Source organism: Streptomyces sp. ISL-96 (assembly GCF_018614035.1).
Taxonomy (GTDB): domain Bacteria; phylum Actinomycetota; class Actinomycetes; order Streptomycetales; family Streptomycetaceae; genus Streptomyces.
This window is the reverse complement of sequence record NZ_JAGGPA010000086.1, coordinates 1-57671: the sequence shown is the minus strand read 5'-3', so window position 1 is coordinate 57671 and position 57671 is coordinate 1. Positions and strand designations below refer to the sequence as shown.

Below are 57671 nucleotides of genomic sequence, written 5' to 3'. Positions count from 1 at the left end.
CGGCCGGGAGCAACGGATTTCACGGCGGTGCCGGTGGGGACCGGGAAGTCGACGCCGGTGTGGTAGCCCTTGGCCCAGGAGGAACCGGCGGCGCGGTAGGGCGTACTGGGGCCGGTCTCGACAGGGGCGGAGAGCGCCGGGGCCCTGGTCTCCTTCTTGGCAGGCTTGGTGACGGAGGCGCGGTCGGCTCCGGCCTTCTTGCCGGTTCCCGCTTTCGCCTTCTCCTTTTCCTTTGTCCCCGGCTCGGGTCTCTTCGCGTCGCCGTCCAGGGACAGCCGCTGCCCCGGAAGAATGATGTCGGGGTCGCTGCCGACGACATCGCGGTTCGCGGTGTACAGGCTCCGCCAACCGCCTCTCACGTCCTCGGCGTCCGCGATGGCGGAGAGGGTGTCACCACTGGCCACGGTGTATGTCTCCGGGCCGGGGTCCTTGGTGCCGGGCCGGGCGGTGCCGGCCGAGGCCTTCTTGGACTGCGTCGCCGTCTTGGGGGCGGCCTTGGCCTCGGTGCTCGCGCCCGGCGCGTCGCCGCCGCGGGTCAGGCCGGCCCGTACGGAACACAGCGGCCAGGCAGTCGGTCCCTGTCCGTTGAGCACCTTCTCGGCCACGGCGATCTGCTGGTCCTTCGTGGCCAGGTCGGCGCGCCGGGCGTACGCCGTGCCGCCGTACGCCTGCCAGGTGGACTGCTTGAACTGCAGGCCGCCGTAATAGCCGTTGCCCGTATTGATCTTCCAGTCGTTGGTCGACTCGCAGGCCGCGACCTTCTCCCAGACATCCACCGACGCGGCGTCGGCCGATCCGGACGCGACCAGCGGCAGGGCTATCCCGGCTCCGCCGGCCGTGACGGTCAGCGATGCACGGTTGATACGGCTCGGCTGGTATCGGCGGTGTCGACCGGATGCGGCCATGGCTCGGTTCCCCCCACTAACGTGTCGGACACGTCGCAATCGGCAAAAATACGGCTCGCACCCGGCCATGACAAGGGCACAAACGGCTAACTCTCCACTGCCACCGGCATATTGACCTGCCTTCAATCGAATGTCGTCCGGCCGGGGCCCGGCCGGAATGCGGAGCGGGCCACGCGGCGTGAGGATCGATGAACAGCCGGGTCCGTTGGTACGTATCCCTACGGACGCGGACGCAGACACGGACACCCCCAGGAGCTCACGCATGAGTGGTAAGGCCCAGATCGGTGTAACGGGGCTCGCGGTAATGGGCAGCAACCTCGCCCGCAACTTCGCGCGCAATGGCTTCACCGTCGCGCTGCACAACCGCACGGCGGCCAAGACGCACGCCCTCGTCGAGGAATTCGGAGACGAGGGCACGTTTGTTCCTGCCGAAAAGGCCGAGGACTTCGTGGCCGCCCTCGAGCGACCGCGCCGCCTGGTCGTCATGGTGAAGGCGGGCGACCCGACGGACGCGGTGATCCAGGAATTCGCGCCGCTGCTGGAGCCGGGTGACGTGATCATCGACGGCGGCAACGCGCACTTCGAGGACACCAGGCGCCGGGAGAAGGAGATGCGGGAGTTCGGCATCCACTTCGTCGGTACGGGCATCTCGGGCGGCGAGGAGGGCGCGCTGCACGGCCCGAGCATCATGCCAGGCGGCTCGGCCGAGTCGTACCGATCACTCGCCCCACTGCTGGAGAAGATCGCCGCGAAGGCGAAGGACGGCACGCCGTGCGTCACCCACATCGGTCCTGACGGCGCGGGCCACTTCGTCAAGATGGTCCACAACGGCATCGAGTACGCCGACATGCAGCTGATCGCCGAGGCGTACCACCTGCTGCGGGCCGTCGCGGGATACAGCCCCGAGCAGATCTCCAGGACCTTCCGCTCGTGGAACACCGGCCGGCTCGACTCGTACCTGATCGAGATCACCGCCGAGGTGCTGGCCCACATCGACGACACCACCGACAAGCCCTTCGTCGACGTCGTCGCGGACGAGGCCGAGCAGAAGGGCACGGGACGGTGGACGGTTCAGATCGCGCTCGATCTGGGCGTGCCGGTTTCGGGCATCGCGGAGGCGGTCTTCGCCCGCTCCGTGTCCGGGCACACGGATCTGCGACGGGCCTCGCGCGGGCTGCCGGGGCCGACGGCGGCGCCGCTGGGCGAGGCCGAGGCGGCCGCCTTCGCCGACCAGGTCGAGCAGGCTCTCTACGCGTCCAAGATCGTGTCGTACACGCAGGGCTTCCACCAGATCCGGGCAGGCAGCGAGACGTACGACTGGGACATCGACCTCGGTGGCGTCGCCTCGATCTGGCGCTCGGGCTGCATCATCCGGGCGGCGTTCCTCGACCGGATCAGGGCCGCGTACGACGCCGAACCCGGGCTGGTGAGCCTGCTCTCCGACAAGGGGTTCGCCGAGGAGATCGGTGCGGCGCAGGACGACTGGCGCGCGGTGGTGGTGGCCGCCGCGTTGCGGGGTGTGCCGACGCCGGGCTTCTCGGCGGCGCTCGCGTACTACGACGCGCTGCGCGCGGAGCGGCTGCCCGCGGCCCTCACGCAGGGGCAGCGCGACTTCTTCGGCGCGCACACCTACCGGCGCACCGACCGCGAGGGTTCGTTCCACACCCTCTGGGGCGGTGACCGGTCGGAAGTGCGCACCGGCTGATCAGACCCCCCTCGGTCCGGGCTGCGGCTCCGGCTCGGGTACGGGATCGGGCCCCGGCGGCTTCGGGATGGGATCGGGCGCCGGACCGGGCGGAACCGGACCCGGACCGGGGGCCGGAGGCGGCGTCGGGGTCGGGGTCGGGGTCGGGCCGGGGGCGGGACCGGGCTCCGGACCGGGAGCGGGGCCGGGGCCGGGCAGGGGGCCCGGGTCGGGCAGTGGGCCGGGACCGGGACCCGGGGCGGGGGGCGGCGTAACGGGATCGGCGTAAGGCTGTGTCATCACTGGCCTCCTGCGAGAGTCACTGTGTGACGGGACTGTGTGACGGATTCAAGACCCACTTTCTCCCCGTGCGGCTGCCCGCGCCCGCCGGGAGCACACATCAGGAACCCGTACGGCCGCCTGCTGCCGCGCGCAGTCCGAGCTGCGCCGGCCCCGCCGGAGCTAAGCCGTGACCGAGGCCGCTTCTGAGCGCCGGCACGGGCGTGAGGGCTCCTGCGGGTGTCGCTGCCCGGCACGGGCTCGGAGGGGTCGGCGCCGAGCGCGACGATCCGGTTTCCGGCGTCGACATGCACGATCCGCGGCTCCAGGGCGCGCGCCTCGGCGTCGTCGACCTGGGCGTAACTGATGAGGATGACCAGGTCACCGGGGTGGACCAGGTGAGCGGCGGCCCCGTTGATGCCGATGACACCCGAGCCGCGCTCGCCTTCGATGACGTACGTCTCCAGGCGCGCGCCGTTGGTGATGTCGACGATGTGGACGAGCTCCCCGGGGAGCAGGTCGGCCGCCTCCATCAGCGCGGCGTCGACGGTGACGGAGCCGACGTAATGAAGGTCGGCCTCTGTCACGGTGGCACGGTGGATCTTGGACTTGAACATTGTGCGAAACATGAACAAACTCCCGAAATGTCTGCTCCCTGCCTGCTTACTGCCGGTCAAGGGCGTTCTTCACTGTACAACGGCACCCGTTGGACTCGTAGATCGTACGGAACATGGGTTCACGCTCGCGAGCAGGCTCCCTGCCTGCTACCAGGCTGCTGTAAGGCCGCCGACCAGGCACCTGTTTCGGAAGACCGCCTCGGGAGTTCGGGGGACTGATGCTGATCAGATGCTGACTTACCTGACGACACATCAGGTGCATTGGGGGCACGTGACGACTCGATGCCCGAGAGCACCTAATGCAGCACGGAGAGATTCCGCGACGAACTCACGCAGGCGGCGTGCTTCGCGTCGTCCCAGTAGATGTCCGGGATCTTCAGTTCTGCCACCGGGAAGCCCCCAACGCTCTCGTGACCAGTGATCTGTCTCGTGCCGTTGCCACGGCGGGGCGACCGAACGCTCAACTCTCTGCCCGGCCATCACGATCAGCGCCAAGAGTCTCCCATGGCATAGCAGGCTGGGCAGGGAGCCGGGAAAGGGTCAGCAGTAGATCGTCGCGTCGGTACTCGATTCCGGCTGCCAGCAGGACGCGGGTGTGCTGGTCGAGTGCTTCGATGAGACTGTCCGGCAGGCCGACGGCGCGGTGTGGTCACCGCCGCGGACGCGTGCTGTGCGTTCCTGCTCTTCGGTCTCGCGGAGCAGCTCCTGCTGCTGTGAGCGGCCCGCCGCCACCACCGCCTGCAGCGCTGGGACACGGTCGGCGAGGGCGGTGAAGTATTCAAGAAGCTCGGAGTGCATGCGTGAGCGGTCTCCCCACCAGGTGTCGTACCAGGCAGCGGCCGCAGCGATCTTCTCCGCGCGCACCTCACCATCATGAGGAAGAGGGGAGGCATACCAGCCCTGGGCGATCAAGTCCTGCAGCCGCTGGCAGAACCACCCTTCGAAGGTGTCGGCGTCATGCTCGGCGATGTAGGCAAGTACCTGGCCCGCTCTCCACTGGTTGTGCTGCGCCAAGTGATCGCCGCACCCTGTGAATGTCGCTGCGCCACGCAGCCTGCCAGTCAGGGGGCAGGGTGGGTCCGTGCCCGTGCGCCCATGTCGAAGCTGACCGCTGCGCTCGCGGCGATGGCAGGTTCGGCATGGACGAGCAGCCGATGCATGACGTCATCCGCCTCGCGGTGGAAAAGCATATCCAGACGGGCCGTGGCCTCCGCCCCCATCGAGTCGATCACCAGCTCCCCCGTCCGGTCCACCACGCCGCGCGCAAGGACCGCACTGATAGCAGCCGGCCGGGTGCGAGCGTCGTCCAGGGCTGCACACAGCACGGCCAGCGGCACTGCGTCGGGGTCTGTAGTGAGCCATTGCGTCAAGGCGATGCCCAGCAGCGTGCTGCATCCCGACGCGGCCGCCTCTCGGTACCAGGCAGCCGGGTCGGCCATCAGTTCGCCCATGCGGACGGCCGTCAGATGACCGGCGTAGTCGCCGACCAGGTGTGCCTGTTCAGCCAGTTCATCGAAGCGGACCACTCCTGCGGCAGGACCCAGGTCCGCCAGCTTTGTTCCAAGGCTGCGGCGTGGGAGGAAACCTGCTCAGCAGCGGTTTCGTAGCCGTCTGTGAAGTCGATGCCTCCCCACTCGCAGAAGGACTGCAGATCGGGCTCGATGTCGAAGACGGGCAGCTCATATCCGGCCGCGCGGGCGCGGCTGCGGATGTGGGCGAGTGCTCGGTGAGCACGCAGCGCTGTGCCTGCACTGCGCTGCAGGAGCGGGTGGAGGGTGTCCAGGATGCGGCGGCCTCCCTCGGCACCATACTGCGTCTGCTTGGTCGAGGGAGTCTGGCTGTTGAGGGCGACTGAGGCCGAGACGGACCCATCCCAGCGCCATGTCCAGTAGCACGATCAGCGCGCGGGGCAGGCAGGACACTTTGTCACCGCCGGACGCATCGCTGGTCAAGAGCAGTACTACTTGCTCCCACAAGCGGAGCAGGCCGGATAGATTGCCTGCGGCATCGATGCCGTGGGCGACGGTGACCGTGTTCAGCGCGCCGGGGTCCTGCCCGTTCCCTGACACCTCGACGCTGAAGATGCCGGCCACAGCTTCGGTGGCCACGCACCACTGTTCTTCGGCTCTGCAGTAGTTGCGGATCCAGTCGAGCACAGCACGCAGCAGACGCGTACGGATGTCGAGGGACGTGCCGAAGTCGGGATCGATGACACCGGCCAAGTCGCTGAGCACCCGCAGCGGATGATCCGGGGTGGAGCTGCGGCGTCGCCTGTCACTCACGGCCAAGGCCAGCAGGCCCGCGATCGCTTCAGGCAGCAGGAACTGACGTGCGCTCTGGATCAGTTGGCGGACCGCTGCGTCACCGATGCAGTCGACAGCTACCCGTATGCCTGGGCCGGTTCCCGGGGAGCCGCCAGGACGACCAAGGCCGCGTTGGTGGCGAACTCGGCTGCGGACGCGTCCAGACGTGCGTACCGCGCGGCCACGGCGAAAGTGTTGGTGTCCCAGGACGTGGCGGCTGGCAGCGATCGGACCCACGTCTTAGCCTGGTCCCGCGCCCGTTGGGAAGATGACACCTCGGCCGCGGACATCACCGCCAACGCCGGGCTCAGCGCATGGTCGGGGAAGGCTGCCGCCAGCGTGGCCCGCGGTCGTCGAACTGGTGTGGTGAAGAACCAGCGTGCCACCAGCGCCGCTCGCAGGGCTGGCTGCAAGTGCCAGATATCGTCGCGGCACTCCACCAGGCCGTTGTGCGCAAGACCCTCAACCATGCCCGACAGCTCAGCCGGAGCCACCCCAACCAAGGGTGCGAGTGCGTACAGCGTCTCTGGTGATGCGCCCCCCAGCGCGGCCACGCAGGCGAGCGCTTCCAGCATCCTGTGCGAGGAGGTCACCTCGCGAAGGTACCTCTCGACGTGCGCCACATGCGCCCTGCCATTGAAGACGTCCCGGCCTTGCCGCGGGCCAGCGACTCGCACCACACCAGCGCCCAACCCGGCCGGCCGTCCGCCTGATCGAGTACCGCGGCCCGGACACGGTGCCCGGTGACCCCTGCGGACGTCACCAGGACGTTCATCTCCGCCCGTTCAAGGAGGCCCACGTCGACGACTACCGCTTCGGGCAGCCATCCGCTTTCTCAAGCCGGTCCGGCCAGGTCGTCGTCACCACGGAGAACGCCGAACCCGTCTGCTGACGCGCATGCCTCAGGGCACGTACCGCATCAGGGTGAGCATGAGCATCGTCCACGACCCCTGCTCCCGGTGTCGTCAGCAGCAGGTCGTCATGCAGATGGTCCAGCGGCGGGTTCGAAGTACACCGCTCGATCACCCAACTGACCGGTCAGCCGTGTTTTCCCCACTCCCGGGACACCGACGACCACCACGTCACGGCCAGCACCGACCGCGGCATAGAGGGCATCGACCTCCTCCTGCCTGCCCACCAGCGGGGGCAGGCATAATCGCCATCGGCGTGTCCAAGGGTGCTTCGAGTAGGGCACCCAGACGGCCCTCGATACCCAGTAAACTCCCGCCCCGGGCCCCGGCACATGACGGCCTGTTCACGGTCGGTCAGTTCAGCCATGGCTGCGCCCGCCCACCGCCCCCGAAGTCAGACGGGGTGGGTGGGCGGGCGTGGAGAACCGGCGGACTGTCAGAGCGTGCCGGCGAGGGCGATGGAGCCGAGCGGGGTGGCGGCGATGCCCTGGATTGTGGGTACGCTCACCGGGTTCGTAAAGATGCGGGCGACGTTGTTGCGGGTGGTGTGCACCACCCGGTTGTCGCTGGTGGTGAAGGCGACCTCGACGTCGTGGTCGACGCCGCCCGCGCCCACCGACTTGACGGTGATGCCGCCGAGGTGGGCGGTCAGCTCCTTGAAGGTGCCCCAGACGCCGGTGCTCGCACGGAGGGTGTGGTACTGGCGGGTGCCGTTGTCGGTGGCGAGGACGATGTGAGCGGTGCTGCCGCTGCCCGCCATGGCCACGGAGCTGATCGGGCCGGTCGCGCCCGCGGCCTGGGCGACGTCGCCCCAGACGGTCCAGTGACCGGCGGTAGTGCGCAGGGTGTGGAAGGCCTTGCCGCCGGTGATGGCGATGACCTGGAGCTCGCCGCCGGTGTTGGCGGTGGCGATCGAGGTCACGCCGCTCATGGGGCTGCTCACCGAGGCGACGTCACCGAAGGGGGCCCAGGTGCCGTTCGCGCGGCGCACGGTGTGGAAGACCTTGCCGTTGGAGACCGCGACCAACTGCATCTCGGTGCCAGTGGAGACGGCGGACAGCTGGGTCACGTTGGAGAGAACGCCGGCCTCGCCACCGACGTCACCGAAGGTGCCCCACGTGCCGTCCGCCTTGCGGATGGTGTGGTAGACGCGGCCGTTGGTGCCGAGTGCCACCACATGGGTGTCGCCGTTGATCCCGGCGACGGTGGCCGTGCGGACGCCGCCGATGTTCCCGGCCTTGGACTGGACGTCGGTGAAGCCGGTCCAGGCGCCGTCTGCCAGGCGGATGCCCTGGTAGAGGGAGGTGCCGGCCTGGACGACGGCCTCGGTCTTCCAGCCGGCGGTCAGCGAGCGGACCTCCGCGGACCACGCGCTAAGGTTGTCGGCCCGTGCGGAGATCGCCCCGGTGCGGGTTTCGGCGGTGGCGGTGCCGAGGCAACCGCCCTGCCAGGAACGGCTGTTGACGCCGACGAGCTGGCCGGCCGCGTTGAGCAGCGGACCGCCGGTGTCGCCCTTGCAGAGGACGTCGGTGCCCTTGCCGGTGACGCTGACGGTGGCGGTGTCGGACGCATTGGTGGTGAAGGTGCCCGTGTGGAGCTTGTCGGGGACCCACTCGGTCTTCGTACGTCCGAACCCGACCGCGGTGAGGTCGGTGCCTGCCGCGGGAGCCGCGGGAGCGAACCTGGTCCACGGAAGGCCGGTGGCGGCGGTGGCCAGGCGGGCCAGGACCAGGTCGCGGTCGGTGCGGGGCACGAGGTCGACGACCTCGACGGCCTTGCCGTCGGCGAGGGTGGCGATGGACTTCAGGGCCGGCTTGCCCGCCGGGACCGCCGTACCGGGGGTGGCGGCGAAGCAGCTGGCGGCCGTGACGATCCAGTTCGCGTCGAGCAGGGTTGCCGTGCAGGCACGGGAGTTGGCCTCGTCGCCGACGTTCAGCTTTACGACGGACTTGTACTGATCGGCCGGAACCTCCGGACCGGCTACCGCAAGGGCGGGGGCGGCCGAGAACAGACCTGCGGCGACCGCAGTGGCGGAGAGCAGACCGGTGATCCGCGCCGGGCGCGGACGGGGTGCGAGCATGGTTCTTCCTTCGGTGAACAGGTGCGTGGGGAAGCAATCGAGTGCCGGCCGGACGCGCGTCCGAACGCCGTTCCTGTCGGCGGTCCTGGCTGACCTCTGCCAGTGCCGTACAGGCGTTACTTGGAGGTCCGGATCTCCATGAGCATGAACTCGCGACCCTGCTCGTCGGCGCTCTCGCCCACCGCGGTCCAGGAATTCTTGTTCACGTCCCACGTCTTCTCCTCCGCGCCGACCTTCATGTCGACCTGAGCGGAGTAGTCGTTGCCCTTGACGGCGAAGACCGAGGGGATCTCCAAGGTCAGGTAGCCGGTGGTCCCGGTGACCCGGAAGCAGATCTTCTCCTTCGCGCGGGACCAGACCTCCAGGAGGTCGGTCGCGCTCGCGCAGTCGGCGAGGAGGATGTGGCCGTCACCGCGCTTGAGGGTGATGTTCTGCTCGGCGAGGATCTTGTCGGCGTTCGGGTAGCCGAAGTCCTCGATGGCGTAGCCCGGGCCTTCCTCGGCGATGGACTTCATCGCGGCGGCGTCCGTGGCGGCCCCGCCTGCAGTGGCACCGTTGGCGCCTGTGATCGCCAGCCATGCCAGCGCGCCGGCGGCCGTGGCCGCGGCCACCGTGCGGACGAGATTCTTGCGTGCCTTCATCCCTACCCCAGTCTTCAGTTCCGGTCACTGCCCGGAAGTGTCATACGGATGCGAAGGCCCATGTCCAACCAACAAGAGATGCGTCAAAGACGGGTGATCTCTCCTTGGAAGCCCCCAACTTCCTCCGGGATCTTAACCGCACACCTGCAGCGGAAATCAAGTCCAGCAAAACGAACGTGACAGCCTGTCAATCAATTCCCCGCATTGACGGCGACGCGAGGACGTCCGTGCACCAGGCGCCGTACGGGTGCGCTCAAGCGCAGCGGAAGGGCGTCGGCGAGCCCCTGGGCAGGTGACGTGGCTCACATGGAGCGATAGACACTGACCAGGGAGTACGTGCCACTCGGGGCGGTTTGCGCCCGATTTGAGTGACCGGTCGGCAGCCGGTCGAGCCCTCTAGATGGGGTTGAATAAACGGTCGTTGATTGCTCATCAACTACCGTCTAGCCAAAGCCGCGTGTCCCGGGTAGGGTCATGCTGCGCGCCTCTCGGACCTCGCAATGCGTTCCAAGGTCCGACGATTGAAACGCGATTCACACCTTGCCGCCCTGGACCCGCCGCACTCTTTAGCAGCGTGCCATGCGCCGATAGCGAAGGACCGTTTTGGACACCATTTATTGGAGTAGGCGGCGCATTCTCGGCGCCATCGCGGCCACTGCTGCCGTCGTCACCACCTCCAGCCTCGTCCTCAATCCCACGGCAGCCTGGGCCGAGACAGCGCCTCCGCAGGACGACCCGTTCCTGCTGCCGGACACCGACCGCGCCAAGGTCGTCAAGGCATGGGTGCTGGGCGGAAAGGCAGTTCGTGCCGCCGCCGCTGCCGCCCTGACCGGGTCGGACGCCGACGTGCAGAACTTCCTGGCCGTCAAACTCGCGTCGGAGACCGCGGTGGACAACCGCGCCGCACTCCTGAGCAGCCTCGCGGTGGCCGGCAAGGGGACCCGTCGTGAGGCGACCGCCGCGCTCAACGGTGGGGACTCCGCCATCGCCGCGTTCCTCGCGGGCGGCTTCAAGACCGCCCACGTGGAGGACCTGCGAGTGGCCACCGTCACGGTGATGTCCACCAGTGGGAAGGCCGTGACCAAGGCGGGCAACGCCGCCCTCACCGACGGCTCCCCGGCCGCGCTGGAGAAGTTCCTCACCACGGACCAGTTCACGGCCAGGTTGGAGGACTCGCGCGTCGAGGCCTCCAAGCTCTTGATGCTGGCGGGCCCGGAGGTGCAGAAGTACGCCAACAGGGCGCTGTCGGGTACGGAAGCCGATGTCGAGTGGTTCCTCGACACCGGCCAGCACATCGCCCGCGCCCGCGACCAGGAGCGGTCCAAGATCGAGGAGCTCCTCGCCGTCGCCCAACGCGAGGGCAAGACAGCCGAATCCAAGACGAAGCAGGCCGAAGAGGCCTCCGCCCGGGCCGTGGAAGCCGCGGCCAAGGCCAAGCAAGCCGCGGAGACGGCGGAGGCCGAGGCCCGCCTGGCGGAGAACGACGTCGTGAAGGCCGCCCAGGCGGCCCGCAAGGCGGCCGAGGCCGCGAGGGGAGCGTCCGACGCGGCGCGGATGGCCACCAACGCCGCCCATGCCGCCATTCAGGCTTCCCGTCGCGCCGCGAACGCCGCTATGGCCGCGAGCCAGGCGGCAGCCGCCGCGGGCACCGCCGCGTCAACGGCGTACAGGGCGGCCATCGCCGCCTCCAAGGACGCCGCTCTGTCCGGCAAGGCCAAGGATGCCGCCGTCTTCGCCCGGAACGTCGCCGCCAAGGCCCGGGCCACAGCGGACCAGGCCGAGCAGGCCGCCAACGCCGCGCAGCAGTGCGCCGACATCGGTGCCAACGCCGCCGGCGCGGCACGCCAGGCCGCCGCCACGGCGGAGGCAGCCCAGAGGTCCGCGGAGCGCTCGGCCGGTGTGGCCCAGTCGGAGGCCGCGGAAGCCACGCGTCAGGCACAGATCGCCACCACAAACGCCCGGATCGCCACCAACGCCGCCGGGACGGCGCAGGCCCTCGCGAGCGCGGCCGCGACCGCCGCGCGTAACGCCCGGAACGCCGCCTACAGTGCGGCCGCCCATGCGATCAAGGCCGCGGAGGCCTGCGACTGGGCCGTCACGTACGCCGGTCAGGCGGTGGACTACGCGAACAAGTCCACCGAGTTCGCCAATGAGGCCACCTTGGCCGCCGACAAGGCCACGGCAGCGGTCGTCGAGGCGATCAAGGTGGAGAAGGACGCGCGCGAGGCCGAACAGCAGCGGCTGGACCACGAGGTACAGCGGGCCATCGAGGAAATGCGCCTCTTCGCCCAGGCCGAGGTCCGCTGGAAGGCGGAGACCGAGGCGAAGCGAGCCCAGGCCGAGCAGACTTCCCAGGCGACGAAGAACCTCGTAGCGCAGGCGGAATCGGCGCTGCGGGCCGGAAACCTGGCAGCGGCCGCCGACTTGGGCCGCAAGGCGGCCCTCGCCGTCATGGACTCCCACGGCGTCTGGTCCCGGGAGGCTGCCCAGTTCGCCCTGGCCGGTACGGACGCGGACGTCCACGCCTGGGTCGACAGCGACCGGCAGATCGCACAACGGCAGGACGACCGGGAGACCACCGTCCACCTCGCCCGGATCTCCCCCTCGAAGGTCGCCTTCGCCGCGACCGCGGCGCTGAACAGCAGCGATCCCGATGCTGCCGCGACGTTCCTGCGCACCGGTGCCATCCAGGCGGCGGGGGCGGACAACCGCGTCATCGTCGCGCGCCTGCTGGCCCAGCAGCCCGGCCGCGCGGTCACCGAGGCGGCCAACGCCGCGCTGGACGCGGGAACGCCCGAGGCGCTGCACCAGTTCCTCGCCGTCACGTTCGAGAAGGCGCAGCGGGAGGACGACGCGGTGGCCACCGCGGCCCTCCTCCAGACCGCGGGTCCGTACACCAAGGCCCATGCCCAAGCGGCTCTCGAGGGTCCCGCTTGGATGCGCCGGAAGTTCATCGCCTCCGCCCAGTACGAGACCGCGCAGCTGGACCACGACTTCGCCACCCACGTCGCGGCGATGCAGGGTGCCATCGCCGCCGCCGCGCGGATCGCCGACAAGGCGCAGGAGGATGCCGCCCGTGCCCAGGAGGCAGCGGCCACAGCTCGCAAGGCCGGCGAGGAAGCGGAGTTGTGGGCAGGGAAGGCGCAGCAGGCGGCCACTCGAGCCGCCACCTCCGCTGAGCGGGCGAACGCATACGCGGACCAGGCCGAAGCGTCCGCCCGCAAGGCGCAGGCCTCGGCCGACCAGGCGAAGCAGGCAGCGGTCGCCGCCCGCGTCGCCGCCCGCTCGGCGAACTTCTCCGCCAACCAGGCCATCAAGTCCGCTCGCACCGCGATCACCTCCGCGGCCAACGCGAAGGCGTGGGCGACTCAGGCCCGTGCCTCCGCGATCCTGGCGGGCAAGAACGCGGCAGAGGCGGCCGGCGCGGCCGGTGAGGCTCGCCTGGAGGCGGTGCACAAGCGGGAGGCGCAGGACAGGGCAGAGGCCCAGCTGGCCGCGGAAGTGATGGCGGCGGCCGAGGCCGCCAGGACGAACCTGGCCGACGCCTCCGAGCACGACGAGGTCAGGTGGGGTGTACCCGTGTCGGAGTGGAAGGCTGCTGCCCACCGCAGCCATGAAGTGGCCTTCTACGCCGGCGTGGGCAGCATCGTGGCCGGTCTCGGCGGTGTGGCCGTCGGCTTCACCGGAGTCGGTCTTCCCGTCACCATGGCTCTGGAGACGGTGGCACTCGTCCTGAGTGTGACCGCCGTCGTCTTCGACTTCGCGACCGCGTTCTACACCGGGATGGGCTACGGATTCGGCAGCGAGGAGTTCTACAGCTCCCTCGGCGTCGCAGGGCTCAGCCTCATCACCTTCGGGAAGGGGAGGGTGATCGCCACGCTGGCGAAGGACATCCCCCACGTCGCCAAGGAGCTCACGAGCGCCGCATATGACGGCTTCAGCGCGATCGTCAACCGGCTGACCGCGCACTGATCGGTGCCGAGTCGGAACACCCTGAGGTCCGGTGGCAGCGATGCCGCCGGACCTCGGGCGACTGCCCGGAGGGTTACCGGTCCCGACTCGGGGAAGCCGCCGCTCCGGCAGGAGCGCCGTGCGGCATGACGGCCAGGGCCGGAAGGGCTCGGGAGATGCCGACCAGAAGGTCGGGGTACTCGGCTTCGGCGGCCCGCAGCGCCCGAACCGCCGCCACGCCCTGTTCCTTGTCGGCGGGCATCGCGAGGGCGCGGGCGTCCGCCGCGGCCCTGAACATGGCGGCCAGGCCGAAGGCGACACTCTCGGCCTCCGTCCTGCCGCCCTCCAGGGCCCGGGCGTAGGCGGCCGCCCGTACGTCCTCCGAGTAATACGCCCCCAGCTCCAGCATCCGGTCGTGGATGTCGGTCATCCGGTCCGTGAGGCGCCGGCCGGGGCCGGCGTACCAGGGAGTGGAGAGCCGCATCCGGCCACGGGGACCGCCGACGCCGCCGATCGTTCGCCGCAGGGGACCCAGGGAGCGCAGAGTCCGCAGAGGTCCGAAGACCTGTGGGGTCATCCAGGGTCCGACGATGGGGATGAGGAAGCCGACGGCGACGAGGAGGGTGCCGAGGCAGGCGAAGGACATCGCCACCCGGTTGAGCGGTTCCCAGTCCCGGCCGCTCCAGGCGGCCACGACCGCGGCCAGCTTGGCCGTACCGTAGGTGACGTTGGTCAGGAAGCCGACGGCCAGGACGGTGAGCCCGATGCGCAGCAAGCCTCCAGCCGGTGTCCTCCGCTCGGGGAACTCCCTGCGGATGTCTCGCGCCCATTTCCAGCACGCGGCTGCCGCCGCGGCGGCAGCGGCGGTGACGGCGAACAGGCAGAGCAGCACCATCTCGCGCATGAAGGGTGTGTTGGCGTAGTACGTCTCGAAGTCACGCTGCCGTTCGACCGGCGCCTCGCCCCCTACGAAACAGCCGATGAGCAGCACGGTCACGACACCGTGGCCCCAGATCCAACGCCTGACCCGGCGGCGGGTGTGAGGGAGGGCCTCCACGTCCTCGCGCCAGTTCTCCATGAGGACCCGGGAGGCACACGCGTAGGCGGAGAGGATGCAGTAGACCAGTACCGCCGAGAAGTTGCTGACGCCGGTCGTCTTGTTGACGACTGTGATCGTCGGGGGCGCCGAGAAGAAGAACGCCGCGGCCTGCAGGAAGATCACGGCGTTGACGCTGCGGACCACGGGGCTGCGCCAGCGCCTCACCAACGAGGGGAGTTTGACAACCAGCACGATGCCGAGCGCGGCAGCCGGGATGTAGAGATTCACGCCTTCTCGCCCGTCATCCTCTGAGCGACGCCCAGATGCGGCCGGGCACTCCGCCCGAGGGTGTCGTGCCGCGCCTGCGCTCCAGGTAGGGCCTTACCCGGTCGGCCAGCATCCGGCCGAACTCTTCCGCCCGCCGCTCCTCTTCGAGGTCCGGCTCCGTACGGGCGGCGACGTGGGTGACTGCGTCGGAAAGGCTCCAGCGGTCCCCCAGCATGCGGGCCGCGGCCCTCGCACCGGCCGCGCTGCCATGACCGCAGTGCCCCTCCTTGAGGTGCCACAGCTCATGCCCCAGGATCACGACCTGGTGCAGGGGAGAGGTGTTCGCCTCGACGACGATCAGGTCGTGGTCGCCCATGTCCAGCCACAGGCCCGTCACCGTGTCCGGCGGGAACTCTTCGAGCATCAGGCGCACTTCGCGCCCGCTGCGCCGTGCCGCACACGCGCAGAACGCCTTCAGCAGCTCCACGGGTCGCTCAGGAACCGGCTGCGGCAGACCCATGAACAGCGCGTCGCGATACCGTCTCATCTCTCGCGAGACCCCCACCCCCGTGCCACCCGTCCCTCGTGCCGGATGCACAGCCCCCCATGCATCGTTCCTTGCGCGTCACCGCTGGTGAGACATGGTTTCCACGCCGCTGCGGTCAATCGACGTCATTGTGCACCACGCCGTTCTCGAGGGCCGCGCGGGCCTCGCGGGCGCGCTCCTCCCGGGAACGCCGCGCTACGGACTCGATCAGGGCGATCAGGGGCTGGGCGGTGTCGTCCGGTACGTCGGCCAGAGCCCGGGCAGCGTACGCGACAACGCCGAGGGAGGGATCCACCTCGCTCACGGGCCCCGCGGTTCGCAGGCGCCGCAGGTCCTGGTCCTGGCGCTCCACGGTCCGCTCCAGCAGGTCCTTGTGGATCTGCTGCAGGACCCGGTCCAGCGCCTCGGCCGGTTCGGCGACCAGGAACTCGATCTTCTCTCCGAAGAATGCCGCGATCCCGGCGGCGTGGTCGAGGTTGGGCGCCCTGCCTGTTTTGATCATCTTGTCGAGCCACTGCGCACTGGTTCCCGCGCCGACCGCGATCTCCGCTATGGAGTAAGCCCGTCTGCTGCCGTCCGCGGCCGCGCGCAGCCGCGTCGCGCGCAGGAACAGGATCCGCTCGACCACGCGCCGGTGGCGCGCCTCGACCACGTCCACATCCGGGCCGGGCTCAGCGGACCGCTTGCCACGCAGCAGCTCCCGTACCTCCTCCACGGCCACCCCGGAGGCATACGACAGCCCGCCCTCGCCCTCCACCCGGAGCACGTCCCCGCGGTTCAATCCCATGCGGTCCAACAGCGAGTCGATCCGACGCACCGTGCCCATCAGGTCCTGAGCAGGCCCATCACTCACAAGAACTCCCGCGGTCATCGGACGAGGCCCTGCAAGGCTAGCAACCACCGTTGAGCCGACATCACCGATCCCCCGATCACGCCGGCTCCGGGCTCGTCCCGGCCGGTGGGTGGCCGGGCACCCCTCCGGGCGTCCGGCTGCCGGGCCGGGTCAGGTGCGGCTCGCGGTGCAGTCCGCGGGTGTGGACGGCTGGTCGGCCAGGCGTGGCCGACGAAGGATGCGGCCGGGTACGTCGGGCCGCGAGTTCGACCACGGAGACGGCCAGGTTGGAAGGGTTGCCGTGGTTGTCCAGACAGATCCAGCCGCCGGCGCCGTCGACCTTGCCCATGCCGTGCAGCCGCAGCCACCAGTCGCCGACGCAGCTGGGGCGGGGACGACGGGGTCGCCGTCGTGGCGCATCCGGATGGCGTTGATCGCGGTGAGACCGGCGCCGTTGAACGTGGTGGTCCGCGAGTCGGTGAGTTCCACCGAGCCGATGCTTCGACCTCCCTGCTGGTCGCCGACCCGGGCAGGGTGCGGTAGGCGGCGGAGCTGCCGGTGGCGGGGGCCTTCGGGCCGGTCCAGGCATCGGCGTGGGCGACGGCGGCGCACTTGAGGGTCACGCCCTTGTGGAAGGCGTTCCAGTCGAAGAGCTTGTCCGAGCCCCGGGTGGTGCGGCCTCGTCGAGGAGTCCCCCGCTGCGGCGCTGCTCCTCGCCGGTGCGCCGGCGGTGTCGCACCGCTGGAAGAGCGCACGTGTGCTGTGCGCCCTCCAACTGGTGCTCGTGGTGACCATCTGGACCCCGCGCCAGGGCCCCGGGCTCACCCCCGCGGAAGGATCTGGTCGTGCGACGGATGTCCGGCGCACTCGCATCGCTTGGCGGCTGTCCTCAAACTCCGACCGGCTCCCGCCGGAGCCTTCACGACGCGCCGAATCCCGCAATGGGACCAGGATCCATCGCCACAACGGAAGGTCGACAGCGTCTGGACTCCATCGGGTCCGATGCTGACCATTTGCTGACTTCAACCCGATCGCCATGACCCTGACCTGCAAAGATAAGCAAATGCTAGATGTAGGACTTGAAGAGGGTACGCAGCATTGAGGCACTCCCGGGGTTCGGCTCCCTGCCTGTCTTCCAGGTCAAGGGCGGTTCCTTCACTCTACAACGGCTCGCTTTACGACTGCTTTCGGCAGGATTCCCAGCATTCGAGCTGACCAGTTGCCGAGTCTTCTGACGCCACGTCAGGCGAATGCCGCCCCCACGGCCGACAGGCGGGATCAGCCTGCGAAACGGCGCCCCGGACCGGCCGCTGCGGGCGGCCGGCTGCGAGCCACCCCGCCGAACCGGTACCCCCGGTCAGGCCAGGTCGGGGAGGGGGCGACGGGCGATGTCGCGGGCGTCGTCCGCAGGAACCCCCAGCATGCGCAGGACCATCTCGGCCAGGTTGGCGGCCGCCTCGTCGGCGTCGAGCTCGGGGCGGGCGAACCTCAGCTCCACCAGGGACAGCAGGGACCCGCCCAGCGCGGACAGGGCGACGGTCGGGTCGACAGCGACGAAGCGGCCCGCGGCGACGCCGCGTTCCAGGTCGCGCAGGGCTCGGGGCGCCAGCCCCCGGTCGGAGTGGACATGGCCGAGTCCGCGGTGACGCAGTACCTGCATGAGCTCCGGGTGGGAGTCGACCATCCGCAGGCTGAGCCTCAGGCTCGCCGCGACCAGCTCGGCCGGGTCGCCGGTCCCCCGCAGACGCTCGTCGATGGCCTGCCCGAACTCCTCCAGCGCGTCCACCACCGCCGTGTCGAACAGTTCCGCCTTCGACTCGAAGTGGTTGTAGAAGGAGCCGAAACCGACGTCCGCGCGCTCCGCGATCGCCTGGATGCTCGCACTGGTGTCCCCGGTCTCGGCGAGGATCTGCCGGGCCGCACGGACGAGGGCCTGACGGGTCTCGGCGCGGCGTCGTTCGAAACGGTTGTGGGGCGGGGCTGACGTCGGCATACGCGGGAGTCTAGCAATGAGACCCGCAGCGCCACAGTTCTGATGGATTCATCACCTTCCTTGGGTCCAGCTATTGACGATAGAGACATCAGAGTTGGTGATTTCCTCATTACGTCAATGTCGCTTGGAGGACACCATGTCCGAAACCCGCGTCAACGCAGTCGGCGTCACGGACGTCAGGACGGCCCACCAGGACCTCCACAGCGAGCAGGGCGCCGTACGGGGCGAGCATCCCGGGCGGTCCCGCAACCCGGTGATCAAGGTCGCTGACCTGGCCTGGCTGGAGTTCGAGAAGCCCGACCTGGACCGGGCGGAGGTCTTCGCCCGTGACTTCGGATTCGGGATCGCTGCCCGCACCGACCGGGAGCTGTGGCTGCGCGGTACCTTCGCGGGCTCGCTCTGCATGGTGATCCGTCGTGGAAGCACCTCCCGCTTCATCGGTCCGGCGTTCCGTGCCGCCGAGCGGACCGACCTGGACCGGCTCGCACGGGCGACGGGGACGGATGTACGGGACGCGGACGTCCCGGGCGGCGGCAAGGTCGTGAACCTGCTCGACCCGTCGGGCTTCCCCGTGCGTGTCGTGCACTGCGGCGAGGAACTGCCGACGCTGCCCGAGCAGCAGCCGCTGCTCCTCAACTTCGGCACCGATCACCGTCGTACCAATGTCACCCAGCGTCCGCCACGTGAACCGTCGCGGATCCAGCGCCTGGGTCATGTGGTGCTGGAGACGAGGGTGTTCGCCCGCGCTCTGGACTGGTACCTCGACACTCTCGGGATGATCGTGTCCGACTTCCTGTTCCTGGACGGGCAGCGCGACCGTGGTCCCACGATGGCGTTCATCCGCTGCGACCAGGGCAGTGTGGCGGTCGACCATCACACGCTGGCCATGCACCTTGGGCCGGGCAACGGCTACGTCCACTCCGCCTACCAGGTCACCGACCTGGACTCGATCGCCGCCGGCGGCGAGTACCTGGCCGAGCGTGGCTACAAGCGCAGCTGGGGTATCGGCCGGCACATCCAGGGCAGCCAGCTCTTCGACTACTGGCGCGACCCCGACCACCCAGGCCGGGACACGTACCCGTGGTGATCGTCGGAGCCGGGCCCGTGGGCGTGACCGCCGCCCTCCTGCTCGCCCGGCGTGGTGTGAGGACCGTCGTCCTCGAACGCCACCACGACCTCTACCCCCTGCCCCGCGCCGTGGCCACCGACGACGAGGTGCGCCGGATCTTCCAGGCCGCAGGGGTCCAGGAGGAGTTCGCCGCGATCGCCCGCCCCGCGCGGGGCCTGCGGCTGCTGGACGCCCGGCACCGGGTGATGGCCGAGTTCCCGCGCGCCGCGCAGGGACCGCACGGCTTCCCACAGACCAGCATGTTCGACCAGCCCGAGCTGGAACGACTGCTGCGGGACGCCCTGGCCCGGCGCCCGGAGTGCGAGCTGCGCGGCGGGGTGGAGGTCGTCGGCGTCGAGCAGGACGCCGACGGGCCGGTCAGTGTGACGTACCGGGACGACGAGGGCGAACACCTCCTGCGGGCGGACGCGGTCCTCGGCTGCGACGGCGCCAACAGCGTGACCCGCGACGCCATCGGCGCCGTATGGGAGGACCTGCGTTTCGAGGAACGCTGGACCGTCATCGACGTACGCACCAGCCTCCCGGTCCGCAGCTGGGAGGGCGTCGATCAGGTCTGCGACCCCAGCCGGCCGGCGACCTTCATGCGTATCGGCGAGGACCGCTACCGGTGGGAGTTCCGGCTGCGGGAGGCGTCGGAACTGGATCACGAGCGGCTGCGCGAGCTGATCGCCCCCTGGGTGGACCTCGCACACGGCGCCGACTTCGACGTGGTGCGACAGGCGCAGTACACCTTCCGAGCCCGCATCGCCGACCGGTGGCACCGCGGCCGGGTGTTCCTCCTCGGCGACGCCGCGCACCTCACCCCGCCGTTCGTCGGGCAGGGACTGTGCTCCGGCCTGCGCGACGCCTACAACGTCACATGGAAGCTGGCCCGTGTCCTGCGGCAGGGCGCGGACGAGCGGCTGTTGGAGACCTATGAGAGCGAACGCAAGCCGCATGCCCGGCATGTGATCCGCCTCGCGGTCGCGATGGGCTGGGCCATGACCGGCGGCCAGGACGGCGTCGCCGCCATCCGTCGCAGAGTCCTGGGCGCGGCCTGCCGCATCCCCGGCCTCACTACGGCGGCAGGGCGCGACCTCAGTCCGGCCCTGGCCGCGGGTCCGCTCGTACGCCGTCGGATCCGTGGGGGCGGCCGCGGTCTCGTGGGCCGCTTCTGCCCGCAGCCGTGGGTGACCGTCGATGGACGGCGGGCCCGCCTCGACGACGTGCTCGGCGACTCCTTCGCCGTCCTGACCGCCGCTCCCCTTTCGCCTTCGCTGAAGGCGGTCGCCCACGGGCTCGGCGCCCGTGTCATCCCGGTAACCGGCCTCGGCAACGACGGCCGACTCGCCGACTGGCTGCGCGAGGGACGGGCGGACGCGGTGCTGCTGCGCCCCGACCGTGTCGTCGCGGACGTCGTACCGGCCGGCAGCCGCGACTTCACGGACACCGCCGGCTGGGCATCCCTGCTGCACACCGCACGAAGCCCCTTTACTACCCAACGGACTGTTGAGAAGCCCCTGTTGAGGAGCACGACGCGATGAACACGCCGTACCCTGCCCCCTTCTTCACTCCCGGTCCAGAGGCCGCAGCCGCCAGTCGCATCGTCGACTTCGCCCGCTGGGCAGCCACGTATCGGGGCAGTGAGACGGGCGAGGACCTCACCGACTACACCGCCCTGCACCGCTGGTCCGTCACCGACCTCGAAGGGTTCTGGGGCGCGGTCTGGGCGTACTTCGACATCGAAGCGTCGACGCCGTACGAGCAGGTACTGGCCGAGGAGACCATGCCCGGCGCCCGCTGGTTCCCCGGCGCCGCGCTCAACTACGCCCACCACGCCCTGCGCAACCTCGCGGACGACGACGCGGCGATCGTCGCGCTCGACGAGACCGGGTCCGGGTACGAGGTGACCGGCGGACAGCTGCGTGCCCAGGTCGCCTCCGTCGCCGCCACCCTGCGCGACCTCGGCGTGGGCGTGGGCGACCGGGTCGCGGGCTACCTCCCCAACACCCCGCACGCCGTCGTCGCTTTTCTCGCCGCCGCCAGCCTGGGCGCCGTGTGGTCGGTGTGCGGGCAGGACTACGCCCCCAAGGCCGCCGCCGACCGCTTCGCCCAGCTCGAACCCACGGTCCTGATCACCGCCGACGGCTACCTCTTCAACGGCACCACGCACGACCGCCGCGACGCCGCCCTCGAACTGGCCACCGCACTGCCGACGCTGAAGGCCACCCTGCTGGTCGACCACGTGAACCTGCCCTGGCCGCTCTGGTACACCACCACCCACTGGATGATGTGGAACTTGGTCGTCTCCACGTTGCTGACCGGCGCGACCACGTGCACGTACGACGGCAGCCCGGCCCCCCTCGCCCGCCCGGACGTCCTGTGGGAGCTGGCGGCCCGCCACCGCGTCACGGTCTTCGGCACCAGCCCCCAGTACCTGCTGGGCATGGCCAAGTTCGGCATCGACCCCTCCGTGCACGACCTGTCGTCCGTCCGCGTGGTCGCCTGCACCGGCTCCACCCTGCCGGCCTCCGCCTACCCCTGGGTCCGCGACCACGTCGGCGACCACATCCTGCTCGCATCCATCAGCGGCGGCACCGACATCGTCTCCGGCTTCGCCGGCAGCGCGCCCACGACCCCCGTCTGGGCCGGCGAGCTGTCGGCTCCCCACCTCGGCGTGGCGCTGGCGGCGTACGATGCCGAGGGCCACCCGGTCGTCGACCAGGTCGGTGAGCTGGTCGTCACCCGTCCCATGCCGTCCATGCCGCTGTACTTCTGGAACGACCCGGACGGCACCCGATACCACGACGCCTACTTCGCGGCCTACCCCGGCATCTGGCGCCACGGCGACTGGATCACACTCACCTCCCACGGCTCGGTGATCGTGCACGGCCGCTCCGACTCCACGCTCAACCGCAACGGCGTACGGCTCGGCAGCGCCGACATCCATGACGTCGTCGAACGCCTCCCGGAGATCGCCGAAGCCCTGGTCATCGGCGCGGAGGAATCCGACGGCGGTTACTGGATGCCGCTGTTCGTGGTCCTCGCCGCCGGGGTCACCCTGGACCAGGCCCTCCGCGACCGGATCCGCGAGGCGATCCGCACCGGCGCCTCACCCCGTCACGTCCCCGACGAGATCCTCGAAGTCCCCGCGATCCCGCACACCCGTACTGGCAAGAAGCTCGAAGTCCCCGTCAAACGCCTTCTCCAGGGCTCCCTGGCCGAGCAGGTCGTCAACCCTGCCTCGGTGGACGCCCCCGAACTCATCGACTACTACGCCGGGATGGGCGCCGAACGCCGCAACCGAAGGGCCTCGGCATGAGAACGGCACAGATCACCACCGCCGTCGTACTCGCTCTGATCTTCCTTCCGCTGGGAGTGGCGAAGATCGCCGCCGTACCGGTCATGTGCCAGGCGGCGGCCCACCTCGGCATGTCGCCGGGTCTCTACCGCGTCGTCGGCGCCCTGGAGGTGGCTGGAGTCGCCGGTCTGGTGGCGGGCCTGGCCGCCGCACCCGCCCTCGGTGTGGCCGCCGCGATCGGGCTGGCGCTGCTGATGGCCGGGGCCGCTGTGGTGCACCTGCGCCACAGCGATCCGCCGGTACGGGCCCTGCCTGCCGCCGTACTGGCCCTGGTGGCGTCGGCGTACGCCGCTGTGTCGGCGGCCACTTGATCCTGGGGCCGCACACGGCCCCGCCGGTACCAAGAAGGCCACCCCGCCGAAATGAGGCGGGGTGGCCTTGGGCTGTTCCCGGGTTCAGGCGGGGAGCTCCTTGATGTCGGACGGCTCGTGGGGCTCGACTCCGTTGAAGCGGTGGCGGAACTCGCTGGAGCTGGGATAGGCGGCGCGGCGGGAGCGCATGATGGAGCCCAGCGGGCGGTGGGCCTCCAGGGCGTGCCACGGGCTGAAGGAGAGTACGTCGTCGGCGTAGCGGCGGCGGGCGTCGCTGTAGGCGTCCTGGGCGGGCAGGTGCAGCACGGCCACGACTTCGTGGGGTGACAGTTCTTCGGGCCACAGGACCGACGCGTCTTCTACGGGCATGCGGTCGATGTCCGTGCACAGCTGGGCCCGCAGCTCGTACTCGGCGCTGTTGTGGGCGAAGAAGTCGACGACGAAGTCACGCAGGGCCGACTCGCCCGCCTTTTTCTCCACGGGCCGACCGGTGAGGGCCTTCACGTTGGCGGAGCGGGGGGCGGCCGAGAACTTGGCGACGTGGTCGCCGTAGCGCATCGCGGCCATGGAGTGGAACGCGACCTGGGGCGCTGCCCTGGACCCCGCTCCACTGCTGGTTGGCCTTGCCCATGGCCTCGATGACCTGGCGGACGAGTTCATCCTCGTTGGGAAAGGGCTGTTCGAGGTCGGGCCGGTAGCGGACGTAGGAACGGGATGCGGTCATGTGGACCTCCGCGGGGGATGGCGGTCAGTTGCTGCCGAGCCAGCGGATGGCGGAGAGGCTCGGCATGAAGAAGTACTCGCCGCCGAGCAGGGTGTTGAAGGACTGGATGCCCTGCACCCGCCGGGGCGGCGTCCCGGGCACCGTGAAGTACGCGCCCTTGTCCTGCAGCGAGATCATCGGGTCCTTCTCCTTGCCCAGACCCATGAAATTGCCGGAGTTGACCCACTCGCTCTGCAAGAACTCGACGTTGTCGATGGCGCGGGACCCGAGGGCGATGAAGTCCAGACCGCGCTGCCGGCCGTCGTCCTTGAGCCGGTCTGCGGGCAGCGGGTGACCGTAGGAGGTGCTGCGGCGGATGTTGACGTCGGTGAGGACCGTCAGCTTCGTGTCGCGCGGGTTCATCCGGCGGATGTGCGAGCCCAGGGGGGTGCACAGTCCGCGGGGGTCGGCGGCGTAGTCGAAGTCGTTGATCCGGTTCGGGTCCTCGCCGAGCGCCGTATCGTCACGCTCCGGGGCCAGCGCCAGCGGTGCGCCGCTGCGCCAGCGACCGACGAGCTTGGCCGCCAGCAGCTCGCGTTCCTCCTCGGTTCGGGCGTTGTCGTGCAGGAACTTGTTGAACGCGGCGACGTGGGAGTGGTACTTGCGGAAGACGACGTACGTTCCGTTGCGGCCGAGGGCGTCGGGGGCCGGCACGGGCAGCGGAAGACCGGTCTCGCTCGCGTAGCCCAGCACGAACTCACCGGCCTTGATCGGCCTGCCGTCGCCCGGCAGCGGTTCGGCGCCGCTGCCCTCGACCACCGGCTGGCTGAACCCGTCCCGGTAGCCGAACACGTTGAACCCGTCGGCCGCGAAGTCCTGGTGCGACAGCAGCCGTACGCCGGGCACGTCGCCCAGTTCCTTCTCGTACGCCGCGACCTCGGCGCGCCAGTCGTTCTCGTTCTCGGCGTAGACGCTGACGGCGACGTGCACGCGCGGGGTCCCGAAGGGGAACTCCCAGTGCTGGGGTGCGTTCGGGCCGGTGTCGCGCAGGCGCTCGGCGCGGGCGGCCATTCCGGCACGGAAGTTGGCCGGGAAGGAGGCCAGCGACTCCTCCGGTACGCCCAGCGCCACCAGTCCCTGGTAACTGAGGGCGAGGGCCAGCCAGGACGGCTGGGGTTCGTCCCAGCGGGCCGCGGAGGTCACCCGTGGGGCCAGTCGGCGCAGCAGTTCCCTGCCGGCGGCCGGTTCGGTGATCTCCAGGATCGCGTGGGTGCCGAAGTAGGGTTCGGGCCGGGCACGCAGCAAGGTCGCCTGGATGTCGTCGAGATCCAGGGTGGGGGGCCGGCGCAGGCGCCGGAAAGGTGAGGGCATGGTGCGCTGCCTCAGTTGAGTTCGGTCAGGAAGTTCTGCAGCGCGGCGTCCTGCCGCTTGAGCCGGTGGGCCTCCGCGACGGTGAGGTTGGGGTGCGAGACGAACCACGCCTCCGCCGGGACCTGGTACTTCACGATGAAGTCCTTCACGTCGGGCGACGTGATGCCGGGCCAGCCCTCGACGTTGCTGAACAGGTAGTCCATGAACTCGGGGATCTTGGTGGCGAAGTCGTCGATGTAGGGGTCCCACTCGCCGTCGAAGGCGGTCGCGAACAGCAGCTTGGTGTCGTTGTCGAGGAACACGAAGCGCATGTTGTGCAGCGTGCCGACCTGCCCGGCGCCCGCCAGGTTCCCACCGACCAGCTTGAAGAACTTCCGCAGCCGCGCGGCGCCATTCGGCTTCAGCGGCAGGATGGCCGTCAGCTCGGACACCTCGCCGCTCTTCGCCCCGACGCGACCGGCGGACGTGACGGCGTGCTCGGCCATCTCCTCCTTGTCGGCCAGCACCTCGGCTACGCGGAGCTTGAGCGCGATCTTCGCGTCCGCCAGCGCCGAGTCGACCTTCTCGCGGACGGCCTCGGGCAGCTTCTGGAACTTCGCATGCAGGTCTTTCTCACTCATGGCGCCTCTCCTCGACGTCGGACGCCCACCTGTCGGCCGGCGATGTGCAGGGGCCCAAACGAGCCGGATCGAATGCGAGACACGAAGGCATTGCTTCTGATTGTCTCCACATAACTGATTACATCATCAGCTCACTGGATCGGCTTGTCAACGCCACTCGTAACCGAGACCCCGGAACGGCGGGGGCGGCCGATGACAGAGGAGGTCGGCGGGACAGTCGTGTCCGAGGCCGGCTGGCGGTGGGCGCCACCGGCGTCCAGCATCCGGGGCCAGAGTCGCGTACCGGGAACAGACCCCGCCCGCCTCATCGCGCGCGTGCGGCGCATGGTCGTGAGAACCGGTTCAGTCGCGGCCGAAATACGACGGGTGCCGCTGTCAAACATGGGCGTCCGGCGAAACCGGCCTCGGTGGCCGGTTTCCAGCGCTGCGCGAGTCCCTGCCCGCCCGGGCATGTGCCTGGTGGGCAGACCAGTGGCGAGGCGGATCAACTGTGCTTTCGCGCACGCAGCTTGAGCACGGCGCGTATCAGCATGTGAGCAAGACGCCTTCCGCATCGCACAGTTTGGCTCAAACTACAACGCGTAGTATTTTAGCCAAAGACAGTAAACGATCTTGGCTGCGAAGGGTCGAGTTGTAGATCATATTACCGTCGGCCAGCCTGGGACGGGGAACCACTGCCCGACGTACGACCTCCGTGTCCCCTCTGGACTCGGGGGAAGCACGGAGGAAGGCTTGTCGTGGAACGTTATTTCGCCAACGAGTCCCACGAAGATCTGCGAAGGCAAGTGCGCGACTTCGCCGAGCGCGAAGTGCGGCCCCGGATAGCCGAGATGGAGGCCTCGCGCACCACAGCGCACCAACTGTCCCGCCTGATCGCCCGCCAGGGCTGGATCGGCGCGACCATCGACCGCGCCTACGGCGGGATGGGCGCCGGGCACCTGGCCAAGACCATCATCATCGAGGAACTCGCCCGTGTCAGCGGAGCGATGGGAGCGATGGTCCAAGCCAGCCAGTTGGGCGTCGCGAAGATCGTCCACTTCGGTAACGACGTTCAGAAGCGGACCTGGCTGCCGCCCATCGCCGCCGGCGATGTGCTGCCGACCATCGCGGTCACCGAGCCGCAGTCGGGCGGTCACGTCCTCGGCATGCAGTCCACCGCCGTCCGTGACGGCGACGGTTACCTCCTCAATGGCAGAAAAGTCTTCGTGGGCAACAGCCACGTGGGCGACCTGCACGGCGTCGTCGTCCGCACCGGCCCCGGATCCAAGGGACTGTCGGCCTTCCTCGTCGAGGCCGACCGCCCCGGCTTCTCGCTGGCCAAGCAGACGCCCGCCATGGGGCTGCACGGATTTTCCTTCGGCGAGCTCCAGTTCGACAACTGCTGGGTGCCAGCGGCGAACCGGCTCGGTGAGGAGGGCCAGGGCCTCGCCGTGGCCTACAGTTCCTCGATCCTGTACGGCAGAGCCAACCTCGCCGCGGTCAGTCTGGGCATTCACCAGGCCGTGTACGACGAGACCCGAGCCTTCTGCCTTGAGCGCGAGCGGTACGGCGCACCGCTCGGCGAGCTCAACAACGTCAAGATGAAGCTGGGCCTGATACATCACCGGCTCATGACCGCGCGGCTGGCCGCCTACCACGCCGTGCACCTGCTTGACCAGGGACTGCCGTGCGACGCGGAACTCATGAACGCGAAATACCTCAACTACGAGTCCGCAGTCGATTCGGCCCGCGACGCGATGAACATCCACGCCGCTGCGGGCCTCTTCACCGACCGCCCCGTCGAGCGTTTCCTGCGGGACGCGCAGCACATCTACGCGCCCGCCGGCACCTCCGACGTACAGCTGCTGCGCTTGGGCGAAGTGGCGCTCGGAACGGCCAAGGGCCAGTGGTCCGAGCGCCTGGCTCACCTGGTGCGGGCCGCGCCCCCGGAGCACCGCGATCAGGAGCAGCTGGCGACAGCCGGCCACGCGGTGTGAAACAGAAGGGAGTCACGGACACACTGCCGTGCCCGTGACTCCCGCATCTGGTTCAGACCCCTCCCGCAGAGCGCGGCTACCGCCCTTTCGTTCAGGGCCGGTTGCGGGCCTCCGTGCTGTGAATGCGGTCGACCAGTTGCTGCGCCATGAATTTGATGGTCTCGACGCCCCGCGACCCCCACTGCCGGGCTTCCGTGTCCACCACGCAGATCGTCCCGAGCGGCATGTCCGTGATGGGGTCGATGAGCGGTGTACCCAGATACGTGCGGATGCCCAGCTCGTTCACGACCGGATTCCCCGCGAACCTCGGATAGTCGAACACGTCCTCGAGGGGGAATGCCTTGCGCCGCAGAACGACGTGCGGGCAGAAGCCGTAATCCAGAGCCATCTCCCGGCCGACCTGGCCCTGCTGCTGCTGTGGCGCCAGCTCAACCGTGCGGTCGGTATCAGGGGTGTAGAGGCCGGCGAAGAATTGGCGGTGCTCGTCGATGAAGTTGACCATCGCATAGCGCGCACCCAGCTTATGGGCCAGATCCCGGGCGAAATGGTCGAACTCCGGGACGGGGCTGTCCCCTCGCAGGCCGAGCTCGCGCAGACGGGCGATCCGGGCCGGTGCCTCGCGGTCGTCGGCGTTCAGGCGCAGATGGCCGGTCGGGTCAGGTGAGAGGTCATCGGCTTCAGAGGGGGACATGGTGCTCCGTTCGACTGAGGGGGGCGGTTGTGTTGAGCGAGGTTCAGTGCAGCAGGTTGGGCTCTGCCACCGGCGTCCCGGGAGCGGAGGTGAGGATGTGCTGTACGAGTGCGATCAGCACGCTGGTCGCTGAGGCACACTGGCGCGCATCACACATCACGACGGGCACATGGGGCTTGAGGTCGATAGCCGCGCGGACTTCATCAGGTGTGTAGTGGTAGGCACCGTCGAATTCATTGACGGCGACTGTGAACGCGATGCCGCGCCGCTCAAAGAAGTCGACGGCGCCGAAGCAGTCCTCAAGCCTGCGGGTGTCGGTGAGGACCACCGCTCCGAGCGCGCCCTCGGAAAGTTCGTCCCACATGAACCAGAACCTCTCCTGCCCGGGCGTGCCGAACAGATAGAGGACGTGGTCCTTGTCGAGCGTGATGCGGCCGAAGTCCATGGCCACGGTCGTGGTCGACTTCTCCTCGACGCCGACCAAGCTGTCCGTGCCCGCGCTGGCCTGGGTCAGCCGCTCCTCGGTGCTCAGCGGCTCGATCTCGCTCACCGCTCCGACGAAGGTGGTCTTGCCGACCCCGAAGCCCCCTGCTATGAGGATCTTCAGGGCGGTGGGAAAGGGGTCAGAGCCGCTTTCGTAGGCCACGCAGCACCGCCTCCAGTGTCTCTCGATCGGTCAGGGCCGCCGACTCGATGGCACGAGGCGCCCGTGTGGTGAGCGCCTCGTGCTGCACGAGGTCGGCGAGAAGTACTTTGGTGACGACGGCCGGCAGCTTCATGTGAGCGGCCACCTCGGCCACCGAAATGGGACCGCCGCACAGGTCCAGGGCCTGCTCGTGTTCGGGCCCCAGATAGGTCTGCGGCCGCGCGCCGGTCGCGAGTACCAGCGTCAAAAGATCAAAATGCGTTGAGGGGCGGGTGCGCCCCTCGACAACGGTGTAGGGCCGGACCAGATGCCCGGCCTCATCGTCGACCCAGAGCGCGTCTGGCTCGTCCGTCATCCTCAAAGCCTGCCCTCGACCGGTGCACCCATAGGCTGACGGGCAGGCGTGGAGAGGAACGGGCGAACGGACTTCACGAGCATGCCCATCTCGTAGCCGAGCGTGCCGGGGTCGGTTTTCGGCCCGGCGAGCACGGCGAGCACGGCGCCGCTGCCGGCCGAGGACACGAAGAGCAATGCGGTAGTCAGCTCCACCACCACCTGGCGCACCTCGCCGCCGTCGGCGAAATGCTGGCCGACTCCGCGTCCGAGGGAGCTGAGCCCTGATGCCAGAGCGGCCAGGCGGTCTGCCGCGTTGTCGTCGAGACCCACGCCGTGTTCGGCCGTCGTTGAAGCGACGGCCCTTTTCAGGCCGTCGGAGGACAGCAGCAGTGCGTGCCGGGTCCCCGGCACCTTCACCAACAGGTTCTGCAGAAGCCAGTCAAGACGGTCGGCGTGGCCAGTACGGATATCGCTCACGGTGGCGTTCTCTTTCCTCGGGGTTAGTAGCGGTCGCTGTCGGCGGGACTACCGCTGGACGCGTCGTCGGCAAGGCCCCAGCCCTGCCGGAAGGCACCCAGTAGTCCCGGAGTGGGCTCCGCTTCCTGCTCGTCCCCCGTCGTGCGAGTTTTGGGCGTGTCCCGAAGCTCTGGCACCAGGTTTTCCTGTGCCCGGCGCTTGGGCAGTTGCGGCCGCCGATCGTTGGCACCGGCATCCGGGGAGTGAAGGTCATCCCGCGGTGTCACTGGCTCAGCAGCCCGGTAGTGCTGCGGCGGTGTGGGCGGCCGGCCCCACGCGGCGGCCTGCGGCTGTAGCTGTGGCTGCGGCTGTGAAGTCACTTGCTGAGCGGCCACAGGCTGGGCTGCCGGCGGGCCCTGGGCGGCAGGGTTCTGTACCGACGCCGCGGGGGCGTGCTGGGGCATCTCGGCCCCCTGCTGCGGCGCGGCGACGGACTCCTCACCCAGCAGGCGGTGCGGGAGCACCAGGACGGCCTGCACTCCGCCGTAAATGTTGGTTTGCAGTGTTACCGGGATGCTGTGCCGACGGGCCAGCGCGGAAACCACGAACAGACCGATACGGCCGTCGGCGAGCAACTTGCCGACGTCGATGTGATCGGGGTCGGCAAGGAGCTCATTGAGCCGGGCCTGGTCCTCGACGGGAATGCCCAGACCGCGGTCCTCAACCTCTACGGCCAGGCCGGCCGTGACGATTCGGGAGCGCAGCAGCACCTGGGTGTGGGGGTCGGAGAACACGGTGGCGTTCTCGATCAGTTCGGCCAGCAAGTGAACGACGTCGGCGACGGCGTGGCCTTGCAGCGTCCCCTCGATCGGCGGCACAAGCTTTACCCGGGAGTACTGCTCCACCTCGGCGATGGCCGAACGCAGCACTTCATTCAGCGCCACCGGGCGGGTCCACTGCCGACGGGAGACGGTGCCGCCGAGCACCGCGACATTCTCCGCGTGCCGGCGGGTGCGAGTGGCCAAGTGGTCCACAAAGAAGATGCGCTTGAGGAGTTCGGGGTCTTCGACCTCACGCTCGAGATCGTCGAGCTCTTTGATCTGGCGGTGTACGAGGGACTGCAGCCGCCTCGCAAGGTTGACGAAGACCTCGACCTTCGCCCGGTTTCCCTCCGGGGTCGGCCTGGCAGGCTTGGCAGTGGACGCGGCGGTGTGCGCGGCAGGACGGGCCGCCTGTATGAGGGCCGCACCGGCCTGCCACTGGCCGAGCTGAATCGCGTACTCGACACGGCCGAGCGCATCGCCTTCAGCCGGCGCCTCATGAGGGAACGGAGGCGGCTCGAGCCGCTCACCGTCTTTCAGCCGGCGCAGCAGGGCCTGCAGGTGCAACTCTCCGCCGGCAGCGGTGCGGTACAGCCGCGCGTACCGCTGCGCCCGCCTCTGGGCCTCGGAATTGGACGCGACCACGGCGCCGCCCAGGAAACTGCAGCCGAGAACCGTGGCGGCAGCCAGAACGCCCCAAGTGGTGGCGTCGGCAGTGCCCTCCTGAGAGAGCAGGACGAATACGACGGTGGCAGCCGAGACCACCGCCATACCTGCCACGGGGATGACGGCGAGCCGCATCAATATGGAGCGCGAGCGGGAGTCCGGGGCAGACTCCTGCGCCGACGTTCTGCCGTGCCTCTTCCGTGGCCGCGTCGGGGGCGCGGGGATCGGCCGACTGGGTTCCGGGCGCGCTGAATAAGTTGGGGGTTCAGACATCGGAGTCCTCTCGGTCAGCCTCGGAACAGTGGGGGATGCGCCGCAGGCCAACCGTCAACACGGGGGAACCATCGGACAGTTAATGGCATCGGTACCCTACGACACCCTCATCCAGGTGACGCAATCACTCCGGGGCCCCCGTCCGCCTCGAAACACACGTGCGAAAGCAGGCCGCAACTGGCCTTTCCCGGCGGCCACCTTGGCCACGGCCCAGCGACAACGCCGAGCCGTGTATGTGTCGCCGGCAGTAGCGCCTGAGTCCCACTGGCCGAGTGTGGCGGATCTTCCTGCACCCGGCACAGCGCACGCGACCGAGCGCACGCGACCGAGCGCAAGACCCCCTGCAAGGGGCTCTGTCCGCGTCACCTCGGAGGCGCCCAGCCGCCGGCCAGGGCCGACCTCCGGAACATCGACAAGCCTCCTTGCTGACGTGGGCCCTCAGAGCATCGCCGTGACCTCGCAGATGCCCGAACGCCAGATGTTGGACTTGAACACTTCACGCAGGTCAAGGGCTTTCTCCGCAGCGTACAACGATTCGCATACCCCCTCGGCTCGCCGGTCATGCCAGGCCCTCGCCCTGGCGCTCGGCGTGCCTACCGGGGGCGAGCGGGGGCACCCTGGAGACATGGCCCGAGCCAACGAACAGGTCGAGGCGCTGCTCCAGGAGTACGCCGACCTCATCGCGATCCGGGGCGGGGAGGCATTCAAGGCGCGCGCGTACGAAAAGGCCGCCCGCGCCGTCGGGGGCTACCCGGAGGATGTCTCGAAACTCGACGCCGAGGGGCTGCGCGAAATCCCGAACGTCGGCAGGTCCGTCGCTGACAAGATCATGGAGTATCTGCGGACCGGCCGTATGTCCGTCGTCGAGGAGGCCCGGGCGTCCGTGCCGGCCGGAGTGCGCGAGCTGACAACGATTCCGGGACTCGGGCCCCGCAAGGCCATGGTCCTGTACGAGGAGCTCAAAGTCGCCTCCGTCGACCAGCTGCTCGACGCGATTCACAAGGAACGGCTGCGCGATCTGAAGGGCTTCGGAGAGCGGACCGAGAGCAACATCCTGCACGGCATCTCGGTGCTGCAGAAGGCCGGTGAGGGCCGGATCCTCGTCAGCGCCGCCATGGACGTCGCCGAACAACTCGTCGCCGAGCTGTCGGACATCCGCGGCTGCGTCCGGTGCTCGTACGCCGGGTCCCTGCGTCGTATGAAGGAGACCATCGGGGACGTCGACATCCTGGTGGCGGCACGCCGGTCGGCCCCGTTCATGGACGCCCTCGCCGCCCTTCCGCACACGGCGGAGGTCATCGCACACGGGGAGAAGAAGACTTCCGTGCGCACCACCACGGGACTTCAGGTGGACCTACGGGTCCTTCCTCCGTCCTCCTGGGGCGCGGGGCTGCAGTACTTCACCGGCTCCAAGGCGCACAACATCCGCACGCGCGAAATCGCGGTGCGTCAAGGCCTCAAGCTGTCCGAGTACGGGCTCTTCGACGCCGAGAGCGGCGAGAGCATCACCTCCGAGACGGAGGAGGAGATCTACGCAAGGCTCGGACTGCCCTGGATACCGCCGACGCTGCGCGAGGACCGCGGGGAGATCGCGGCCGGGCTGCGCGGGGAACTCCCGGACCTCGTGACGGAGCAGGACATCCGCGGCGATCTGCACACCCACACCGACTTCACCGACGGGCTGGCCCCGCTGGAGGACATGGTCGCCGCCGCTGCCGCCCGAGGTTATGCGTACTACGCCGTCACCGACCACGCCCCCAACCTGTACATGCAGCGCATGACCGACGAGAAGATCCTCGCCCAGCGCGAGCGGGTCCGCGCACTCGACGGCGCACACCACAAGATGCGGCTGCTGCACGGCACGGAACTCAACGTCGGCCCGGACGGCACCCTGGACTGGCCCGACGAGTTCCTCGCGGATTTCGACATCTGTGTGGCCTCGGTCCACTCCCACTTCAACCAGAGCAAGAAGGAACTCACCCGCCGTCTCATCCGCGCCTGCGAGAACCCGCACGTCGCCGTCATCGGCCATCCCACGACCCGCCGGATCGGCAAACGCCCGGGCATCGACGCCGACTTCGACGCGGTCTTCAAGGCCTGCGCGCGGGCGGGCACCGCTCTGGAGATCAATGCGCATCCCGAGCGGCTCGACCTGTGCGACGAGGACATCCTGCGCGCGAAACGGTACGGCGTGAAGTTCGCCGTGAACTCCGACGCACACGCCATCACGCATCTGCCGTACCTGCGCTACGGGGTGGCGACGGCGCAGCGTGGCTGGCTGACGACGGAAGACGTCATCAACACGTGGCCGCTGACGAAGCTGCGCAGGTTCCTGGCCAAAAAGGGCGCCTGACGCTGTCGGCCGCGGTCACTTCGAAGGTTCATCGCTGTCGGGATGCCGAAGGCAAGAAGCGACGACCACCAAGGGCCATAGGGACTGAAGGCATGTCACAAGGCGTTCAGCGACACCAGGGACACCGTGATGGTGGATTTCGATCAGGAGCCAGCCCGCACCGACGCCCATCAGAGCGGTCGCCACCATGGAAGGCACGGGCCGTAGTCCCCGTGGCGCAGGGACCCCCCACTGCTAGGCGCCGGAAGCAGAGTCACCACGAACGCCGCCACTCCACCGCCGCCCAGCGCCAGACGTCCGGCGAGCGCAGCCGGGCGCAGCCCCCAGGCGGTAAGCAGGTGGCAGACACCCAGGGCGAGGAACGCTCCGGTCATCACCCAGAATCCCGCAGCCCCGTAGGCCCCCAGGACGCTGATCGTCTGAGTGGCGGGATCGTAGGCGGCTCCTTCCAGCAGTGCCGCGATCGTCCAGCCTCCGGCCAACAGGACAGGGGCACATCCCGACGAAATCAGGGCCCACCTGGGAACAGATCGCATCAGGCCACCGTAAAGCGCTCAATCATTCCTCCGCCACGCACACGCAGGCGGGTCGAATCCGAATGGCCTACACCTCGCCCTAGGAGCTTTCCGCCTGCGCCTTGCTGCGCTTGGTGAGGACCCCGGCCGCCGCGAGCGCGCTGACGGCGAAGGCCAGTGCCACGGTCCACTGCTGGTCGAACCGGTGCCCCGTGGCGTGGTCCAGCGAATAGCGGCCGGCTCCGGTGAGGCCGATGGCGGCCGCGGTGAAGCCGAGGAACGCGGGGTACTCGTACCCGCCCGACTGGGCGAAGAACCCGGCGGGCGCGTGTACGGCGACGGCGCCGGCCATGGCTCCGGCCGCCGCCGCGCCGGCTGCGGGCGTGGCGAGCCCGAGGGCCAGGAACACCCCGCCGCCCGCCTCGCCGAGCCCGGCCGCGACGGCGCTCTGCCGGCCGGGGCTGAAGCCCATGTGCTCCATGGCCTTCGCGGTCCCCTCCACGCCTCCGCCGCCGAACCAGCCCAGCAGCTTCTGCGTGCCGTGCGCCGCCAGTACGGTGCCGGTGCCCACGCGCAGTACGAGCAGGCCGAGGTCGCGTCGGTTGAGGTGAGCCATGGGTCTCTCCCAGCGTGAAGGGGTCGCGTCTACGCCTCTACTTTCGTTACGAACCACACCTTCCGCACCATTTCGGCTCCGGTATCAGCGAGGCAGCAGCTGAAGGCGTGGTGAAGCCGCCGAGCATGCCGTACGAACGTGCCTTGATCCGGCCGCCGCGAGTTGCCAGAGCGTAATGGTGTCCATGCCAGGAGCCGACGCTACCGCCCGTGCCCGCTGTGACACTGTGCGGCTCCGCCGCGTGCGGACACACCCGCAGGCCAGGTGCGGGATACCTCCCCCGCGCCGTGCCTCGGACACCGGGCGGGGGGTGACAAGGGTTTTCCCCGTATCGGGTTCATCTCGCCGTTCCCTACTGTCTGCCGCACCGGCGAATCCCGTCTCCTGACCGTTGGCTGTCAGGTGCATGTAAACGGTGGGGTACGCCGGGGACGGCCTTGGTCAGAGGCCGTAGCGCCGGCGGCGGCGCACGGGCTCACCCCAGCCCAGGAATCGCGAACCCGTGGCCCCCACGCCACTCGCGGTTCTCGCGCCGCCCGCCCGCGCTCCGCACGTACGTCATGAAAGGGAACACCTTGAACGGTTCCAGGCGGAGACTCATATCCGTCGTGGCCGCGACCGCCACGATCGCCGGCGTCGTAGCCACCTCCACCGTGGCGTCCGCCGCCGCCGCGGGCCCCTCCCCGAAGCCGGCTCCGGCTCCGGCTCCGGCTTCCCAGGCCATGACCACGCTGCCGACCGCGCCGGTCGAGAAGGTCATCGTCACCTACAAGTCCAAGGCCGCCGAGGCCGGTTCCAACACCGCAGCCAAGAAGGACGCGGCCGCCAAGGGCGAGGAGACCGGCGAGAGCCTGTCGTTCGAGCGCCGCCTGGCCGGCGGCGCCGCACTCGTCGACCTGGGCGGCGAGGCCTCCAAGAAGGACCTCACCGAGGTCATGGACGCCTTCCGCGCCGACTCGTCGGTCGCGTCCGTCGAGGCCGACATCCGCGCGTACGCGATGGCGGTCACCCCGAACGACACCGACTACAGCAAGCAGTGGGACCTGTTCGAGGCCACGGGCGGCATGAACGTCCCCGGCGCCTGGGACAAGACGACCGGCAGCGGCGTCACCGTCGCCGTCATCGACACCGGTCACGCCGCCCACTCGGACCTGGCCGGCAACGTCGTCGCCGGGTACGACTTCATCTCCTCCTCCGCGGACGCCCGCGACGGCAACGGCCGTGACAGCGACGCCAAGGACGAGGGCGACTGGAACGCCACCGACGGCGAGTGCGGCACCGGTTCCCGTGCCAGCAACTCCTCCTGGCACGGCACGCACGTCGCGGGCACCATCGGCGCCACGACCCACAACACCAAGGGCATCGCGGGCATCGCGTACAGCTCGAAGATCCAGCCCGTGCGCGTGCTCGGCAAGTGCGGCGGCTCCTCGGCGGACATCGCCGACGCCATCACCTGGGCGTCCGGCGGCACCGTCCCGGGCGTCGCGGCGAACGCGACCCCGGCCAAGGTCATCAACCTGAGCCTCGGCGGCGCCAGCTCCACCTGCCCGAGCGTCTACCAGACCGCCATCAACGGCGCCGTCTCGCGCGGCACCACCGTGGTCGTCGCGGCGGGCAACAGCAACGCCAACGCCTCCGGCTTCACGCCCGCCAACTGCTCCGGCGTCATCAACGTGGCGTCCACCAGCCGTGAGGGCAACCGCTCGTACTACTCGAACTACGGCACCATCATCGACGTCTCCGCGCCCGGCGGCGAGACCCGTCGCGCCACGGACACGCCCGGTACCGTCACCACCCCCGAGAACGGCATCCTCTCCACGCTGAACTCCGGTACGACGATCCAGTCCACCGAGAACTACAAGCCCTACCAGGGCACATCGATGGCCGCCCCGCACATCGCCGGGCTCGCCGCCCTGCTGAAGTCGGCCAAGAGCACGCTCACCCCCGCCGACATCGAGTCCGCGATCAAGGCCAACGCCCGTCCGCTGCCCGGCACCTGCACCGGCGGCTGCGGCTCCGGCATCGCCGACACGACGAAGACCGTGAACGCCGTCACCGGCACCACCACCCCCGGTGCCACCTTCACCAATGCCGCGAACGTGACGATCAGCGACAACACCACCGTCGCGTCCTCGATCGCCGTGACCGGCCGCACCGGCAACGCCCCCGCCGCCCTCAAGGTCGACGTGGACATCAAGCACACCTGGCGCGGTGACCTGGTCGTCGACCTGGTCGCCCCCGACGGCACCGTGCGCAACCTGAAGCCCTCGTCGTCCTCGGACAGCGCCGACAACGTCCTCGCGACGTACACGGTCGACGCGTCGAGCGAGGTCGCCAACGGCACCTGGAGGCTTCAGGTCCGTGACGTGGCTTCGGGTGACACCGGCTACATCGACAGCTGGAGTCTCACCTTCTGAGACGCCCGCGGAACTGCATAACCGCTGGTCAAGGGCGCGTCCACGGCTTCCGCCGCGGGCGCGCCCCGTCGCACGCCCGTCCGAATGCCGGACGCCGGGCCTGGACTGCGGGTGCCGACTTCGTATTCTCTGCTCGCACGGGCAGAGGGCTCGCGCGCACCGGAAGGTGGTGAGGGTTCGTGACGTCGGCCGTGTACCGCGCCGCGCCGGTCGGGCGCACGGAACTCCTCGCGCGGCTCGAACGGGTCCTGCACACCCGCGGCCGCGCCCTGCTCACCGGCCCCGCCGGAGTCGGCAAGACCGAACTCGCCCTCGCCGTCGCCGCCCGCGCCGAGTCCCGCGGCGAGACCGTCATCTGGCTCGCCACACTCCCCGCCGACCGCGACATACCCGGCGCGGCCGCCGCCGCCCTCGTCGCCTCCGTGGCAGCGTCCATGTCCTGGCCCGCCCCCGGCACGGCCCACGGCGGACCCGATGGACCGGGCGGCTCCGGCAGCCCGGGAACGTACGACATCCTCGACGGGCTGCCGGGCCCGCAGCGCACCGCCGTCGCCATGCTGTGCCGCGAGGCGCTCATCCCCGACGGCGGCTGGGACCCCATCGCCCTGCGGCTCGGCCTCGCCCAGATCCTGCGCGTTCTCGCCGCGCGCGGCACCGTCCTGCTGGCGGTCGACGGCGTGCAGCGCATCGACGACACCAGCGCCGACCTGCTGCGTTTCGCCCTGCATCTGGCTCCGTCCGCGCTGCGGGTGATCGCCGTCGAGACCCCGTCGGCGTACGGCTCCGAGGCGCCCCCTCACAGGGGTACGCCGCGGCCGGACCCGGCGGGCCCGGAGCCGCTGTGGGTGCCCTCCGAGGCCGACGTCCTGTTCGTACCGCCGCTCCAGGCCGACGAGATCGCCGAACTCCTCATCCATCACCGGCTGCCGTCCCGGATGGCCGGCCGCATCCACAAGGCCAGCGGCGGCAACCCGCGCCTCGCGCTCGCCGTCGGCCGTTCCCTCGCCGACGCGCGGACTCCGGTGCACCACGCCGAGGCGCTGTCGCTGTCCGGGCGGGCCCGCGACCTCGCCCGCCAGCTCCTGGGCGCCGCCTCCCCCGACGTACGCTCCACGCTCCTGCTGGCGGCGCTGGCGCTGCGTCCGACGGCCTCGCTGATACGCCGCGCCGGCCGCCCCACCGCCGAGGCCGATCTCGCCGCCGCCGAGCGGGCGAACCTGGTCTCCCTCGACGAGGACGGGACAGTCGGCTTCACGGCCGGCCTGCTGCCGTCGACGCTCGTGCACGACGCCTGCTGGACCGAGCGCAGCGCCGGTCACGCGGCGCTCGCCAGGGTCGTGGACGATCCCGTCGAGGCGGTACGCCACCGGGCCCTGGCCACCGACATCCCCGACGAGAAGCTGGCCACCGAGGTCGCCGCGTCCGCCGAGATCGCGCGGCGCCGCGGCAACAGCGCCCTGGCCGCCGAACTCGCCCTCCTCGCGGCCGAGTCCACCCCCGTCCAGCAAGGCGCCGAGCGCATCGCCCGGCTCGTCGACGCCGCCGAGGAGGCGGCCCGTGCCGCCCGAGCCGACCTGGCCATGCGCGCGGCCACCGATCTGCTGGCCAGGGACGCCGCCCCGGCCGACCGCGTCCGCGCGCGGCTCGCGGTGCTGGACACCGCGGGCCAGGGCCTGTGCAACCTCGACGAGCTGTACGTCCACGCCATGGAGGACTCCGAGGGCGACACGGCGCTGCGCGCGGCCGTCCAGCTCCGGCTCGCGGTGAAGTACGTCCTGGCCGACGGCGATCCCGTACGCTCGCGGGCCGCCGCCGTGGAGTCCGCCGCGCTCGCCGGCTCGGTCGGCGACCGCAGGACCGCGGCCAGGGCGCTGACCGTACAGGCGCGCATGGACCGGGTCCTCGGCTCGCCGGACGCGGAGCGGGTCCTGGCCGAGGCGCGCGCCCTGGAGGTGTTCGAGCGCCCGCTCGGCATCCGTAACGCCGCCCAGATACTGACGATCCGCCACGCGATGTTCGACGGCCGGCTCACCGACGCCCGCGACCAGCTCAACGCCCTGCTGCCGCTGGTCGAGCGCCGCGGCCCGGTGGAGGACTCCATCGAGCTGCTCAGTACGCTCGCGGAGATCGAGGCCCGGCAGGGGCAGTGCGCCGCCGCGCTCGCGCACGCCGGCCGTTCGCTCGCCCTGACGCTGGAAGCCGGCCTCTCCCCCGGCCCCGCCTGGTACGCCCTGGCCCTCGCGGAGACCGCGGGAGGCAGCTTCGGGCGCGCCGCGAGCTACGCCCGGCGCAGTGTCAGGGCCTCCGAGGAGGAGGGCGACCACGTCTTCCTCTCTCGCAGCCTGTACGCGCTGGGCCGCGTCCAGCTGATCAACGGCGACGTGGCGTCGGCCCTGGAGAGCCTGCGCCGGGTCCAGGCCGACGAGCGCGCCCAGTCGACCGTCGACCCGTCCATGCTGCGCTGGCACGAGGAGCTGGCCGAGGCGCTGCTGGCGAACGACGCCCCGGAGGAGGCAGCGGCCCTGCTCGAGGACGTGCGGCCGGTCGCCGAACGCCTCGGCCGTACCACGGTGCTCCTCGGCTGCGACCGGGCGTACGCGCTGTACCTGGCGGCGAGCGGGAAGTCGGCCGAGGCCGCGGATCTGTTGTCCCGCACGGCGGACAGTTTCGCCGTGGCCGGCCTGCCGCTGGAGCGCGGCCGGGCGCTGATCGCGCTCGCCCGCGTGGAGCGCCGCCGCCGCAGGCGGTCCGCCGCCCAGAGCGCCCTGCACGCCGCGGCCGTGGTCTTCGAACGGGCGGGCGCGGTTCCGTGGCTCGGCCTGACCACGGAGACCTCGTCCCGTACGGCCGAACCCGCCCCGGCCGGCGGCGACACCCTCGCGTCGCTCACGGACGCGGAACTGCGCCTCGCCCAGCTGGTCGGCCAGGGCGCCAGCAACCAGGAGGCGGCGGCGAAGCTGTACCTGAGCGTGAAGACGGTCGAGGCCCGGCTGACCCGCATCTACCAGAAGCTGGACGTCCGCTCGCGCGCCCAGCTGGCGACCGCCCTGAGCGCCTGGCCCGGCCACCGGCCGGCGCAGGCTGCGACGGAAAACCCCGCCGCCGGCTGACTGGGCCGCTCGCGGCGCGCGAAGATGCGCGGCACCGCAACGGGGGAGCATCCTTGGCTATGTGACCTGGTACGGCGCGGCCGGGCCCGCACCGCCGCGAAAAAGCGGCGCAACGGCGGAAAAGTCGGGAAAGACCGGAAAACCGAACAGCAACGGCCGGGTTCCGGACGAACTGGCCCTGGTGCTCGCCCAAGCCGCGGTAAACGCGATCGAGTCGGCCGGCGGATACGCCGGCGGCGTCTACTTGCGCTCCCGGACGCCGGAGCTGCTGCGGATGGCCGTACTCGCCGGGCTTCCGGGACCGCTGTTCCGCCCCTGGTGGCGCATGCACGTGAACCGCCCGTTCCCGGTCGCGGAGGCCCACCGCTCGGGCCAGGCCGTCCATCTCGCCGACGCCGAGGAGGCCATGCGCCGGTTTCCGCAGCTCATGGCCGGTCTGCCGTTCCCGTTCGGTTCGCTGTACGTGCCCGTGGCGGAGGGCGGCGAGAAGTTCGGGGTCCTTGTGGTGCTGCGCGCGGCCACGCCGGGGGTCCCCGTCGAACACACCGACCGCCGCCGGCTGCACCACGCCGCGGACCGGCTCGCCGCCGCCCTCGCCGAGATGAGCGCGCGGGGTGCCGGCGTCGAGTGGGACGGCGAGCCGGTGTGCGTCCAGCTGCCCTCGGTCACCACGCCGCCCGTACGCATCGGCCGCTTCGACTGGGACCTCGCCGACGGCGCCGTGAACGCCGACGACGAAATGTGCGCCATCCTCGGCACCTCCCCCGCGGCGTTTCCCGGCACCATCGACGCACTGGCGGCGCGGTTGGCGCCGGAGGACTCGTACGGACTGTGGACCGTGGCCGGCCAGGCCGTGAAGTCCGGCGGTCCCGCGGCGCGCAGGATGCGGCTGCGCGGCCCGGACGGACGCACGCACCTGCTTGAGATCTCGGCCCGCGCGCGCCCGCCCGGTGACGGCCCGAGGGGTCACCTGACCGGTTTCGTCGTGGACTTCGGCACCGGGCCGATCGTCGCGGAGGCGACCGACCGGCTGCCGCGCGCCATTCTTTCGCTCGACCGGCTCGGGCGGATCACCTATATGAACCAGAGCGCGGAGACGCTGCTCGGGCAGGCACGTTCCCACCTGGTCGGCAAGGTCCTGTGGGAAGCCCTGCCGTGGTTGTGGCACCCGGCGTACGAGGAGCATTTCCGGGCCGCGCTGCTCTCCCCCGAAGCCGTCCATTTCACGGCTCGCCGCCCCCAGGGCCGGGAGGAATGGCTGGCGGTCTCCCTCTACCCCGGCCACGACGGCCTGACGGCCACGCTCGCCGGTGCGGAGGATCCGGCGTACGCACCGGCTTCCGTCACCAAGCCGGGCGCGGGACTCGGCTCCCCGGCCGACCGGGCGTCGGCGCTGTACCGTCCGGTCGCCCTGGCCATCGCGCTGACGGAGGCCGTCACGGCGCGCCAGGTGTCCGCCGTCGTCACGGACGAGCTGCTGCCCGCCTTCGGCGGCCGCCAGCTGGCGATCTACCTGCTGAACGAGCGGCACCTCTACCTGGCCTGGGAGACCGGTTTCCCGAAGGGCTTCCTCGACCGCTTCGACGGCGTGGCCCTCGACGCCAGACTGCCCGGCGTCGAGACGCTCACCTCGGGCCGCCCCCTGTTCTTCGAGTCCATGGAGCACCTGGCCGCCGCCTACCCCGGCATCCCGATGGACGCGCATGTCGGCGCCAGGGCCTTCCTGCCGCTGATCGCCTCGGGACGCCCCGTCGGCTCCTGCATCCTCGGCTTCGACCAGCCGCGCGGCTTCAGCCCCGAAGAGCGCACCGTCCTCACCGCCCTGGCCGGTCTCATCGCGCAGGCGCTCCAGAGAGCGCAGCGTTACGACACCGAGGCCGCCCTCGCCCGCGGCCTGCAGAACGCGCTGCTGCCGCACCGGCTGCCCGTGGTCGAGAACGTCGACACCGTGGCCCGGTACCTGCCGGGCACCCAGGGCATGGATGTCGGCGGCGACTGGTACGACGTCGTCGACACGGGGCGGGGGATGGCCCTGGTGGTGGGCGACGTACAGGGACACGGCGTCGCGGCGGCGGCCACGATGGGCCAGCTGCGCAGCGCCGTACGCGCCTTCGCTCTCGCCGGACAGGACCCGCAGGAGGTCATGCGCGACACCAACCGCCTGCTCATCGACATCGATCCGGGCCAGTTCGCCAGCTGCTGCTACATCGTCCTCGATCCGGCGTCCGGCTCCGCGCAGGCGGTACGGGCCGGGCACCCGCAGCCGCTGCTGCGCCACCCCGACGGAAGGACGGAGGTCCTGGACCTGGACGGCGGGGTCGTACTCGGCGTCGACGACGAGGCGTCGTACCCCGTCACCGAGCTGTTGCTTTCGCCGGGCGCCGTCCTGGCGCTGTTCACCGACGGCCTGGTCGAGCAGCCGGGCATCGACATCGACCGGGGCATCGAGCGGCTGCGCGCGACATTCGCCGACACCGGTTCTTCCTCTCTCGCCGAGACGGCGGACCGTCTGATCCGGGAGGCCAGACAGGCCGCCGACCGGCCCGACGACATTGCGCTTCTGCTCGCCGCCCGCTGGGCGGAACCGACAAGGCAGGTGCCATGAGCGCGGTAAACACAGCTGGGGACGGCGACTTCCGCGGCCCCCTCGATGTCTCCAGAGCGGCCACGGCCGTGCTGGACCCCGACGACGTGGTCGTCGGCTGGAGTCCGGCGGCGCAGAAGCTGCTGGGATACGCGGCGCATGAGGTGATCGGACGTCCCGTGAGCACCTTGCTGGTCGACGGTACGGAGGCGAGTCGCACGGCCGCCGACCTGCCGGGCACGGAGCCGCCGGGCGCTCCCCACCCCCGCCGCCACGTGCTGCGCATGCGTCACCGCGACGGCCGCGTCGTCCGCGTGGCCACGGCCATGCTCGCGCTGTCTCCCGCGGGCACCGGTCCCGCCCGGCTGCTCGCGGTGGCCGACGCCGAGGAGACGGAGCAGTGGGAAGCGTTGCAGGCGATGCTGCGGGGCCTGGCCACCCAGTCACCCGTGGGCCTGGTGATCTACGACACGGACCTGCGCGTGGTGTGGGCGAATGTCGCGCTCTACCGGGAGATGGGGACCTCGGAGTACGCCGGGCTGGGCCCGGACGAGATGGTGGCCGACGGCGAGATCCTGTCCGACCGGTACCCGCCGACTCTTGAGGAGACGATGCGGCAGGTCATGGCCACGGGCGAGCCTGTCATCGAGCTCCATTACCGCGGCCGCCCGCCCGTGGATCCGGAGCGCGACCACGTCTGGTCGTGTTCCTACTACTGGCTGCGGGACGCCGCCGGAGCCTCGCTGGGGGTGTGCGAGGAGACGATGGACGTCACCGACCGCTACCTCGCGCAGCAGCGGCTGGATCTCCTGGTACGGGCCGGCGGGCAGGTGGGCACGACCCTGAACATGGCCCGCACGGCGCAGGAACTCTCGGCGGTCACCGTCCCGCAGTTCGCCGACGAGGTCACGGTCGACCTCCTGGAGGCCGTACTGGAGGGCAACCAGCCCACCAGGGGAACCGAGCCCGCGGGCGACATGATCCGCGTGTGGGGACCGGGATACGACGCGAGCACCCGGGAACCCCCCGCCGGACGGCAGCGGATCGGCTACGCCCCGGACTCGCCCCAGGCACGCAGCCTGGCCTCCGGCCGGTCGGTGCAGGAACGCCCGGGCCACACGGAGGCCGCCGATGGGCAGCCGGAGCCGCGCGCGCTGCTCGTGGTGCCGCTGCGCGCCGAAGGCGGCACGCTGGGCGTGGTCACGTTCGCGTGGGACCGCCGCCGCGACCCGTTCGACGCGGGTGAGCTGGCCGTGGCGGACGAGCTCGTCGCACGTACCGCCATGAGCATCGACAACGCCCGCCGCTACACCCGCGAGCGCACCGCGGCCCTCATGCTGCAGCGCAGCCTGCTGCCCCAGAAGCTCCCGCAGCTGACCGCCGTCGAGCTGGCCCACCGCTACCTGCCCGCGGACAACAAGGCCGGTGTCGGCGGCGACTGGTTCGACGTCATCGCCCTGTCGGGCACGCGGGTGGGCCTGGTCGTGGGAGACGTGGTCGGTCACGGGCTGCGCGCCGCGGCCACCATGGGGCGCCTGCGCACGAGCGTACGGGCGTTCGCCAGGCTGGACTTCGCGCCCGACGAACTCCTCGCCCGCCTGGACGACCTGGTCACGCAGGCGGCCAACGAGGGGGCCATCCGCATCGACGGCGAGGAGATGCCCCACGACGAAGCGCTGGGCGTGACCTGCCTGTACGCCGTGTACGACCCGGTGTCGGGCCTGTGCCGCATGGCCGGGGCCGGCCACCCACCGCCCGCCGTCGTCGACCCCGCGACCGGCTCCGTCACCTTCCCCGACCTGCCGGCGGGGCCGCCGCTCGGTCTCGGCGGCCTGCCCTTCGAGACGACGGAACTGAAACTGCCGGAAGGCAGCATCCTCGCCCTGTTCACCGACGGCCTCGTCCAGAACCGCGAGCGGGACCTCGACGACCAGCTCGACGCGCTCTGCTCCGTCCTCACCGAACACCGGCAGCCGCTGGACGAGCTGTGCGACCGGACGATCGAGACGCTGCTGCCGGGCGCCGTGGACGACGACGTCGCGCTGCTTCTTCTCCGTACGCACAAGCTCGACCGCCACCAGGTGGCCGTATGGGACCTGACCCCCGATCCCGAGACTGTCAGCTTCGCCCGGGCCGCCGCCACCAAGAAGACCGGGGAGTGGGGACTGGAAGAGCTCTCGTTCACCACCGAACTGGTGGTCAGCGAACTCGTCACCAACGCCATGCGCCACGCCCCCGCAGGCCCCATCCAGCTACGGCTCATCCGCGACCAGACCCTGATCTGCGAGGTCTCCGACACGGGTCACACCTCACCGCACCTGCGCCACGCCGGCAGCGACGACGAAGGAGGCCGCGGCCTGTTCCTCGTCGCGCAGATGACGCAGCAGTGGGGCACGCGCTACACACCGACCGGGAAAACCATCTGGGCCGAGCTGCCGCTCGTACTGGACGAAAGCGCCTTCGGGTTCTAATCCGTCCGGATTGTCTGCCATTTGGCACCGGAAAAACCGAAAAGGCCGTATCGGAATTCTCCGACACGGCCTTCGACCCGCGTAAACGCTGGTCGGGACGACAGGATTTGAACCTGCGACCCCTTGACCCCCAGTCAAGTGCGCTACCAAGCTGCGCCACGTCCCGGTGCCCGCCTGACCTGGGGTTTCCCCTGGATCAGCGCGCAACAGAACAATACCCCACTCTGTGAGTGGTCCCGACTGCCACCGGTGCTCCAACGCCTGTTCCGGGCGGGTCGGGTGGGCGCCTACCGGAACGGGCCACAATGGGCGGGTGGACGAAATGGAGCAGGCCAGGAGGGACCGCGACGCCGAGGGGCGGGCGCGCAACGCGCGACCGCGCGACGGGCTCGGACGGCCGCTGCCGTACGGGGCCGAGGGCGTGGCCCGGCAGCCCGAGGGGGTGGAGCGCACCGGGGACGAGACGGTGCGCGAGGCACAGCGGCTGCTCGACGCCGGTATGCCGTTCCACGCGCACGAGGTCTTCGAGGACGCCTGGAAGTCGGGCCCCGAAGCGGAACGCGCCCTCTGGCGCGGCCTCGCCCAGCTCGCCGTCGGCCTCACGCACGCGGCCCGGGGCAACAGGAACGGCGGTGCGACGCTACTGCGGCGCGGCGCCGCCGGAATCGCCGCGTACGCAGATTCACGCCCGTACGGTCTCGGCATCACCGGACTCACCGCGTGGGCGCGCGAGCTGGCCGAGCGTGTCGAGCGGGAGGCGGAGCCCGTATCGGCTGCCGGGAACGCTCCGCGCCTGCGCGGGCGAGTGTCGGACGGATCCGATGCGGCAGACTCACGCCCGTGAAAAAGATCTATGTCATAGGCATCGGCGCGGGCGACCCGGACCATCTGACGATCCAGGCCGTCAAAGCGCTCAACAGGGTGGACGTGTTCTTCCTCCTCGACAAGGGCGAGGAGAAGTCCGACCTGATCCGGCTGCGGCACGAGATCCTCGACCGGCACATCGCGGAGGGCCGGGAGTACCGGCTGGTCGAGGGGCGTGACCCGGACCGTGACCGCAGGGCCGGTGGCGCCGACTACTCCCCCGCGGTCGGCGACTGGCGCAGCCGCCGGGCCGACATCTTCGAGCGGATGATCATCGACGAGCTCGGCGAGGACCGGACCGGCGCGTTCCTGGTGTGGGGCGATCCGGCGCTGTACGACAGCACGCTCGGCATCCTGGAGGAAATCCTGGAGCGCGGGGCGGTGGCCTTCGATTACGAGGTCGTGCCCGGTGTCAGCAGCGTGTCCGCGCTGGTCGCGCGACACCGCACCGGGCTGAACCGGGTCGCGAAGCCCGTCCAGATCACGACGGGCCGGCGGCTCGCGGAGGGCTGGCCCGAGGGCACGGACGACGTGGTCGTCATGCTCGACGCGCACCAGGTCTTCCAGCGGTACGCCGAGGAGGACCCGTACATCTACTGGGGCGCCTACATCGGCACCGCGGACGAGATCCTCGTCTCCGGCAGGCTCTCCGAGGTCTCGGACCGGATCCTGCGGCTGCGCGCCGAGGCCCGCGCCCGCAAGGGCTGGATCATGGACACGTACCTGCTGCGCCGGGACCCGCGCCAGGAATCGCACCAGGACTGAGGCAGCCCAGCCGCTCCAGCTCCGCGACGGCCCCGGCCACGTCCGGGACCGTACGCACCCCGGACGGCGCGGGCGGGCGGCGTACGACGACGACCGGCAGGCCGAGTTCGCGGGCCGCCGTGAGCTTCGCGGCGGTGGCCGGGCCGCCGCTGTCCTTGGTGACGAGGACGTCGGCGGCGTACGTACGCAGCAGCTCCCTCTCGCCCTCGAGGGTGTACGGGCCGCGGTCCAGCAGGAGCTCCGTGTGGAGCGGCAGCGGCGGCTCGGGGGCCTCCACGGAACGTACGAGGAAGTGCAGCCCGTCCAGTCCCGCGAAGGCGGCGAGGCCGAGCCTACCGGTGGTGAGGAAGACCCGGCGGCCGAGCCCCGGCAGCAGCGCCGCCGCGTGGTCCAGGCCGTCGGCGTGGTGCCAGCGGTCACCGGGGCCGGGCTGCCAGCCGGGGCGGCTCAGGGCGACCAGCGGGACGCCCGCCGCGGCCGCCGCTGTAGCCGCGTTCGCGCTGATCACGGCGGCGAAAGGGTGCGTGGCGTCGATCACAGCGGCGACCTCGTGCCGGCTCAGCCAGGCCGCCATCGGCCCCGGACCGCCGAAGCCTCCGACGCGAATCTCACCATCAGGCATCCTTGGTTGTGTAACCCGTCCTGCGAGCGAGGTCGTCACGCGCAGGAGGGAGACCGGGGCCAGTGTCCGCGCTAGCTGCCTGGCTTCCGTCGTACCGCCGAGTATCAGTACATGGCCAGTGCCGGTGATCATGCCGTCACGCTACCCGAGGGGCCCCGACAGGGCCGTTTCGGAAAAGTGGCTCAGGTCACTCTATTCAAGGCGTAACGAAATGGCGCGAGCGTGCGATGAACCCACAGGTGTCGTCGCGCTGCCCCGTACGTCATGCGACCTCGCCCAGTCATCATTTTTTGCTACGAGAGGCTCCTCGTGTCGGTCAGTCCGTCCCGCCCGTTCCCACAGGAGATTGCGGAATCCCCTTCCCTGGTCGCGCTCATTGAGCGTGGCAAGGAGCAGGGTCACATCAACGGCGACGACGTACGCCACGCCTTCGAGGCGGACAGCATTCCCGCGGACCAGCTCAAGCGGGTGCTGCGCAGCCTCAACCAGGTCCTCGACGAAGAGGGCGTGACGCTCATGGTCACGGCGCCCAAGGCTCCGGCCAAGGCGCCCGTCAAGCGTGCGCGCAAGACCGTCGCGAGGGACGAGGAGAAGCGTCCGGCGACCAAGAAGGCCGCCGTGAAGAAGACCGTCAAGAAGACCGCTTCGGCGGCGTCGCAGGCGGCTTCCGCGTCAATATCGGTAATGGGTTCCGACGCCGAAGCCGAGGCCCCGGCCCCGGCGAAGCGCGCGGCGAAGAAGACGTCCGCGAAGAAGACGGCCGCCAAGAAGGCCGCGGCCTCTCCCGAGGAGCCGCAGGGCGACGCCTGGGCCGACGAGTCGGGCTCCGCGGACGACGCGGACGAGAAGCCGACGAAGCAGCCGCAGCAGGGTGACGGTTACGTCCTGTCCGACGAGGACGAGGACGACGCGCCCGCGCAGCAGGTCATGGTCGCCGGCGCCACCGCCGACCCGGTCAAGGACTACCTGAAGCTGATCGGCAAGGTGCCGCTGCTCAACGCCGAGCAGGAGGTGGAGCTCGCCAAGCGCATCGAGGCGGGTCTCTTCTCCGAGCACAAGCTGGAGGAGGAGGACGAGCAGGACCCGGTCTTCCGCCGTGAGCTGGAGATCCTCGTCGAGGACGGCCGCCGCGCCAAGAACCACCTCCTGGAGGCCAACCTCCGCCTGGTCGTTTCGCTGGCCAAGCGCTACACCGGCCGCGGCATGCTCTTCCTGGACCTGATCCAGGAGGGCAATGTCGGTCTCATCCGCGCGGTGGAGAAGTTCGACTACACCAAGGGCTTCAAGTTCTCGACGTACGCCACGTGGTGGATCCGGCAGGCGATCACCCGCGCGATGGCCGACCAGGCCCGCACCATCCGTATCCCGGTGCACATGGTCGAGGTCATCAACAAGCTGGCCCGCGTCCAGCGCCAGATGCTCCAGGACCTGGGCCGCGAGCCCACCCCGGAGGAGCTGGCCAAGGAACTCGACATGACCCCCGAGAAGGTCATCGAGGTCCAGAAGTACGGCCGCGAGCCCATCTCGCTGCACACCCCGCTCGGCGAGGAGGGTGACAGCGAGTTCGGTGACCTCATCGAGGACTCCGAGGCGGTCGTCCCGGCCGACGCGGTCTCCTTCACCTTCCTGCAGGAGCAGCTGCACTCGGTGCTGGACACCCTGTCCGAGCGCGAGGCCGGTGTGGTCTCGATGCGCTTCGGTCTGGCCGACGGTCAGCCGAAGACACTGGACGAGATCGGCAAGGTCTACGGCGTGACGCGTGAGCGCATCCGCCAGATCGAGTCGAAGACGATGTCGAAGCTGCGCCACCCGTCGCGCTCGCAGGTGCTGCGCGACTACCTCGACTAAGAGGTCCTGGACGCCGCATTCGGCGCCCCGGGCGACCATGAGGTCGCGCGGGGCGCCGCGTCGCGTTTCCCTCAGGGGATCAAGAACGCGTCCGCCGCAATCGCCGCCGCCAGGCCCGCCACCAGCAGCCAGGTGCCCAGGCGTGTGCGCCCGCGCCGACTGAGCTCGATCACGCCCCCGCAGAGGATCAGCGCCAGCCCGTACACCCCGACGACCAGAACCGACGACCGGCTCGCCAGCCGCACCGCGAGCACCGCCGCCACGGCCACCATCAGGACCGACGCCGCGGCGATCCGTACTCGCCTGGCCATACGCGGCGTGAGGCCGCCGATCCGGGTGGGCTGCTGCCGCAAGGGGCTGTCGGTCACTGTCTGTTCCTGGTCAGAGGCGCTCATGAGTTCGGATCGTAATCGCTCGCACGAGGCGCCGCTGCGCCGCCCCGCAACCCGTCCGGTGCACCGGCAGACCCGTGCGATAGGTTTTGCCTCTCCTTGACCACGATCAACATCACCAGCGGAGACTGAGACCTCAATGGAAGACATCGTCAACGGACTTGGCCGCTCCGCCGCCTACGGGGCCCTGGGTGTAGTGCTGCTGACGCTCGGCATATTCCTGGTGGACGCGCTGACGCCGGGCAAGCTCGGCCGGCAGATCTGGCAGGAGCGCAACCGCAACGCGGCGCTTCTGCTGAGCTCGGCACTGCTCGGCATCGGCGGGATCGTGTTCACCTCGATCTGGACGACGTACACCGACTTCGGCAAAGGCCTGGCTTCGACAGCCGCGTTCGGGGTGCTGGGGCTCGTGATGATGGCGGTGGCGTTCCTGGTCGTCGACCTGGTGACGCCCGGGAAGCTGGGCGAAACGCTGGTCCAGGAAGAGCCGCACCCGGCGGTTTGGGTGACCGCTTCGTGCAACGTCGCGGTGGCGGCGATCGTTTCGGCGTCCATCGCCTGACGAACCCCGCACAGCTCACTCACTCGTACGCACACCGAAGGCCGCTCCCGCCACCGCGGGAGCGGCCTTCTCGCGTACACAGGGTCTATTCGTCACCCGTTCGGTTACTCCTCGCGCACGGCCATGAGCCGACTGTGCAAAATTGGCGAGTCTAAACCCGCCGGGAAGCCCCGTGCAGAGGGTTACGCGAATATGCCGCCGCACTGATCCGATCTGGCTAAGCTCGCTCGAAGCGCGCCGAGTTGATATGAAATCAGGCACTTGTTCGCAGGTGCCCGATAGTTCGAATACGTCCCCGAATCGACCGCCAGAGGGTTTACATGGTTCGCGTTGAATCGCCTCCAACTGACCGAGAATCCCCCTTCTTCCGCGCGCTTTTGCCACCCGTGCTCCTGATGGCCGCGGCCACCGCCGCCGCCTTCGTCGTCGTACCGGGCCCCGCCCGCATACCGGTCGTCTGGTTCGGCGCCTTGGCGACGGTGGTGGTGACCTCGGTCGCCGCCGAAGTCGTCCGTCGCGGCCGGGCCATGCGGGCGCTGCGCGCGGAGTACGGGCAACGCCTGGCCTTCCTCGACCAGCGCGTCGCCGGATACGACCAGCAGACCCTGCGGACCAGCAAAGAGCTGCTGCCGGCCGCCATCCGCCGCCTGCGGGCGGGCCATTCGACCAACGAAGTGATGCGCGACGTGGTGGACGCGGATCCGACGTACCGCGGTCTGCCCGATCCGCAACGCGCCCTGGTCCGCACCGTCCTGGACATCATCGACGACGAGGAAGCGATGCGCGACTCCGCGCAGCGCGCCTTCGTCAACATCGCGCGCCGCGTGCAGGCCATCGTCCACCAGCAGTCCACCGAGCTGCGGAACATGGAGGAGGACCACGGGCGCAACCCCGACGTCTTCGACGACCTGCTGCGCATCGACCACGGCACCTCGCTGATCGGCCGGCTCGCCGACTCCATCGCCGTACTCGGCGGCGGCCGTCCCGGACGTCAATGGCCCGAGCCCGTACCGCTGTACAGCGTGCTGCGCGGCGCGATGTCCCGGATCCTGGAGTACCAGCGCGTCGATCTGCACTCGATCGCCCAGGTCGCCATCATCGGTACGGCCGTCGAACCGCTCATCCATGCCTGCGCGGAACTCCTCGACAACGCCACGCGCTACTCGCCCCCGCAGACCCGCGTGCACGTCACCGCCGTGGAGGTGCAGACCGGCATCGCCATCGAGATCGAGGACGGCGGCGTCAGCCTCAGCGAAGAGGCCCGCAAGCGGGCCGAGGACATGCTGGCCCGGGCCCAGGCGGGCATGGACCTCAACGACCTCGGTGAGACGCCCCGGCTCGGCATGGCCGTGGTCGGCCGGCTCTCGCAGATGTACGACCTCAAGGTCTCGCTGCGGCAGTCCGCGTACGGCGGCGTCCGCGCCGTACTCATCGTGCCGCGCGGCGTGGTCACCACCGGCCGCGCCCCCGGTCTCGCCCACGGCATCGGCATCACCTCGGTCCCCAAGCAGGGTCCGTCCGGTCTGTCGAGCGCGGAAGAGGCCCGCGTCCCCAGGCGGAAGAAGCCCCGGAAGACCACCGGGCCGCAGCGGACGGCGCCCGCGTCGTTCTCCATGGAGGACGACGTTCCCGAGGTGACCGAATGGACGGCGAACGGGCTTCCGCAGCGCCGCAGCAAGGGCCGAGCGCCGCTCTTCTCCCATGTTGTGCCGGCCGACGAACAGAACACCCCACCGAGCAACGGCCACGCCAACGGCAAGGCCAAGGAGCCAGGGATCTGGCTCGAAGCGTTCACCAACGGGTACAAGGGGACGACTCCCGGCCCGTCGGCCGATGACGAACCTGACGAAGCGTTGGACAAGGGAGATCTCAAGTGATCCAGCAACGGGCGAACTTCGACTGGATGCTCAAGGAGCTGCACGACGGGGTGCCGGGGGTCCAGCAGATCGTGGTCCTGTCCGCGGACGGCCTGCGCATCGCCCGGTACGGCGGCGACCCGGACGCCGCCGACCGGATCGCCGCGGCCTGCGCGGGTCTCCAGAGTCTCGCCGCGGCCGTCGCGGCCGAAATCGTGTACAGCGACGGCACGATGAAGCTTGTCGTGATCGAAGTCGACGGCGGCTTCTTCTACATGATGGCGGCCGGGACCGGGGCGTATCTGGCGGTGCTCACCGACGAGACGGTGGACGCCGGGCTGGTGGGCGCCCGCATGCGGGACATGGTCATCCGGATCGGCGCCCACCTGACGAGTCCTCCGCGCCATGAAGGGCGCGCCGTATGAGTCCGCCCCAACGGGAACGTCGACAGCGCGGGACGGGAGACGCGGAACGGTTGTACGTACTCACCGGAGGCCCGGACGGAGCTGCGCGGGCCCCACTCGATCTGGTCACCATGGTCATTTCCCGTACGGAACCGACACCGACGGTCCAGCCCGAGCAGGCCGCCATTCTGCGGCTGTGCCGGGCGCCGTTGTCGGTGGCCGAGATCTCGGCGTATCTCAGTCTTCCCTTCAGCGTGGTGACCGCGTTGGTCACCGATCTCCTCGCCATCGAACTGGTCGAATCGCGGGCGCCCATCGTCCGCACCACCCTGCCGGACCGGTCCCTCCTCGAAGCGGTGATGCATGGACTTCAGAAACTCTGACACGGTCACCGGCCCGCGCAGCGAGGACATCCTCCCCGCCACGGCCACATCGGCGGTGAAGATCGTGATCGTGGGCGGGTTCGGGGTCGGCAAGACCACGATGGTCGGCTCGGTGAGCGAGATCCGTCCGCTGACCACCGAGGAGACGATGACCCAGGCCGGGGTCGGCGTCGACGACAACCTGGAGGGCAAGACCGCCACCACCGTCGCGATGGACTTCGGCCGGATCAGCATCAGCGAGGAACTGATCCTCTACCTCTTCGGCACACCGGGCCAGGAACGCTTCTGGTTCCTGTGGAACGGCCTCTTCGAGGGCGCCCTGGGCGCGGTGGTGCTGATCGACACCCGCCGCCTCGAGGTCAGCTTCGACGTGATCGGCCGCCTGGAGGAGCGCGGTGTTCCGTTCGTGGTCGCCATCAACACGTTCCCCGACGCCCCCCGGCACCCCGTCGAGGCCCTGCGCACGGCCCTCGACCTGCCGCCCGACGTACCGATAGTGGACTGCGACGCCCGGGGGCGCGGGTCCTGCCGCGATGTCCTGCTGACCCTGATGCGCTATCTGCACACCTTGTCCCCGTCCCCGTCCCCGTAACTGATCCCCGCAACTGGCCCCTGTAACTGGTCCCTGTAACTGGCGGGCCCTGTCCGGGTCCCCTTCCACCGCTGGCCGGCCTGATCGCCCGATCCCTGGAGTGACCGTGACAACCCCCTTCCATCAGCCGCCCGGAGCGGACGGCGGTGCTCTTCCGCCCCCGGGATGCCCGGCCCACGCCATCACCGGTACGGGCCCGGGCGGGCTGCGCCGGCTGTACGGGCCGGAGCATGAGCGCGACCCGATGGCCGTGTACGAGAAGCTGCGCGCCGAGCACGGCCCGGTGGCGCCGGTGCTGCTGAGCGGCGACGTACCGGCCTGGCTGGTCCTCGGCCACACCGAGAACCTGCACATGACCCGCACCCCGTCGCAGTTCTCCCGCGATTCGCGCCGCTGGCGCCTGACCGCCGACGGCACCGTCCCCCCCGACCATCCGCTGGCCCCCATCTTCACGTGGCAGCCCGTTTGCGTCTTCGCGGACGGCGCGGAACACGAGCGGCTGCGCGGCGCGGTCACCGACAGCATCGGGCGCATCGACCACCGGGGCGTACGCCGCCACATCAACCGGTACAGCAACCGGCTCGTCAACGACTTCTGCCAGGACGGCAAGGCCGACCTGGTGAGCCGGTTCGCCGAGCACCTGCCGATGATGGTGATGTGCCAGATCCTGGGCATGGCCGAGGAGTACAACGAGCGGATGGTGCAGTCCGCCCGCGACATGATCAAGGGCACCGCGACGGCGAACGCGAGCAATGCCTATGTGATGGGCGTACTGAGCAGGCATGTGGCCAGGCGCCGGGTCGCGCCCGACGCGGACTTCACCTCCTGGCTCATCGAGCACCCGGCCGGGCTCACCGACGAGGAGGTCAGCCATCATCTGCGGCTGGTGCTGATCGCGGCGTACGAGACGACCGCGAATCTCATCGCCAACGTACTGCGCATGGTGCTCACCGATCCGCGCTTCCGGGCCCAGCTCAGCGGCGGCCACATGACGCTGCCCGAGGCGGTCGAGCAGACCCTGTGGGACGAGCCGCCGTTCACCTCCATCTTCGGCCGCTGGGCCGTCGGTGACACCGAGTTCGGCGGCCAGCAGATCAAGAGGGGCGACGCCCTGATCGTCGGCATCGCCGCCGCCAACGTCGACCCGGTGGTACGGCCCGACCCGGACGCCTCGATGCAGGGCAACCGCGCCCACCTAGCCTTCAGCGGCGGGCCGCACGAGTGCCCGGGGCAGGACATCGGGCGCGCCATCGCGGACACCGGTATCGACGCGCTGCTGATGCGCCTTCCCGACCTTCAACTCGCGGTCGGGGAGGACGAATTGGAGTACAACAGTGCGCTCATGTCCAGGCATCTGGTCGCGCTCCCGGTGAAGTTCGCGGCGCGTCCGCCGGAGCATGACGCCACCGGCCTCCAGCCCACGGCGTCGCGCACGGTCCCGCAGCCGGGCCCCGTACGGGGATCCGTGCCCGCACCCCCGCCCGCGACGGTGCAGACGCCGGTCATGATTCCGGCCCAGCGCAGGCCGGGGGCGCCAAAGCGCATGTGGCAGGCGGTCACCCGGTGGTGGCGCGGCTACTGACCGCCAGCTGGTCCCACCACCAGGAGATCGTCGGGAAGGGAAGCGGCTCGAAGCTGTCATCGGCCGGACGCTGCTTCCACCACCCCTCGTCCGGTTTACCCTCCGGCTCCGAGGGCACATGATAACGAGGGCACACCGACGCCCAGTCGAGGTGCCCCCGGATGAACTGACCGAGCCCCTGTACGTAGCGGCGCAGTCCGCCGCCCGCATCCCGCAGCACCTGGTCGCGCAGCCGGAGGAAGAGCACCATGACACGGTCCCGCATCGCCACGGCCTCCTGGAGTGCGTGGTGCGGTTCACAGCCGAGTTCCTGGCACAGGACGTCGATCAGATTGAGATTGTCGTCGGCCCGCAGGAGCTCCTTGTTGCGGGAGTAGAGGTCGTTGTCCCAGCTGACCAGTGTCCAGGTGATCTCGGTGAGGGCCCGCACACGCGGGTCCTCCAGGTCGTTGTCGGGCACGGAATAACCGGCGACGATCTCGATCATCGCGGTGGAGGGGGCCATCCCTATGGCTCTCATCCACAGCGTGATGTAGTCGTTGAGCGAAGGCAGTCGCGGACTGCGGCGCCAGGACGCCTCCCACACCAGCCCCGAGGTGTAGACGCGCATGGCGTCGGTCCAGCGGCGTATCTGCTGCGGGGACGCGTACCGCTCCAGCTCGATCCGCAGTAGGCGCAGCGCCGCCGCGTGCGGCGAGTCGTCGAACTGGTGGGCGGTCGGGGCCTCTATGGCCCGGACGATCCGGGCCGTCTCCTGGGCGAGCGAGTCAGCGGTGGCATAGGCCTCGTCGCACACGCCGTCGTCGAGAGAGAAGAGCACGGCGTGGAACTTGGCCATCAGGGTGAGCGGTTCCAGCTGTCCGTACGACATCGTCGCTGCCGTGAGACCGCCGAAGTCGCAGAGGGACAGCCGGCTGCGCTGATGATCGTCCGCGTCGAGGCGTTGTTGGAGCATCCAACGCACCGTCATGTCATTGAGAGCCTCGGCCGACGGGTGGACGATCGACGGCACCGGACAGTAGAAGGGCACGCTCGGCAGTTGCTGGCCCACTCGACGTGGCGAGATTACGGTCATGTTCGGTCTCCTCATGAGAGCCCCGCGTACGCTGGGGCGTATATGCCCATGTCCGACCATCAATAACAATGCAACCGTCCATTGCCTGAGCCAAGTTGACCGCTGGATGCCCAAAGTTGCAGAAGTCTGCTTTCACCGCTGTGCCGGAGGTTCTCACGGCTTATACCGCCGACTGACGCATCAGTCAGCAGCTCATCATCGGGCACAATCTCTTGCCGCATCAGGGTCCACCGGATTCGTACGTTGTGGTCCTCTCAACGCACAGGTACGGTGGCCGACCATGCAGCCAGAACCCGGAAGCCGAGTGGTCGACTCCGGCGGTGAGGTCGCCGAGCGGGTCCGTCAGGTGATCGGCTCCGCCGGCGTGAGCCAGCGCGAGTTCGCCCGACGCATCGCCATGGATCCGTCAAAACTGTCGCGTTCGCTCACCGGTGTCCGGCGGTTCACCGTGGCCGAATTGGCTCGTATCGCCGACACCGCCGATGTGGACGCGGGCTGGCTGCTCGGGTTCCGTACCGAGGCCTCGGTGAAGCCCTCCGCCGTACGCCGCGAACGCGCCTCGGGCGCGGCCGCGGCGGCGCCCGAGGGCGGCAGGCCGCTGCAGATAGTGCGGGAGACCGTGCGGCTGATCGCGAAGCGCGGTTTCCATTCCGTACGGGTCGCCGACATCGCCGAGGCCTGCGCCACCAGCACCGCCGCCATCCACTACCACTTCCCCGGCAGGGACGACCTGCTGGAAGCCGCCGTGCTTTGGTGCATGGACGAGGACACCGCCCGCCGCGCGGCCAGGATCGCCGGGGCGGGCGACACCGGTGACGCCGCGGACGAGCTCCGGCAGCTGATCGAGCTCCAGACGCCGTACACGGAGCAGCAGCGCCGGCAGTGGAGGGTCTGGCTCGACCTGTGGGCGGAGGCGGCCCGCTCCACGGCCGTGGGCCGGCTCCACGTGACGTACTCCAGGCAGTGGCGCGCGACGGTCGCCGATATCCTGCGGCGCGGCGTCGACCAGGGCGTCTTCCGACCCGGCACGGACCCGGACGCCGCCGCACTGCGGCTCACCGCGCTGATCGACGGCCTGGCCACCCAGGTGCTCGCCGCGGCGCCGGTCGCGCAACCGGGTACCGGCACGAGTCCCGAGGACATGCGGGCGGCGCTCCTCGCGTACGTGGACGCCACGTTGTCCGTACCGCCGCCCGCCACGAGCTGAACTCCGCACAACTCGCATGCCGTCGCATGGGCCTCGCGCTTCTACCCGGAACGCAGAAAAGCCCC

General features: G+C 69.9%; 44 protein-coding genes, 1 tRNA gene and 4 pseudogenes (1 of these 49 running past the window's edge). 23 read left to right on the top strand and 26 right to left on the bottom strand.

Annotated elements, in window-relative coordinates:
* A protein-coding gene (locus J7E96_RS35600) for a transglycosylase family protein (RefSeq protein WP_215137854.1) crosses the window boundary here: on the bottom strand, window positions 1-905 show its 5' portion. 265 nt of this gene lie to the left of the window's left edge; only the first 905 of its 1170 coding nucleotides appear in the window; it begins with the start codon at window positions 903-905; its stop codon lies beyond the left edge, outside the window.
* 262 nt (window positions 906-1167) lie between these two features.
* Here J7E96_RS35600 and gndA point away from each other — a divergent pair, with 262 nt between their 5' ends.
* Window positions 1168-2610, top strand: coding sequence for an NADP-dependent phosphogluconate dehydrogenase (gene gndA, locus J7E96_RS35595; protein ID WP_215137852.1), 1443 nt, complete (start codon window positions 1168-1170; stop codon window positions 2608-2610).
* 479 nt (window positions 2611-3089) lie between these two features.
* Here the strand turns inward: gndA and panD are convergent.
* The 6 genes and pseudogenes from panD to J7E96_RS35565 all read right to left on the bottom strand — a co-directional run.
* Window positions 3090-3497 (bottom strand): annotated as a pseudogene (gene panD / locus J7E96_RS35590) (aspartate 1-decarboxylase); the annotation flags it as partial.
* A 528-nt stretch (window positions 3498-4025) separates the two neighbouring features.
* Window positions 4026-4499: a hypothetical protein gene (locus J7E96_RS35585; RefSeq protein ID WP_215137850.1), complete on the bottom strand. Its 474-nt coding sequence runs from the start codon at window positions 4497-4499 to the stop codon at window positions 4026-4028.
* A gap of 47 nt (window positions 4500-4546) precedes the next feature.
* On the bottom strand, window positions 4547-5011 hold the full coding sequence (locus tag J7E96_RS35580) for a hypothetical protein (RefSeq protein ID WP_215137848.1): 465 nt from the start codon (window positions 5009-5011) through the stop codon (window positions 4547-4549).
* 854 nt (window positions 5012-5865) lie between these two features.
* Complete coding sequence (locus tag J7E96_RS35575) at window positions 5866-6381, bottom strand: hypothetical protein (protein ID WP_215137846.1); 516 nt, start codon at window positions 6379-6381, stop codon at window positions 5866-5868.
* A 754-nt stretch (window positions 6382-7135) separates the two neighbouring features.
* Entirely contained in the window at window positions 7136-8779 is a 1644-nt protein-coding gene (locus J7E96_RS35570) for a trypsin-like serine protease (RefSeq protein WP_215137844.1), read from the bottom strand.
* A gap of 116 nt (window positions 8780-8895) precedes the next feature.
* Window positions 8896-9420, bottom strand: a complete 525-nt coding sequence (locus J7E96_RS35565) for a hypothetical protein (RefSeq protein WP_215137842.1) — start codon at window positions 9418-9420, stop codon at window positions 8896-8898.
* Window positions 9421-10023: 603 nt separating this feature from the next.
* Between J7E96_RS35565 and J7E96_RS35560 the strand changes: the two genes are divergently transcribed.
* Window positions 10024-13392: an ALF repeat-containing protein gene (locus tag J7E96_RS35560; RefSeq protein ID WP_215137840.1), complete on the top strand. Its 3369-nt coding sequence runs from the start codon at window positions 10024-10026 to the stop codon at window positions 13390-13392.
* Between the two features lie 73 nt (window positions 13393-13465).
* On the opposite strand, the gene J7E96_RS35555 is transcribed toward J7E96_RS35560, so the two are convergent.
* The 5 genes from J7E96_RS35555 to J7E96_RS35535 form a co-directional block, all read right to left on the bottom strand.
* Window positions 13466-14698, bottom strand: a complete 1233-nt coding sequence (locus J7E96_RS35555; protein WP_215137838.1) for a DUF6545 domain-containing protein — start codon at window positions 14696-14698, stop codon at window positions 13466-13468.
* A gap of 13 nt (window positions 14699-14711) precedes the next feature.
* A complete protein-coding gene (locus tag J7E96_RS35550; RefSeq protein ID WP_215137836.1) occupies window positions 14712-15224 on the bottom strand; it encodes a toxin-antitoxin system, toxin component in 513 nt (170 codons plus the stop codon).
* 115 nt (window positions 15225-15339) lie between these two features.
* Window positions 15340-16077, bottom strand: a complete 738-nt coding sequence (locus J7E96_RS35545; protein ID WP_215137834.1) for a hypothetical protein — start codon at window positions 16075-16077, stop codon at window positions 15340-15342.
* A gap of 76 nt (window positions 16078-16153) precedes the next feature.
* Window positions 16154-16405: a hypothetical protein gene (locus tag J7E96_RS37990; protein ID WP_251070903.1), complete on the bottom strand. Its 252-nt coding sequence runs from the start codon at window positions 16403-16405 to the stop codon at window positions 16154-16156.
* 1008 nt (window positions 16406-17413) lie between these two features.
* Window positions 17414-18049 (bottom strand): TetR/AcrR family transcriptional regulator, encoded by a 636-nt coding sequence (locus J7E96_RS35535; RefSeq protein ID WP_215137833.1) that lies wholly within the window; start codon window positions 18047-18049, stop codon window positions 17414-17416.
* Window positions 18050-18185: 136 nt separating this feature from the next.
* Between J7E96_RS35535 and J7E96_RS35530 the strand changes: the two are divergent.
* From J7E96_RS35530 to J7E96_RS35515, 4 genes and pseudogenes are all read left to right on the top strand, one after another.
* Window positions 18186-19106 (top strand): annotated as a pseudogene (locus tag J7E96_RS35530) (VOC family protein); the annotation flags it as partial.
* Window positions 19107-19129: 23 nt separating this feature from the next.
* The gene (locus J7E96_RS35525) at window positions 19130-20701 is read left to right on the top strand and encodes a bifunctional 3-(3-hydroxy-phenyl)propionate/3-hydroxycinnamic acid hydroxylase (protein WP_308296288.1); all 1572 of its coding nucleotides are present in this window, start codon (window positions 19130-19132) and stop codon (window positions 20699-20701) included.
* The gene (locus J7E96_RS35520) at window positions 20698-22479 is read left to right on the top strand and encodes an acetoacetate--CoA ligase (protein ID WP_215137831.1); all 1782 of its coding nucleotides are present in this window, start codon (window positions 20698-20700) and stop codon (window positions 22477-22479) included. The genes J7E96_RS35525 and J7E96_RS35520 overlap by 4 nt, the downstream gene beginning before the upstream one ends.
* Complete coding sequence (locus J7E96_RS35515) at window positions 22476-22829, top strand: DoxX family protein (protein ID WP_215137829.1); 354 nt, start codon at window positions 22476-22478, stop codon at window positions 22827-22829. Before J7E96_RS35520 ends, J7E96_RS35515 begins: the two co-directional genes overlap by 4 nt.
* Window positions 22830-22913: 84 nt before the next feature.
* On the opposite strand, the gene J7E96_RS35510 is transcribed toward J7E96_RS35515, so the two are convergent.
* The 3 genes from J7E96_RS35510 to J7E96_RS35500 form a co-directional block, all read right to left on the bottom strand.
* On the bottom strand, window positions 22914-23396 hold the full coding sequence (locus J7E96_RS35510) for a hypothetical protein (RefSeq protein WP_251070902.1): 483 nt from the start codon (window positions 23394-23396) through the stop codon (window positions 22914-22916).
* Between the two features lie 181 nt (window positions 23397-23577).
* On the bottom strand, window positions 23578-24903 hold the full coding sequence (locus J7E96_RS35505) for a Dyp-type peroxidase (protein ID WP_215137827.1): 1326 nt from the start codon (window positions 24901-24903) through the stop codon (window positions 23578-23580).
* An 11-nt stretch (window positions 24904-24914) separates the two neighbouring features.
* A complete protein-coding gene (locus tag J7E96_RS35500) occupies window positions 24915-25523 on the bottom strand; it encodes a hypothetical protein (protein WP_215137825.1) in 609 nt (202 codons plus the stop codon).
* A gap of 737 nt (window positions 25524-26260) precedes the next feature.
* On the opposite strand from J7E96_RS35500, the gene J7E96_RS35495 reads away from it, so the two are divergent.
* Window positions 26261-27499 carry an acyl-CoA dehydrogenase family protein gene (locus tag J7E96_RS35495; protein ID WP_215137823.1) on the top strand — a complete coding sequence of 413 codons (1239 nt, stop codon included), beginning with the start codon at window positions 26261-26263 and terminating at the stop codon, window positions 27497-27499.
* 91 nt (window positions 27500-27590) lie between these two features.
* Here J7E96_RS35495 and J7E96_RS35490 read toward each other — a convergent pair whose 3' ends face one another.
* The 5 genes from J7E96_RS35490 to J7E96_RS35470 are packed head-to-tail and all read right to left on the bottom strand — an operon-like array spanning window position 27591 to window position 31250.
* Window positions 27591-28190, bottom strand: a complete 600-nt coding sequence (locus tag J7E96_RS35490; RefSeq protein ID WP_215137821.1) for a GAF domain-containing protein — start codon at window positions 28188-28190, stop codon at window positions 27591-27593.
* 43 nt (window positions 28191-28233) lie between these two features.
* Window positions 28234-28836 carry an ATP/GTP-binding protein gene (locus J7E96_RS35485; protein ID WP_215137819.1) on the bottom strand — a complete coding sequence of 201 codons (603 nt, stop codon included), beginning with the start codon at window positions 28834-28836 and terminating at the stop codon, window positions 28234-28236.
* A complete protein-coding gene (locus J7E96_RS35480; RefSeq protein WP_215137817.1) occupies window positions 28814-29191 on the bottom strand; it encodes a DUF742 domain-containing protein in 378 nt (125 codons plus the stop codon). The genes J7E96_RS35485 and J7E96_RS35480 overlap by 23 nt, the downstream gene beginning before the upstream one ends.
* A 2-nt stretch (window positions 29192-29193) precedes the next feature.
* Window positions 29194-29649 carry a roadblock/LC7 domain-containing protein gene (locus J7E96_RS35475; protein ID WP_215137815.1) on the bottom strand — a complete coding sequence of 152 codons (456 nt, stop codon included), beginning with the start codon at window positions 29647-29649 and terminating at the stop codon, window positions 29194-29196.
* Between the two features lie 23 nt (window positions 29650-29672).
* On the bottom strand, window positions 29673-31250 hold the full coding sequence (locus tag J7E96_RS35470; RefSeq protein WP_215137813.1) for a sensor histidine kinase KdpD: 1578 nt from the start codon (window positions 31248-31250) through the stop codon (window positions 29673-29675).
* Window positions 31251-32013: 763 nt separating this feature from the next.
* Between J7E96_RS35470 and polX the strand changes: the two genes are divergently transcribed.
* Window positions 32014-33741 (top strand): DNA polymerase/3'-5' exonuclease PolX, encoded by a 1728-nt coding sequence (polX, locus tag J7E96_RS35465; protein WP_215137811.1) that lies wholly within the window; start codon window positions 32014-32016, stop codon window positions 33739-33741.
* A gap of 15 nt (window positions 33742-33756) precedes the next feature.
* Here polX and J7E96_RS35460 read toward each other — a convergent pair.
* Both J7E96_RS35460 and J7E96_RS35455 read right to left on the bottom strand, forming a co-directional pair.
* A pseudogene (locus J7E96_RS35460) lies at window positions 33757-34277 on the bottom strand (DUF998 domain-containing protein).
* Between the two features lie 79 nt (window positions 34278-34356).
* Window positions 34357-34872, bottom strand: coding sequence for a DoxX family protein (locus J7E96_RS35455; RefSeq protein ID WP_215137809.1), 516 nt, complete (start codon window positions 34870-34872; stop codon window positions 34357-34359).
* A 608-nt stretch (window positions 34873-35480) separates the two neighbouring features.
* Between J7E96_RS35455 and J7E96_RS35450 the strand changes: the two genes are divergently transcribed.
* The 4 genes from J7E96_RS35450 to J7E96_RS35435 all read left to right on the top strand — a co-directional run bounded on the left by J7E96_RS35450 (window position 35481) and on the right by J7E96_RS35435 (window position 45454).
* The gene (locus J7E96_RS35450; protein WP_308296287.1) at window positions 35481-37289 is read left to right on the top strand and encodes a S8 family serine peptidase; all 1809 of its coding nucleotides are present in this window, start codon (window positions 35481-35483) and stop codon (window positions 37287-37289) included.
* 179 nt (window positions 37290-37468) lie between these two features.
* Window positions 37469-40399, top strand: a complete 2931-nt coding sequence (locus J7E96_RS35445) for a LuxR family transcriptional regulator (RefSeq protein ID WP_215137805.1) — start codon at window positions 37469-37471, stop codon at window positions 40397-40399.
* A gap of 61 nt (window positions 40400-40460) precedes the next feature.
* On the top strand, window positions 40461-43004 hold the full coding sequence (locus J7E96_RS35440; RefSeq protein ID WP_215137803.1) for a SpoIIE family protein phosphatase: 2544 nt from the start codon (window positions 40461-40463) through the stop codon (window positions 43002-43004).
* Entirely contained in the window at window positions 43001-45454 is a 2454-nt protein-coding gene (locus tag J7E96_RS35435; RefSeq protein WP_215137801.1) for a SpoIIE family protein phosphatase, read from the top strand. Before J7E96_RS35440 ends, J7E96_RS35435 begins: the two co-directional genes overlap by 4 nt.
* A gap of 89 nt (window positions 45455-45543) precedes the next feature.
* Here J7E96_RS35435 and J7E96_RS35430 read toward each other — a convergent pair.
* Window positions 45544-45620, bottom strand: a tRNA-Pro gene (locus J7E96_RS35430).
* A 156-nt stretch (window positions 45621-45776) separates the two neighbouring features.
* On the opposite strand from J7E96_RS35430, the gene J7E96_RS35425 reads away from it, so the two are divergent.
* Window positions 45777-46298 (top strand): DUF309 domain-containing protein, encoded by a 522-nt coding sequence (locus J7E96_RS35425; RefSeq protein ID WP_215137914.1) that lies wholly within the window; start codon window positions 45777-45779, stop codon window positions 46296-46298.
* On the top strand, window positions 46295-47083 hold the full coding sequence (gene cobF, locus J7E96_RS35420; protein WP_215137799.1) for a precorrin-6A synthase (deacetylating): 789 nt from the start codon (window positions 46295-46297) through the stop codon (window positions 47081-47083). The genes J7E96_RS35425 and cobF overlap by 4 nt, the downstream gene beginning before the upstream one ends.
* Here the strand turns inward: cobF and J7E96_RS35415 are convergent.
* Window positions 47028-47837, bottom strand: a complete 810-nt coding sequence (locus J7E96_RS35415) for a cobalt-precorrin-6A reductase (protein ID WP_215137797.1) — start codon at window positions 47835-47837, stop codon at window positions 47028-47030. The genes cobF and J7E96_RS35415 overlap by 56 nt on opposite strands.
* Window positions 47838-47969: 132 nt before the next feature.
* Here J7E96_RS35415 and J7E96_RS38970 point away from each other — a divergent pair.
* Window positions 47970-48233: pseudogene (locus tag J7E96_RS38970) on the top strand (RNA polymerase sigma factor region1.1 domain-containing protein); the annotation flags it as partial.
* A complete protein-coding gene (locus J7E96_RS37985; protein ID WP_374196759.1) occupies window positions 48222-49553 on the top strand; it encodes an RNA polymerase sigma factor in 1332 nt (443 codons plus the stop codon). The pseudogene J7E96_RS38970 and the gene J7E96_RS37985, both read left to right, overlap by 12 nt.
* Window positions 49554-49624: 71 nt before the next feature.
* Here the strand turns inward: J7E96_RS37985 and J7E96_RS35405 are convergent, their stop codons facing one another.
* A complete protein-coding gene (locus tag J7E96_RS35405; RefSeq protein ID WP_374196757.1) occupies window positions 49625-49948 on the bottom strand; it encodes a hypothetical protein in 324 nt (107 codons plus the stop codon).
* 136 nt (window positions 49949-50084) lie between these two features.
* Between J7E96_RS35405 and J7E96_RS35400 the strand changes: the two genes are divergently transcribed.
* The 6 genes from J7E96_RS35400 to J7E96_RS35375 all read left to right on the top strand — a co-directional run bounded on the left by J7E96_RS35400 (window position 50085) and on the right by J7E96_RS35375 (window position 55324).
* The gene (locus tag J7E96_RS35400; RefSeq protein ID WP_215137795.1) at window positions 50085-50507 is read left to right on the top strand and encodes a DUF350 domain-containing protein; all 423 of its coding nucleotides are present in this window, start codon (window positions 50085-50087) and stop codon (window positions 50505-50507) included.
* A gap of 320 nt (window positions 50508-50827) precedes the next feature.
* Window positions 50828-52384, top strand: coding sequence for a sensor histidine kinase KdpD (locus tag J7E96_RS35395; protein ID WP_215137792.1), 1557 nt, complete (start codon window positions 50828-50830; stop codon window positions 52382-52384).
* A complete protein-coding gene (locus J7E96_RS35390; RefSeq protein ID WP_215137791.1) occupies window positions 52381-52788 on the top strand; it encodes a roadblock/LC7 domain-containing protein in 408 nt (135 codons plus the stop codon). Before J7E96_RS35395 ends, J7E96_RS35390 begins: the two co-directional genes overlap by 4 nt.
* Window positions 52785-53150 carry a DUF742 domain-containing protein gene (locus J7E96_RS35385; RefSeq protein WP_215137789.1) on the top strand — a complete coding sequence of 122 codons (366 nt, stop codon included), beginning with the start codon at window positions 52785-52787 and terminating at the stop codon, window positions 53148-53150. Before J7E96_RS35390 ends, J7E96_RS35385 begins: the two co-directional genes overlap by 4 nt.
* Window positions 53131-53742, top strand: coding sequence for an ATP/GTP-binding protein (locus tag J7E96_RS35380; protein ID WP_215137787.1), 612 nt, complete (start codon window positions 53131-53133; stop codon window positions 53740-53742). Before J7E96_RS35385 ends, J7E96_RS35380 begins: the two co-directional genes overlap by 20 nt.
* A 106-nt stretch (window positions 53743-53848) precedes the next feature.
* Window positions 53849-55324, top strand: a complete 1476-nt coding sequence (locus J7E96_RS35375) for a cytochrome P450 (protein WP_215137785.1) — start codon at window positions 53849-53851, stop codon at window positions 55322-55324.
* On the opposite strand, the gene J7E96_RS35370 is transcribed toward J7E96_RS35375, so the two are convergent.
* Window positions 55299-56399, bottom strand: a complete 1101-nt coding sequence (locus J7E96_RS35370) for a terpene synthase family protein (protein WP_215137783.1) — start codon at window positions 56397-56399, stop codon at window positions 55299-55301. The genes J7E96_RS35375 and J7E96_RS35370 overlap by 26 nt on opposite strands.
* A gap of 280 nt (window positions 56400-56679) precedes the next feature.
* Here J7E96_RS35370 and J7E96_RS35365 point away from each other — a divergent pair, with 280 nt between their 5' ends.
* Window positions 56680-57606 (top strand): TetR/AcrR family transcriptional regulator, encoded by a 927-nt coding sequence (locus J7E96_RS35365; protein WP_215137781.1) that lies wholly within the window; start codon window positions 56680-56682, stop codon window positions 57604-57606.
* The last annotated feature ends 65 nt before the right edge of the window (window positions 57607-57671 follow it).

Coding starts and splice junctions, on each gene's coding strand:
- J7E96_RS35395 (WP_215137792.1), top strand. CDS start 50,828: ATGGTTCGCGTTGAATCGCCTCCAACTGACCGAGAATCCCCCTTCTTC.
- J7E96_RS35505 (WP_215137827.1), bottom strand. CDS start 24,903: ATGCCCTCACCTTTCCGGCGCCTGCGCCGGCCCCCCACCCTGGATCTC.
- J7E96_RS35380 (WP_215137787.1), top strand. CDS start 53,131: ATGGACTTCAGAAACTCTGACACGGTCACCGGCCCGCGCAGCGAGGAC.
- J7E96_RS35480 (WP_215137817.1), bottom strand. CDS start 29,191: ATGACGGACGAGCCAGACGCGCTCTGGGTCGACGATGAGGCCGGGCAT.
- J7E96_RS37990 (WP_251070903.1), bottom strand. CDS start 16,405: ATGGGCAAGGTCGACGGCGCCGGCGGCTGGATCTGTCTGGACAACCAC.
- J7E96_RS35455 (WP_215137809.1), bottom strand. CDS start 34,872: ATGGCTCACCTCAACCGACGCGACCTCGGCCTGCTCGTACTGCGCGTG.
- J7E96_RS35425 (WP_215137914.1), top strand. CDS start 45,777: ATGGAGCAGGCCAGGAGGGACCGCGACGCCGAGGGGCGGGCGCGCAAC.
- J7E96_RS35520 (WP_215137831.1), top strand. CDS start 20,698: ATGAACACGCCGTACCCTGCCCCCTTCTTCACTCCCGGTCCAGAGGCC.
- J7E96_RS35550 (WP_215137836.1), bottom strand. CDS start 15,224: ATGAGACGGTATCGCGACGCGCTGTTCATGGGTCTGCCGCAGCCGGTT.
- J7E96_RS35415 (WP_215137797.1), bottom strand. CDS start 47,837: ATGATCACCGGCACTGGCCATGTACTGATACTCGGCGGTACGACGGAA.
- J7E96_RS37985 (WP_374196759.1), top strand. CDS start 48,222: ATGGTCACGGCGCCCAAGGCTCCGGCCAAGGCGCCCGTCAAGCGTGCG.
- J7E96_RS35365 (WP_215137781.1), top strand. CDS start 56,680: ATGCAGCCAGAACCCGGAAGCCGAGTGGTCGACTCCGGCGGTGAGGTC.
- J7E96_RS35570 (WP_215137844.1), bottom strand. CDS start 8,779: ATGCTCGCACCCCGTCCGCGCCCGGCGCGGATCACCGGTCTGCTCTCC.
- J7E96_RS35370 (WP_215137783.1), bottom strand. CDS start 56,399: ATGACCGTAATCTCGCCACGTCGAGTGGGCCAGCAACTGCCGAGCGTG.
- J7E96_RS35405 (WP_374196757.1), bottom strand. CDS start 49,948: ATGAGCGCCTCTGACCAGGAACAGACAGTGACCGACAGCCCCTTGCGG.
- J7E96_RS35510 (WP_251070902.1), bottom strand. CDS start 23,396: ATGGCCGCGATGCGCTACGGCGACCACGTCGCCAAGTTCTCGGCCGCC.
- gndA (WP_215137852.1), top strand. CDS start 1,168: ATGAGTGGTAAGGCCCAGATCGGTGTAACGGGGCTCGCGGTAATGGGC.
- polX (WP_215137811.1), top strand. CDS start 32,014: ATGGCCCGAGCCAACGAACAGGTCGAGGCGCTGCTCCAGGAGTACGCC.
- J7E96_RS35565 (WP_215137842.1), bottom strand. CDS start 9,420: ATGAAGGCACGCAAGAATCTCGTCCGCACGGTGGCCGCGGCCACGGCC.
- J7E96_RS35470 (WP_215137813.1), bottom strand. CDS start 31,250: ATGCGGCTCGCCGTCATCCCCGTGGCAGGTATGGCGGTGGTCTCGGCT.
- J7E96_RS35500 (WP_215137825.1), bottom strand. CDS start 25,523: ATGAGTGAGAAAGACCTGCATGCGAAGTTCCAGAAGCTGCCCGAGGCC.
- J7E96_RS35490 (WP_215137821.1), bottom strand. CDS start 28,190: ATGTCCCCCTCTGAAGCCGATGACCTCTCACCTGACCCGACCGGCCAT.
- J7E96_RS35385 (WP_215137789.1), top strand. CDS start 52,785: ATGAGTCCGCCCCAACGGGAACGTCGACAGCGCGGGACGGGAGACGCG.
- J7E96_RS35515 (WP_215137829.1), top strand. CDS start 22,476: ATGAGAACGGCACAGATCACCACCGCCGTCGTACTCGCTCTGATCTTC.
- J7E96_RS35400 (WP_215137795.1), top strand. CDS start 50,085: ATGGAAGACATCGTCAACGGACTTGGCCGCTCCGCCGCCTACGGGGCC.
- J7E96_RS35435 (WP_215137801.1), top strand. CDS start 43,001: ATGAGCGCGGTAAACACAGCTGGGGACGGCGACTTCCGCGGCCCCCTC.
- J7E96_RS35535 (WP_215137833.1), bottom strand. CDS start 18,049: ATGCCGACGTCAGCCCCGCCCCACAACCGTTTCGAACGACGCCGCGCC.